General features: G+C 43.3%; 42 protein-coding genes. 14 read left to right on the top strand and 28 right to left on the bottom strand.

Going from position 1 to position 45,467, the window contains the following annotated elements; genetic code table 11:
- Positions 1–121 precede the first annotated feature (121 nt).
- Entirely contained in the window at positions 122–463 is a 342-nt protein-coding gene (locus ADA42_RS10290; protein ID WP_025094240.1) for a hypothetical protein, read from the top strand.
- A 44-nt stretch (positions 464–507) separates the two neighbouring features.
- Here the strand turns inward: ADA42_RS10290 and grxD are convergent, their stop codons facing one another.
- Positions 508–849, bottom strand: a complete 342-nt coding sequence (grxD, locus tag ADA42_RS10295; RefSeq protein ID WP_004936530.1) for a Grx4 family monothiol glutaredoxin — start codon at positions 847–849, stop codon at positions 508–510.
- Positions 850–1,014: 165 nt separating this feature from the next.
- On the opposite strand from grxD, the gene ADA42_RS10300 reads away from it, so the two are divergent.
- A complete protein-coding gene (locus ADA42_RS10300) occupies positions 1,015–2,229 on the top strand; it encodes an aspartate aminotransferase family protein (RefSeq protein WP_025094241.1) in 1,215 nt (404 codons plus the stop codon).
- 49 nt (positions 2,230–2,278) lie between these two features.
- Here ADA42_RS10300 and ADA42_RS10305 read toward each other — a convergent pair whose 3' ends face one another.
- The 3 genes from ADA42_RS10305 to surE form a co-directional block, all read right to left on the bottom strand.
- On the bottom strand, positions 2,279–3,208 hold the full coding sequence (locus ADA42_RS10305) for a LysR family transcriptional regulator (RefSeq protein WP_004936521.1): 930 nt from the start codon (positions 3,206–3,208) through the stop codon (positions 2,279–2,281).
- Between the two features lie 109 nt (positions 3,209–3,317).
- Positions 3,318–4,151 carry a peptidoglycan DD-metalloendopeptidase family protein gene (locus tag ADA42_RS10310; protein WP_004936518.1) on the bottom strand — a complete coding sequence of 278 codons (834 nt, stop codon included), beginning with the start codon at positions 4,149–4,151 and terminating at the stop codon, positions 3,318–3,320.
- A gap of 130 nt (positions 4,152–4,281) precedes the next feature.
- The gene (surE, locus tag ADA42_RS10315; protein ID WP_004946454.1) at positions 4,282–5,049 is read right to left on the bottom strand and encodes a 5'/3'-nucleotidase SurE; all 768 of its coding nucleotides are present in this window, start codon (positions 5,047–5,049) and stop codon (positions 4,282–4,284) included.
- A gap of 248 nt (positions 5,050–5,297) precedes the next feature.
- Here surE and ADA42_RS10320 point away from each other — a divergent pair, with 248 nt between their 5' ends.
- The 3 genes from ADA42_RS10320 to ADA42_RS10330 all read left to right on the top strand — a co-directional run bounded on the left by ADA42_RS10320 (position 5,298) and on the right by ADA42_RS10330 (position 7,599).
- Positions 5,298–5,696: an MCR_0457 family protein gene (locus ADA42_RS10320; RefSeq protein WP_004946453.1), complete on the top strand. Its 399-nt coding sequence runs from the start codon at positions 5,298–5,300 to the stop codon at positions 5,694–5,696.
- A gap of 117 nt (positions 5,697–5,813) precedes the next feature.
- On the top strand, positions 5,814–6,962 hold the full coding sequence (gene dacC, locus ADA42_RS10325; protein ID WP_004936509.1) for a D-alanyl-D-alanine carboxypeptidase PBP5/6: 1,149 nt from the start codon (positions 5,814–5,816) through the stop codon (positions 6,960–6,962).
- A gap of 91 nt (positions 6,963–7,053) precedes the next feature.
- Complete coding sequence (locus tag ADA42_RS10330; RefSeq protein ID WP_025094244.1) at positions 7,054–7,599, top strand: gamma carbonic anhydrase family protein; 546 nt, start codon at positions 7,054–7,056, stop codon at positions 7,597–7,599.
- Positions 7,600–7,645: 46 nt separating this feature from the next.
- On the opposite strand, the gene ADA42_RS10335 is transcribed toward ADA42_RS10330, so the two are convergent.
- Positions 7,646–8,941, bottom strand: coding sequence for an alpha/beta hydrolase family protein (locus tag ADA42_RS10335; protein WP_048765068.1), 1,296 nt, complete (start codon positions 8,939–8,941; stop codon positions 7,646–7,648).
- A 329-nt stretch (positions 8,942–9,270) separates the two neighbouring features.
- Between ADA42_RS10335 and ADA42_RS10340 the strand changes: the two genes are divergently transcribed.
- Genes ADA42_RS10340 through purB form a run of 4 tightly spaced genes read left to right on the top strand, consistent with a single transcriptional unit; the run spans position 9,271 to position 13,086 of the window.
- On the top strand, positions 9,271–9,759 hold the full coding sequence (locus tag ADA42_RS10340; protein WP_048765145.1) for an NUDIX hydrolase: 489 nt from the start codon (positions 9,271–9,273) through the stop codon (positions 9,757–9,759).
- A 4-nt stretch (positions 9,760–9,763) separates the two neighbouring features.
- Complete coding sequence (gene mnmA, locus ADA42_RS10345) at positions 9,764–10,897, top strand: tRNA 2-thiouridine(34) synthase MnmA (RefSeq protein WP_004936496.1); 1,134 nt, start codon at positions 9,764–9,766, stop codon at positions 10,895–10,897.
- Positions 10,898–10,910: 13 nt separating this feature from the next.
- Positions 10,911–11,642, top strand: a complete 732-nt coding sequence (hflD, locus tag ADA42_RS10350) for a high frequency lysogenization protein HflD (protein WP_004936491.1) — start codon at positions 10,911–10,913, stop codon at positions 11,640–11,642.
- A 55-nt stretch (positions 11,643–11,697) separates the two neighbouring features.
- The gene (gene purB, locus ADA42_RS10355) at positions 11,698–13,086 is read left to right on the top strand and encodes an adenylosuccinate lyase (RefSeq protein ID WP_048765070.1); all 1,389 of its coding nucleotides are present in this window, start codon (positions 11,698–11,700) and stop codon (positions 13,084–13,086) included.
- Positions 13,087–13,187: 101 nt separating this feature from the next.
- On the opposite strand, the gene sohB is transcribed toward purB, so the two are convergent.
- The 14 genes from sohB to paaA form a co-directional block, all read right to left on the bottom strand.
- A complete protein-coding gene (sohB, locus tag ADA42_RS10360; RefSeq protein ID WP_004936485.1) occupies positions 13,188–14,150 on the bottom strand; it encodes a protease SohB in 963 nt (320 codons plus the stop codon).
- Positions 14,151–14,296: 146 nt separating this feature from the next.
- Positions 14,297–15,205, bottom strand: coding sequence for a phosphate ABC transporter ATP-binding protein PstB (gene pstB, locus ADA42_RS10365; protein WP_004936484.1), 909 nt, complete (start codon positions 15,203–15,205; stop codon positions 14,297–14,299).
- A gap of 14 nt (positions 15,206–15,219) precedes the next feature.
- Positions 15,220–16,617: a phosphate ABC transporter permease PstA gene (pstA, locus tag ADA42_RS10370; RefSeq protein ID WP_048765071.1), complete on the bottom strand. Its 1,398-nt coding sequence runs from the start codon at positions 16,615–16,617 to the stop codon at positions 15,220–15,222.
- A complete protein-coding gene (gene pstC, locus ADA42_RS10375) occupies positions 16,614–17,993 on the bottom strand; it encodes a phosphate ABC transporter permease subunit PstC (protein ID WP_048765073.1) in 1,380 nt (459 codons plus the stop codon). The genes pstA and pstC overlap by 4 nt, the downstream gene beginning before the upstream one ends.
- A 103-nt stretch (positions 17,994–18,096) precedes the next feature.
- Entirely contained in the window at positions 18,097–19,128 is a 1,032-nt protein-coding gene (locus ADA42_RS10380; RefSeq protein ID WP_004936473.1) for a substrate-binding domain-containing protein, read from the bottom strand.
- Between the two features lie 272 nt (positions 19,129–19,400).
- Positions 19,401–20,015 carry a gamma carbonic anhydrase family protein gene (locus ADA42_RS10385; RefSeq protein WP_048765075.1) on the bottom strand — a complete coding sequence of 205 codons (615 nt, stop codon included), beginning with the start codon at positions 20,013–20,015 and terminating at the stop codon, positions 19,401–19,403.
- Between the two features lie 34 nt (positions 20,016–20,049).
- Positions 20,050–20,997, bottom strand: a complete 948-nt coding sequence (paaX, locus tag ADA42_RS10390; protein WP_025094249.1) for a phenylacetic acid degradation operon negative regulatory protein PaaX — start codon at positions 20,995–20,997, stop codon at positions 20,050–20,052.
- Between the two features lie 63 nt (positions 20,998–21,060).
- Positions 21,061–22,353, bottom strand: coding sequence for a phenylacetate--CoA ligase PaaK (paaK, locus tag ADA42_RS10395; protein WP_004946430.1), 1,293 nt, complete (start codon positions 22,351–22,353; stop codon positions 21,061–21,063).
- Between the two features lie 219 nt (positions 22,354–22,572).
- Complete coding sequence (paaG, locus tag ADA42_RS10400) at positions 22,573–23,364, bottom strand: 2-(1,2-epoxy-1,2-dihydrophenyl)acetyl-CoA isomerase PaaG (protein ID WP_048765078.1); 792 nt, start codon at positions 23,362–23,364, stop codon at positions 22,573–22,575.
- Positions 23,365–23,447: 83 nt separating this feature from the next.
- Positions 23,448–24,506, bottom strand: a complete 1,059-nt coding sequence (locus ADA42_RS10405) for a 2Fe-2S iron-sulfur cluster-binding protein (RefSeq protein WP_048765079.1) — start codon at positions 24,504–24,506, stop codon at positions 23,448–23,450.
- A gap of 49 nt (positions 24,507–24,555) precedes the next feature.
- On the bottom strand, positions 24,556–25,056 hold the full coding sequence (paaD, locus tag ADA42_RS10410; protein ID WP_048765081.1) for a 1,2-phenylacetyl-CoA epoxidase subunit PaaD: 501 nt from the start codon (positions 25,054–25,056) through the stop codon (positions 24,556–24,558).
- Positions 25,057–25,081: 25 nt separating this feature from the next.
- Entirely contained in the window at positions 25,082–25,837 is a 756-nt protein-coding gene (gene paaC / locus ADA42_RS10415) for a 1,2-phenylacetyl-CoA epoxidase subunit PaaC (RefSeq protein ID WP_048765082.1), read from the bottom strand.
- Between the two features lie 14 nt (positions 25,838–25,851).
- The gene (gene paaB, locus ADA42_RS10420) at positions 25,852–26,142 is read right to left on the bottom strand and encodes a 1,2-phenylacetyl-CoA epoxidase subunit PaaB (protein WP_004936450.1); all 291 of its coding nucleotides are present in this window, start codon (positions 26,140–26,142) and stop codon (positions 25,852–25,854) included.
- A 40-nt stretch (positions 26,143–26,182) separates the two neighbouring features.
- On the bottom strand, positions 26,183–27,112 hold the full coding sequence (paaA, locus tag ADA42_RS10425; protein ID WP_048765084.1) for a 1,2-phenylacetyl-CoA epoxidase subunit PaaA: 930 nt from the start codon (positions 27,110–27,112) through the stop codon (positions 26,183–26,185).
- A 249-nt stretch (positions 27,113–27,361) separates the two neighbouring features.
- On the opposite strand from paaA, the gene paaZ reads away from it, so the two are divergent.
- A complete protein-coding gene (gene paaZ, locus ADA42_RS10430; RefSeq protein ID WP_048765086.1) occupies positions 27,362–29,464 on the top strand; it encodes a phenylacetic acid degradation bifunctional protein PaaZ in 2,103 nt (700 codons plus the stop codon).
- A gap of 96 nt (positions 29,465–29,560) precedes the next feature.
- Here the strand turns inward: paaZ and ADA42_RS10435 are convergent, their stop codons facing one another.
- Positions 29,561–30,943: an amino acid permease gene (locus ADA42_RS10435; protein ID WP_048765088.1), complete on the bottom strand. Its 1,383-nt coding sequence runs from the start codon at positions 30,941–30,943 to the stop codon at positions 29,561–29,563.
- Between the two features lie 164 nt (positions 30,944–31,107).
- On the bottom strand, positions 31,108–32,829 hold the full coding sequence (locus ADA42_RS10440; protein WP_048765089.1) for an alpha-keto acid decarboxylase family protein: 1,722 nt from the start codon (positions 32,827–32,829) through the stop codon (positions 31,108–31,110).
- Between the two features lie 133 nt (positions 32,830–32,962).
- Here ADA42_RS10440 and ADA42_RS10445 point away from each other — a divergent pair, with 133 nt between their 5' ends.
- Complete coding sequence (locus tag ADA42_RS10445; protein ID WP_004936439.1) at positions 32,963–33,448, top strand: Lrp/AsnC family transcriptional regulator; 486 nt, start codon at positions 32,963–32,965, stop codon at positions 33,446–33,448.
- Between the two features lie 107 nt (positions 33,449–33,555).
- Here the strand turns inward: ADA42_RS10445 and ADA42_RS10450 are convergent, their stop codons facing one another.
- Positions 33,556–35,088 carry a pyridoxal phosphate-dependent decarboxylase family protein gene (locus ADA42_RS10450; RefSeq protein ID WP_048765091.1) on the bottom strand — a complete coding sequence of 511 codons (1,533 nt, stop codon included), beginning with the start codon at positions 35,086–35,088 and terminating at the stop codon, positions 33,556–33,558.
- Positions 35,089–35,091: 3 nt separating this feature from the next.
- Positions 35,092–36,465, bottom strand: a complete 1,374-nt coding sequence (locus ADA42_RS10455; RefSeq protein ID WP_004936432.1) for a diaminobutyrate--2-oxoglutarate transaminase — start codon at positions 36,463–36,465, stop codon at positions 35,092–35,094.
- Positions 36,466–36,940: 475 nt separating this feature from the next.
- On the opposite strand from ADA42_RS10455, the gene ADA42_RS10460 reads away from it, so the two are divergent.
- Entirely contained in the window at positions 36,941–37,645 is a 705-nt protein-coding gene (locus ADA42_RS10460) for an SIMPL domain-containing protein (protein ID WP_048765093.1), read from the top strand.
- A gap of 71 nt (positions 37,646–37,716) precedes the next feature.
- On the opposite strand, the gene ADA42_RS10465 is transcribed toward ADA42_RS10460, so the two are convergent.
- Complete coding sequence (locus ADA42_RS10465; protein WP_004936426.1) at positions 37,717–38,811, bottom strand: fatty acid desaturase family protein; 1,095 nt, start codon at positions 38,809–38,811, stop codon at positions 37,717–37,719.
- Between the two features lie 13 nt (positions 38,812–38,824).
- The gene (locus tag ADA42_RS10470; RefSeq protein ID WP_048765096.1) at positions 38,825–39,886 is read right to left on the bottom strand and encodes a ferredoxin reductase; all 1,062 of its coding nucleotides are present in this window, start codon (positions 39,884–39,886) and stop codon (positions 38,825–38,827) included.
- Positions 39,887–40,028: 142 nt separating this feature from the next.
- On the opposite strand from ADA42_RS10470, the gene fabR reads away from it, so the two are divergent.
- Entirely contained in the window at positions 40,029–40,721 is a 693-nt protein-coding gene (fabR, locus tag ADA42_RS10475; protein WP_004936421.1) for an HTH-type transcriptional repressor FabR, read from the top strand.
- Between the two features lie 158 nt (positions 40,722–40,879).
- A complete protein-coding gene (gene dps / locus ADA42_RS10480; RefSeq protein ID WP_048765098.1) occupies positions 40,880–41,386 on the top strand; it encodes a DNA starvation/stationary phase protection protein Dps in 507 nt (168 codons plus the stop codon).
- Between the two features lie 65 nt (positions 41,387–41,451).
- On the opposite strand, the gene rapA is transcribed toward dps, so the two are convergent.
- The 3 genes from rapA to ADA42_RS18770 form a co-directional block, all read right to left on the bottom strand.
- Positions 41,452–44,289: an RNA polymerase-associated protein RapA gene (gene rapA, locus ADA42_RS10485; protein WP_004936414.1), complete on the bottom strand. Its 2,838-nt coding sequence runs from the start codon at positions 44,287–44,289 to the stop codon at positions 41,452–41,454.
- Positions 44,290–44,430: 141 nt separating this feature from the next.
- Entirely contained in the window at positions 44,431–45,075 is a 645-nt protein-coding gene (locus ADA42_RS10490; RefSeq protein WP_048765099.1) for an RluA family pseudouridine synthase, read from the bottom strand.
- Between the two features lie 140 nt (positions 45,076–45,215).
- Positions 45,216–45,467, bottom strand: a 252-nt coding sequence (locus ADA42_RS18770) for a GlcG/HbpS family heme-binding protein (protein WP_048765154.1), incomplete at its 5' end; no start/stop codon positions are given.

Here is a 45,467-nt window from a genome sequence, read left to right on the forward strand (position 1 = left end):
TTTTTTTTTATTGCATTTTTAAACATTTTAATTACAAATTTAAATCAGTAGATAACATAATTTTTAGCATAATGAATTAACTTCGATATCAATCGGATGCCTCACAAAAAGGAAATATACAATGAAAAAACTGATGATGATTGCAAGCTTGGCGGCCGCTGTGGCACTGGTGGGTTGTAGTAAAGAAAAAACCCCTGAGACAGGCGCAACAACAGGCCAACATTTGGAAAATGCAGCAAATCAAGCAGGCCACGATATTAAAGATGCTTCACACAACGCAGCTCAAAAAATTGAATCGGCTACAGACAACGCTGCGGCTAAAATCGATGCTGCTGCCGATAAAGCAGCTGCTTCAACTGAAAATGCAGCTCAAAAAACTGAAGCTGCAACACGTGATGCGACTCATGATGCCGCTGCACATGTCGAGAAAGCAGCGAAAGATGTGAAAGAAGACAGTAAATAAAAACAAAAAAATCCCACAATAATGTGGGATTTTTTATATCAGCATTATGCTTCTGGAGCTGGACTATGCTGCTCGATTAATGGCTTTAACTCACCATTTTGGAACATTTCGAGCATGATGTCGCTGCCACCAACAAGTTCGCCATTGACCCATAATTGAGGGAATGTCGGCCAGTTTGCAATGCCCGGCAATGTTGCACGAATATCTGGATTTTCGAGAATATTGACATAAGCAAATGGTCGCCCAATTTGACTCAGCGCTTCAACTGCACGCGCAGAAAAACCACACTGTGGAAATTGTGGCGTACCTTTCATGTAAAGTAACACTGCATGTTTAGCAATTTGGTCACGAATTAACGCTTCTGTATCACGCGCTTGTTCAGTCATAGATAAATCCTCAACTATTCTCAGGGCATTATACCTAAAAGTATACAATCCGTGTGCCTGATCCTAAGATTTCTCGCTTAATTTTCGTTTTATACTTTCTTTCCTGAAGAGTTTTTGCTTATATACCCTTTTTAATTCATTTCTTTTCACAGATAAGAGTACGATATGAATCACATCACCCTCGCCCCTGTACAACCTGATCAACCCACTCATTTGATGGCAACCTATGGCCGCCAAGCGATCAGTTTTGTGCGAGGCCGAGGATCTTATCTTTATACGGAAGATGGAACCGAGTATCTCGATGCCTTAACCGGTATTGCGGTATGTGGACTGGGTCATGCACACCCTGTCATTGCCGAGGCGATCGCCGAACAGGCCGCGACGTTGGTACATACCAGTAATATCTTTGAAATTCCATGGCAAACGGCAGCAGCACAAAAGCTGGCTGAAGTTTCAGGCATGCACGAAATTTTCTTTTCAAACAGTGGTGCCGAGTCCAACGAAGGCGCAATCAAGATTGCGCGTAAGTTTGGCGCACAGCAAGGGATTCGCCAGCCTAAAATTATTGTGGCTGAAAAATCTTTTCATGGCCGTACCCTCGCCACTTTATCTGCAACTGGCAACAGTAAAGTACAAGAAGGCTTTTATCCATTGGTAGAAGGCTTTATACGCGTTCCTTTTGGTGATGTTGAAGCGATTCAAGAAGCTGCTCTTCATCATCCTGATATCGTGGCTATTTTAATTGAACCGATTCAGGGCGAAGGCGGTATTAATACTGCACCTCAAGGTTTTAGCTATCTTGAAGAAGTGCGTGCGTTGTGTAATCAACACAATTGGCTGATGATGCTAGACGAGATTCAAACTGGAAACGGCCGTACAGGAAAGTACTTTGCTTACCAGCACACCAATATTATTCCCGATGTTCTGACAACCGCTAAAGGCTTAGGCAATGGTTTTCCGGTGGGTGCTGTGATGACGCAAGGCAAAGCTGTTGGTCTGCTTGGGCCAGGTAGCCATGGTTCGACATATGGTGGAACAGTGCTGGGTTCACGAGTGGTTTACACCGTAATTGATACCATTCAAAAAGAGAATGTCATCGAAAATGCGGAAAAAGTGGGCAGTTATATTGTTGAACAGTTACGCGAACGTCTCGGAGAGTTTTCAGTTCAGGTGCGTGGCTTCGGTATGATGATTGGTATTGAATTACCTATGCCATGTGCTGATATCGTGCATAGTGCACGTGACAATTATAAGCTGATTGTCAATGTGACCGCAGGAAACGTAGTCCGTTTACTCCCACCACTCAATATGACATTTGAACAAGCCGATGACCTTTTGGCGCGCTTAGTGCCGGCCATTACAGATTTTATCAAGGCCTAAGTTAAATCAATCAAAAAAAGCCGCATCAGCGGCTTTTTTTATTCTGCGCTTAGCATGCTTCTAACAAATTACGACCGCCTGGAAGCTGGCCAAAATATTGTTTGAGAGCATCTAGACAACGATGAATTTTCATCGGTTGCTGTTCGCGCTTTTGAGTCAGTGCATACAAATTAAATGCAGGAAGGTTCCAATCCGGTAAGACCTCGACCAGCGAGCCATTGATCAATTCTTTTTGAACATCCAAATACAATATTCTGGCAACGCCGTGGCCTTGCTGGCATAGCGCTTTGGCGATAAATACGTTATTTGTTTGCAAACGATTTTTCATCTGAAGATCGACGCGTTCACCACTTGATGCGTGTTGAAACGAAAAATCTTGATAACCATTCATCAGATTAATTGGAATGAGATCATGATTCGCCAAATCTTCTGGGCGCGAAATTGGAGCCGATTGATTTAAATAACTTGGCGAGGCGACCAATACTTGATCGACACGCGCCATCGGAATGGCATTTAAACTCTGATCGTCTATACGTTGGCTCATCCGAATGGCTATATCAATCCGCCCTTCAATAAGATCTATATACCGATGATCAGCTTCAAAATGAACGGACAATCCGCGATGAGCAGACATCCAATGTGACAATGCAGGAATCACGTGGAATGCACCTAACTCTGGTGTCGTCGCAATGCGAAGATCCCCGATTAAATCATCTCTTAATTCGTTGATCCGAATTTTTCCACGCTCTGCAGCAGCGAGCATTTCTTGACAACTGTGGAAAAAAGCTTGTCCAGCCTCAGTTAAGCTTAACTTTCGGGTAGAGCGATGTAGCAGTGTAACATCCATCTCCTGCTCTAGTGACCGAATTTGCTGACTGACGGCACTGGTGGTGATACCCAAATTTCGGGCTGCACCACTGAACGAACTTTTCTCTACAACACAAGCAAATACTCCCATTGCTCGAAGTTGATCTAACATAAATTTCCCTCTGAACTTATGAGATGCTCCTTATCTAAATATGATAAAAGCAACTCGTTGTATTATACGGAGAAATCTATGCTTTGCATTATCTAATTCATAATTCCTATTAGTTAATTGGGATAATGTTGGCAGGATTAATCGGTTTACCATCTAAACGCACCTGAAACTCAAGCATCACGCGGTTTGTACCTGAAGATCCCATTTCAGCAATTTTTTGACCGGCCGTTACATTATCTCCGCTTTTTACGAGCATCTTGCTGTTATGTGCATACGCTGTAATATAGCCATCGACATGTTTAACAAGCACCAAGTTTCCATATTCTTTTAAGCCATCTGCCGCATATACTACCTGACCGTTTGCTGCTGCGAAGACTGGATCACCTTGGTTTCCACCATAGCGTATCCCTTTGATATTACTTGCCAAATTAAAGCTTTGAATGACTGGACCATTCGATGGTTTCATCCAGCGCAAAGTACTTGGTACAGGCGAAACAGGAACAACTGGCGCTGGTACAGTATTTACAGGCGTGGTGGTTCTTGGTGGAGTGGTTTGCGCCGTTGTGGTCGGTAAATTAATACTCTGGCGTTGAATAGGTGCAGATTGAACCATTGGCTGAGTAGTCACAGAGCGACGGCTTGCCGAGCCTTTCAAACGTAAAGATTGATTTACGTAAATGCGATATGGCGGCGCAATATCATTGAGCTCTGCCACATTTAAATAATTTAAACCATAACGTGCGGCAATTCCGCTTAATGTATCACCTGAACGCACCGTATAGTAATCTGGCGCACTCGTATATCTAACTTGCTGATTTATCTGAGGTTTTGAGGCACATCCGGTGATTGCAAGTGTACCAGCAACCGCAGCAGACAACATTATTGTTTTGATGAAAGTATGGGCCGAAGCATTAAAATCCCGTTGTTGTCGAAGCAATTGCATTTATCTCCCTCTCGAATCAAGCAACACTAACAAATCGTTGCACTAAGATTACCAAAAAAGGATGAAGAAACGAGTCTCTTCACCTTTTTTTCACAAAGTTACAACACTTACAGCGCGGTCAGTTATAGCTCTAGCCTATATATGTCTGTAAGTCTTCTAAAATATTATAATTGGTTGCATCCATCTGAATCGGGGTAATGCTGACATAACCATTGGCGACTGCAAAGAAATCTGACTGGATATGTGACGGCGTTTTTCTTGGATCTGTAACAGCTTCCCCAGCAAGACCAATCCAATAGACCTGACGTCCACGCGGATCGACATGACTGGTAATTGGCTTGGCTTGACCACGTAGCCCCTGATAGGTGACTTTTTCGCCTTTTAGCTCAGGCACGTCTGGAATATTGATATTGAGAATATGACGTGCCGGTAAATTTGGCAGTCCTTTTTTAATAAAGTCATGAACCCATTGTGCAGCAACGGCATAGTCGTTGATATTTTCATAAGAACGCACATTACTGCCTGCCAGAGACACCGCAATCGCTGGCTGCTTCATTAAGCGTCCTTCAAATGCAGCACCCACCGTACCCGAGTACAGTACATCGTCACCTAAATTGGCGCCGCTGTTAATTCCGCTCACGACCAGATCAAACTCAAAATCAAACAAGCCGTTCATTGACAGATATACACAGTCGGCAGGAGTACCGTTGACCGCCCAGACATCTTGTGCAATTTGAATCGGACGCAGTGGTCGGTCAAGCGTTAAGGCACTCGAGTAGCCACTGCGCTCACTTTCTGGTGCCACGATGACCACCCGCCCCAGCGGACGTAATGCTTTGGCTAATGCTTGAATTCCGGGAGCAAACACACCGTCGTCATTGGCTATTAAAATATTCACTTCAAGCAGACTCTATCTAATCAACGAAAACAAGGCTCCGATTATATCGCCATGTTCTTATCAATATTCAAGCCCCAAAGCGATGCACTGCGCAAAAATCATGCTGATTTTTAAGATGATTATGTACTCTTTTCACCTGTATGATTTTTCGATAAACCAACATCAAGTATACATTTTTGACTTTTATTCTTTTCAGATCACGGTACTCTAGTGAAATTACTGTATTTTAGATGTGATTTAGGTCAACAATGAAAAAATCGATTGCTTTACGTATTTCCTCCGCTTTGCTTGTTGTATCGAGTGCCCTATTACCCGTGGTTCACGCTGCCGATGCGAAAGATATGTCTGAAAATATTGAAGTGACACCGCAAGAAGGCATTACGCAAGAAGAGCTCGCAGCAATCCGTGTACTGCATGAAATTTGCCCAAAATTGGTTGCACAAGACAAAGCTGCATTTGAATCTGGCTACTCACGTTTGGTTAAAGACTATATGCCAAACGAAAGTAATCCAGATGAGGCATTAGAAAAACTCAGCAAACAAAAAAATTTCCAGAAGTTTTTAAAAGAAGCGCGTGCTGATGCCAAAAAGGCTGGTGATGAGCAAAATCGTGCTGTTTGCGAAGATGTAAAAGCATATAAGTCATAATTTAATCGTATTTACAATACTGTGTGAAATAAGCCGACTTTCCCGTAGAAGTCGGCTTTGCTTTATCCTAAAATGCTAGGCTCTTCTGCTTTACTCAAGATATTGGACCAACTAGAAATGACTCTAAAAAGCGCCCTTGCTGCACTCGTTCTTTTACCCTCATTTTCCTATGCAGCAACTGTGTTATCCACACCACCAGAATTAAATAACAAATCCTATGTCCTGATGGATTATGAAACCGGTCAAATTCTTGCATCTAAAAATGAAAATGAGCATCTTGCACCGGCTTCAATGACCAAAATGATGACCAGTTACATCATTGAGCAGAAGCTTTTAAAAGGCGAATTAACCGAAGGCGAACAGGTTCGTATGAATGAATCTGCATGGTGCCGCGGAAGTAGTTCAGAATCGTGTATGTATGTACCCTTAAATGGCACGGCAACAGTCCTTGAAATGTTGCGTGGTATTATTGTGCAATCGGGTAATGATGCTTCTAAAGCCATGGCAGAGCATGTGGCAGGCAATGAAGGTACATTTGCCCACATGATGAACCAAGAAGCCAAACGTTTAGGTATGGTGAATACCCACTTTATGAACTCGACTGGCTTACCGGCAGAGGGTCATTATTCATCTGCCAAAGATATGGCACTGCTTGCACAGCACATCATTAAAGACAGTTCAAAGTACTACCCAATTTATTCAGAAAAAGAATTCACCTTTAACGGTATTAAGCAAGGTAACCGTAATGCATTGCTATACACCGACCCTAGCGTAGACGGTTTAAAAACTGGACACACCTCGGAAGCAGGTTACTGCCTCACCACATCGAGTAAACGTGGGCCAATGCGCTTGATTTCAGTTATTTTTGGAACCAATAGTGTTAATGAGCGTGCCAACCAAACCCGTACTCTTTTAGCATGGGGCTTTTCAAACTTTGAAACGGTAAACGTTCAACCTGCAAATCAAGTGCTTGCCAAGGCCAAAGTATGGTTTGGTAAAGAAAATGAAGTGCAGATTGGTTTGGCAGAAAACTTCAATGTCACTATGCCAAAAGGTCAGGCAGACAACATTAAAACCCAATTGGTTGTACAACCAAAATTGAATGCACCGCTACAAAAAGGTCAGGTTGTGGGCAAATTGGTTGCAACACTTGATGGTAAAGTGATTGCAGAAAAACCATTGGTGGCACTAAAACCAGTCGAAGAAGCGGGCTTTTTCTCGCGTTTGATCGACCATATCAAGCAGTTTTTTAGCAACCTGTTTTAATTGGTTGTAATAAAAATGAAGGCATTCTTGTTTTAAACATGAATGCCTTTTTTCTTTTATACTGTATAAAACTCAACGATATTGATCACTAATGAAAAAAAATATACGTCCTTATCTCGAACATCAACCTAAAATCGACTCAAGCTGTTACGTCGATGAAATGTCGGTTGTGATTGGTGATGTTCAGCTGGCTGAACATGCGTCGGTCTGGCCATTTGCTGTGATTCGGGGCGATGTAAATCAGATTCGGATTGGTCGCAACAGTAATGTACAAGATCACTGCATGCTGCACGTAAGCCATAAAAATGAGACCAAACCGAATGGTTCACCCCTAACCATTGGGGAAGACGTTACCATTGGCCATCATGTAACCTTGCATGGCTGTACCATCGGAAATCGTGTTTTGGTTGGAATTAATACCGTGATTTTAGATGACGCGATGATTGAAGATGATGTCATGATTGGTGCAGGAAGCTTGGTTCCACCACGTAAACGACTTGAAAGTGGTTATTTGTATGTGGGTAGCCCTGTGGTTCAAGTGCGTCCATTAACCGAAAAAGAAAAAGCATTTTTGCCTTATTCGGCACAGCATTATGTGAGGGTTAAAAATAACTATTTAAATCAATTAGAAGCCTAAGCTATCACCCCAAGATTGACGCTTAAAATCTTGGGGTGATGTTTGCTTAAGGACGAGCCGGCATATAAGTCTGAATAAAGTTCACTGCATCGGCGTTTTTATCGACGATCGCTTGGGTATGTGTAGCACCTGGTACAGTGAGTAACTGCACATTAGTTCCCTGTGCTTTCATCGCGTTATAGAGCGCGAGCGTAACAGGATACGGCACACTCATATCTGCGGTTCCCTGAATAATCATGATCGGTTTATCAATCTTTTTTGTGCCCGGCTGACTTGCCGCCAAAAATGATTTGATTTGCGCACTGGCTTCAAATTTCTGCTGATTTAATCCAGGATAATCTAGAAGCTTTTTACTTGGATTGTCACTTAAAAACTTAACAATATCTTGAGCAAATCGATAGCGTAGACTGTCTTGTGGCGCATTCACCGGATCTGTACTGTCAAGACACAATCCGTTTTCACCCGTACTTCCTTCTGCCATTTCAGCAATCAGTTGTGAGCGCGTATCACTAAAGATTTCTCTGTAGTTAAAACTTGGATCGGATGCCTTAATTCCGACTGCAGCAAATGCAGCATAGGTCAGTAAAGTTGCATAAGCCCCAATAGAGCCATTTTCTGCACGATAGGCCAAACTTGCACCGGCATCTAATTCTTTTTGTTCGGCAGCCGCAAGTGCAGCTGGTGCAACACTAAAAATAATCTGACCCAAACTCGATGCAGGTGCGCCTGCCACAGCGCCCTTAAAGTTAGCGTCACTATTAGCAAATTCGGCTGTTCCCAATGATGCCTGGCCACCTTGTGACTGACCAATCGACATCCATTGTTTATTAAGCTTGCTGCCATAATGTTCCTGTGCTGCCTTAACAGCCGAAATTGCAGAACGTGCTTCACTTTCAAGATGCAAATAAGGATGTATTCCTGGCGTTCCAAGTCCTTCATAATCTGGTGCCACAATCACGTAACCTGCAGCCAAAAGACTTTTAGCCAATGGATCTTTAAAGCGTGGCCCAAGTAGATTATTGGTAGGGGCACAGCTATCGCCCACACCTAAGGTTCCGTGTTCCCAGACCACAACGCGATAGCCATCTGCCGGCTGCGCAGTTTTCGGGAATAAAATCATTGCGGTTGCATTGACAGCGACATTTCTGACGCTTTGCATTTTATACGTCATGACCGTGATTGAAGCGGCTTCACTTAGTGATTCCTTTGCGTAAGCCGATTCTGATACATATGTAGATGAACCCACGCTACCAGATGAATTGTCATCATCATTACAAGCCGCCAGCATGAATACCGATAAGCATGAAAGTGCAAGCATCCGTTTTTTCAATATTTTTTGCATGATATTATTCCAGTTATTTTAATTTATACCCTAATCCTTAGGGGCTTCATTATAAAATCACATTTTGATCATACTTGAAACATTAATAGAAATTAAATCTGTCTACTCCTTCATGTTTTTGCATTACTCTGTAGTCATTCTAAAGGTCTTAGCAAATACTGGAGATTCTATATTTAGACTTAAAAGATTGCTTTAACACTATTTTTAATGCACCTTGAATGTGAGTTTTTGCGTGCTTTTTACCTTAATGGCTCACTGCACCGCGTTATAGCCTAGCCACAAAGGTGCAAATTTTGTAGAATATGCGTTTTAAAATCATGGTGCTGTTTATGACTGCTTGGACACCTCATGTCACCGTTGCCACTGTTGTCGAAAAAAATGGCCGATTCTTATTGGTTGAAGAACACAGCGAAGGCTTCGTACATACAGTGTTTAACCAGCCTGCAGGCCATGTCGAAGCTGGCGAAACGCTTATTGATGCCGCGATTCGTGAGACTTTTGAAGAAACAGCGCATCGCGTGGAAATCAACCATTTACTTGGCATTTACAGCTATACGCCGCCCATGTTTCCAGATCACACCTATTATCGATTTTGCTTTTTGGCGCATGTGCTAGATGTCGATACAGAAGCACAACTCGACACCGATATCGTCGCTGCAGTCTGGATGACGCCAGATGAGCTTGAAATTTCGGCACGTGCTCGAAGCCCGCTGGTTTTAAAAGCCATTCAAGATGCCTTGGCTGGAAAGAAATATCCTTTATCGCTCGTATATGAGCATCCCTTCGCTTCTCCCCTCACTTCTCAATTGGATGCCTAGTCCTATGCAACAACGTGTCATCGTCGGTATGTCTGGTGGTGTAGATTCATCTGTTTCTGCTGCACTTTTACTTCAACAGGGTTATCAGGTTGAAGGTCTTTTCATGAAAAACTGGGAAGAAGATGATGGAACCGAGTATTGCACAGCACTAGAAGATTTGGCTGATGCTCAGGCTGTGGCCGACAAAATTGGGATCAAGCTACATACTGCAAATTTTGCAATGGAATATTGGGACCGCGTATTTGAACACTTTTTAGCAGAATATGCTGCTGGGCGTACGCCTAACCCGGATATTTTGTGCAATAAAGAAATCAAGTTTCGTGCATTTTTAGATCACGCCATGACACTCGGTGCAGATTTTATTGCAACAGGCCACTATGCACGCCGTGGTTCAAGTATGCAAAACTCACGTGGTGAAACGTATGCACCGTTATTGCGTGGTGTAGACAACAATAAAGATCAGACCTACTTCTTGCACGCTGTACATGGTCGCGAAATTAATAAAACTTTGTTCCCTGTAGGTGAAATCGAAAAGCCTGAAGTTCGCAAGATCGCTGAACAGTTGGATTTAGCCACCGCTAAGAAAAAAGATTCGACGGGTATCTGCTTTATTGGGGAACGCCGATTCAATGACTTCTTAAAGCAATATCTGCCAGCTCAGCCGGGTAAAATTGTACTCGATAATGGTAAAGACGTTGGTGAACATCATGGCTTGATGTACTATACGCTGGGTCAGCGTGGCGGTATTGGCTTAGGTGGCATGAAAGGTGCGAGCGAAGGTGCTTGGTTTGTATTGCACAAAGACTTGGAAAACAACCGTTTGGTGGTTGGTCAAGGTCATGAACATCCTTTGATGCAAAGTACCGCACTTTGGAGTGAAAATATTGATTGGGTCGCGGGTGAACAGGAAATTCCTGCTACAGGTTTCCGATGTACTGCAAAAACTCGCTACCGTCAGCCAGATCAAGCGTGTACAATTTACCGTGATGAACACAACGAAAACCGTATAAGAGTTGAGTTTGACCAACCGCAACGCGCCGTTACACCGGGTCAAAGTGTTGTTTTTTATTCGGATGAAATTTGTTTGGGTGGTGGTGTAATCCTCAATACCAACGCCCCAAAACCTGATTTTATATAAAGGGATCTTAGGCATGGTTGATACCCCTTTTCAACAGCCTCAATCATTGAATGTTCGTCAGAACCGTGCGTTAGCGTTGGCGGGTGTCTTTCAAGCCACCCAGCTGACCCATATGACCGCCATGACCGGACAGCAAAGTATTGGGGAAAGCGGGAATTTTTATTTTGAGCAACTCATTAAAGCCAGCCTAAATATCCGACCTGCGGTGAACTCCTCAACACAAACACTGGACTTTTTTAATCAACTCGGCGATATCGCTCTTGGCCTCAAAACGCTTGAAAGCAGTATCAACCAACCATTTAGTCCCACGCCAAAAACAAAAATCCCCAAAATGCCAAGCGCTAAGCTACCTATGTCGTATGCCATGGCGCTGCTTCATCTTGAAAAAAAGGTGTATAGCAATCCCGAATATGTGGCAATTATTGAAAAATCACAGCAAAAAATTCTCAAGCAATTGTCTTTTTTTGATCATAACTATTTACACTCCAGCATTATTGCAAATCTTGCCCAAGCCTATGTCGATACCGCAGGTCAGATTAACCCACGGATTTTGGTACGCGGTAATGCAGAAGCATTTAAAGATGCAAATCATACCAATCGCATTCGTGCCTGCTTGTTTACCGGCTTGCAACTTGCACATCTGTGGCGCCAGCTCGGTGGTAGTTCATGGAACATGATTTTTAGCAAACGTAAATTGCTTCAAGATATTCAAACTCTCGCTCGCTTACAGTATCAAATGGTCTAGATCTGATGCTGCTGCGATTTTCGTTTTACGTCAATTCCCTGTTTAAGGAATCTCTATGAACGCTTTAACTGCCCTCTCTCCATTAGACGGACGTTATGCCAGCAAATGTGATGCTTTGCGCCCTTTTCTTTCTGAGTTTGGTTTGATTCATGCTCGTGTGACAGTTGAAGTTCGCTGGTTACAAGCACTTGCGAACCACGCCGAAATCATTGAGATTGCTCCTTTTTCAGCTCAAACCAATGCAGCACTCGACGCAATCGTTGCAGATTTTTCTGAAGATGATGCGAACCGCATTAAAGAAATCGAACGCACCACCAACCACGATGTGAAAGCAGTTGAGTATTTCTTGAAAGAAAAAATTGCAAATATCGATGAACTCAAAAATGCAGGTGAATTCATTCACTTTGCATGTACCTCTGAAGACATCAATAACTTGTCACATGCTTTAATGCTTAAAAATGGTCGTGATGTACTTGTGGCGAGCATGAAAGACATCTTAAATGCAATTGCTGCGCTTGCAACCACGCATGCCGAACAATCAATGTTGTCTCGTACACATGGCCAGACTGCCAGCCCAACCACGCTTGGTAAAGAAATGGCAAACGTGGCTTACCGTTTGGCACGTCAGATTAAACAATTTGAAAATGTCGAATTGCTTGGCAAAATCAATGGCGCGGTCGGTAACTACAATGCACACTTGTCGGCGTATCCATCGATTGACTGGGCTGCGCATGCGCAAGCATTTGTTGAATCTTTAGGCTTGAACTTCAACCCGTACACCACGCAAATCGAGCCACACGATTATATGGCCGAGTTGTTTGATGCGCTACGTCGTTACAACACCATCTTGATCGATTTTAACCGCGACGTTTGGGGTTATATTTCGTTGGGTTATTTCAAGCAAAAGCTTAAAGATGGCGAAGTAGGTTCTTCAACCATGCCACACAAGGTCAATCCGATTGACTTTGAAAACTCAGAAGGTAACCTTGGTATTGCCAATGCGGTACTGGCACATTTGGGCGAGAAACTTCCAGTGTCACGCTGGCAGCGTGACCTGACCGATTCAACCGTATTGCGTAATATGGGTGTTGGTTTTGCTCAAAGTTTAATTGCTTTTGAAGCTTGCTTAAAAGGTATTGGTAAACTTGAACTCAACGCTGCTCGTCTTGCCGAAGATCTAGATCAAGCACAGGAAGTATTGGCTGAGCCAATTCAGACTGTAATGCGCCGTTACAACGTTGAAAAACCATATGAAAAGCTAAAAGCTTTAACACGTGGTCAAGCCATGACACGCGATATGATGGTGAACTTCGTCAATGGTGATGAATTGACTCAAGTACCGAGTGAAGATCGTGCACGTTTGGCTGAAATGACGCCAGCAAGCTATACCGGTAATGCTGCAGATCAAGCAAAACAAATTCATGACCTCATTGCCAAACTCTAAGTTGGTCTTCTAGTCATAAAAAAAGCGGAATTTAAATTCCGCTTTTTTTATTGCGTTCGTGAGTTACTACGCGTTTTTTTTAAAAAATATTATGCGTAAGATTAAAGCTTAGGATCGCGTAGCTGTACCAAATGCCCATTGGCTTTGATCAAGGTGTCGGTAAGTTTGGACACTACAGCAGGAATCAGTGTATCTGCAATCTGAGCAGCTTGAAGACCTAATTTTTCACCAAGTGTTGGTTTTTTACGTGTTGTAATCACGAATACATCATGCTGTGGTAACAAGCTCAGTAAATATTCATCTGAGGTTTGCAGCTTGTCGACCAGATTTAGATCAAGTGCATCTTGACCATACCAATGCTCACCCGTTGCAACTTTTTCAACATTGAGCTGTGGACGATACTTTTCTACAAAATGCTTAAATAATGCATGGGTTTGTTGAAGTTCTTGCTCGAATTTAGCTTTTCCTTCAGGGGTGTTTTCACCAAACATGGTCACGGTACGTTTATATTCACCGGCAGTATACAGCTCAAAATCTACATTATGTTCTTTGAGTAATCGATTGAAATTTGGCACCTGAGCCACCACACCAATCGAGCCTAAAATGGCAAAAGGCGCAGAAATAATTTCACTCGCAATACACGCCATCATGTAGCCGCCACTCGCCGCCACTTTATCGACCACGATGGTCAGATGAAAGCCCGCATCACGCAAACGTACCAACTGCGCAGCTGCCAGACCATAACCATGCACCATGCCACCCGGGCTTTCTAGACGCAGTACCACACGATCTTTACCAGATTTTGCAGTCGCCAGAATGAGCGTAATTTCTTCACGAAGCTGCTCAACAGCAGAAGCTTGTACATCACCTTTAAAATCGAGTACATACACTTTCTGGTTCTTTTTCTTACGTGCTTTGGCTTCTTTGGCAAGTTGTTGTGTGAGCTGTAACAGCTCAAGTTTAGATGCAGTGGTTTGTGCAATCTTTTTTCGTTGTTCATTTACACGTGCATTTAAATGTGTGACACGTAATTCGGCTGGTAATTTAGGTAAATGAAATAACATAGTTCGGCCATTCTCTAATTGCACATTATTTAGATAAAGATGAGGACATTCTTTAGAAAATTCAATATCTATTTTGAAAACAGTCAAGTTTACGCCCTATTTTTAGGCATAAAAAAAGGCCCGAAGGCCTTCTCTTATACGTTTCATCAACCGAAACGTCCAGTGATGTAAGCCTCTGTTAATTGATGATCTGGCTGCGTGAAGACTTTTTCAGTTGAGTTCACTTCGATCAAATCACCCAAATGGAAGTACGCCGTACGATCTGAAACACGTGCCGCCTGCTGCATCGAGTGGGTAACAATCGCGATAGTGTACTGATGCGAAAGCTCTGAAATCAGTTCTTCAATTTTTGCCGTTGCAATCGGATCTAGTGCCGAACATGGCTCATCCATTAAAATCACATCTGGACTTACCGCAATGGTTCGTGCAATACATAAACGCTGTTGCTGACCACCCGAAAGACCAGTACCCGGCTGATTCAGACGATCTTTCACTTCATCCCACAAACCTGCTTTATGCAAGCTATTTTCAACAATTTCTTCAAGGTCGTATTTATCGCGCGCCAAACCGTGAAGCTTCGGGCCATATGCAACATTTTCAAAAATAGATTTTGGAAATGGGTTTGGCTTTTGGAACACCATGCCCACTTGGGCACGAAGCAACACAACATCCAGATTTGGATCATAAATGTCTTGGTTGTCGAGCAACACTTTACCTGTCACTCGGCAACTATCAATCGTGTCATTCATGCGGTTTAAGGTACGCAAAAAGGTCGATTTACCACAGCCCGATGGTCCAATAAAGGCAATCACTTCGTTTTCGTAAACTTCCAGATCGATCCCTTTAATGGCTTCACTTTCGCCATAATATACATGCACATCGCTGGTGCTGATCTTAATGGTTTTGTTTACGTCTTTTTTAGGTGATGTGTTCGGATCGATTGACACAAATGAACCATGACGTTTTTGTGGTGTATCTGTACCAGTAGACTGCATTTGTTCTGAGGTCACTGTCGTATCCTTTTCTACGGGACGGGTTGTATTCATAGTATTCATGATCTGTTCCTCAATTACCAACGCACTTCAAACTTTTTACGTAACCAAATGGCAAGGCTGTTTAAGCCAATCATCATCACCAGCAACACAATAATCGCAGCGGCGGTTCGGCCTTCGAAGAAATTGCGCAGCTCGTTACCCTGCCACAAGAAAATCTGAACCGGAAGCGCAGTAGATTGATCCAGTGGAGAAGTCGGTATACTCGCAACGAAAGCACTCATCCCGATCAATAACAGTGGTGCTGTTTCACCTAAAGCCTGTGCCACACCAATGATGGCACCGGTTAAAATACCAGGAAGCGCCAATGGTAAAACATGATGAAAAACGGTTTGTACTTTTGATGCACCTAGACCGAGTGCAGCCTGACGAATCGAAGGCGGTACCGCTTTTAAAGATGCACGCGTGGTAATAATCACTGTCGGTAAAGTCATTAAACTCAGTACCAAGCCCCCAACCAACGGCGCAGAAAGTGGTAGATGCATCCAGTTAATAAAGATGGCAGCCCCAAGCAAACCAAATACGATTGAAGGTACCGCCGCTAAGTTGTTGATATTGACTTCGATGGTGTCGGTTAAGATATTTTGTTTAGCAAACTCTTCCAGATAAATCGCACTGGCCACACCAATCGGGATAGAGATAAAAATCACGATCAGCATCATGAACAACGAGCCCATGAATGCACCAGCTAAACCACTCGTTGCAGGAGAGCTACGCGAGTCTGGGTTGGTAAACAAACTGGTATTAAAGGTATGTGACAAAATGCCTTTTGCTTCAAGCTGATCGGCCAACTGTCGAACTTCCGGGCTGAGCTGTTGCTGATCGTCTGGTAAAGAACGGTCAATTTTACCTGTCAGCCAGACATCAATGTTGGCATCGGCCAAGAACTTGATCTCTTCGCGCTTACCCACTAAAGACGGATCTTGAAATACCATATCGCGTAAACGATAGGCTTCCGAACTGGTATATAAACTGGTGAGATCATCACGTTTGGCAGCCAAAGCTGGATCTTTAGCAATCATGCCGTTTACGATGAGTGCATCCCAATCGACCATGCCCATTTTGGTTTGCCAATCGATATAGCGTTCCTGAAAGTGCGCTGGGGTCTCACCTGCTGCTTGAGTAGGCTTAGGGCCAGCATTGATAATCGTCGGGTCGAAATAAACAGGAACAGTCACGCTGGTTTGCCAAAATGCAGGTAAGCCTTTGGCCAAAATACTGCCGAATAATAAAGCAACAAACAGCAAACCAATGACCACTGCGGATAAGCCGAATATACGAAACGACTTTTCTTTGCGATGACGTTTTGCCAGCGACTTTTGAATTTTACTTTTGCGCTTCGCACGTAATTCGGCGGCAACTTGTGGATCAAATGCATTCTGATCCACTGGTGTAGATGTATTGGATAGACTCATTCGTATTGCTCACGATATTTACGCACGATGTAGAGTGCAATAATGTTGAGACCAAGCGTGATCACAAAAAGGGTTAAACCAAGGGCAAAAGCCACCAAAGCCTGTGGACTTGCAAAGTCGGTATCACCAGTGAGCTGATTCACAATCGTCACCGTAACGGTCGATACAGCTTCAAGCGGATTGATATGCAATAGCGGGCTGTTACCTGCGGCCAATACCACAATCATGGTTTCACCAATCGCACGAGATGCCGCGAGCAAAAATGCACCAATAATACCGGGTAGTGCAGCTGGCAAGACCACCTGACGGATGGTTTCCGATTTGGTTGCACCCAAACCTAAAGAGCCATCACGAAGTGCGCGAGGAACTTGGGTAATAATGTCATCTGAAAGTGAAGAAACAAACGGAATGATCATGATACCCATAACGAAACCGGCTGTAAGTGCGCTGGTTGCGGTGATATTAAGACCAATCATTTCACCTGCTTCTTTAAAGAACGGCCCAATCACCATCAGTGCAAACACACCATATACAATGGTGGGAATACCAGCCAGAATCTCGATGGTTGGTTTTGCCCATGAGCGCAGCGTTGAAGATGCATACTCAGATAAGTAAATCGCAATCATCAGGCCTAGCGGAACAGACACCAATAGTGCAATACCACTCACCATTAGGGTGCCCCAGAGTAAAGGCAACAGGCCATAACTCCCTTCGGCATTCCCTGATGTGCTAAAGCCCGGATTCCATTCGGTACCGAAGAAGAAATCAAAGGGACTAACAAAACTGAAAAAGCGTAATGCCTCACTAAACATCGACATTACAATGCCCAAAGTAGTTAAAATCGCCACACCTGAACACAGCGCCAAGGTAATGTTAATCACACGCTCGACTTTGTTTCGCGCACGGTAGCTTTGACCGATGCGTTTCTTGGCAAAAAGAAGGCCTGCAATAGCAGCACACAACACCACAGCCAGCTTGGCATAAGAGCCAATGGTCTGGAATTTTGCCAGTTGCTGCGCTGCAGCCAGCTCATATGCGGTAGGCTGATCGGTTACTCCAAAACCTGATGCAATGGCTTTTACACGATTGAGCAGCACTTCAACACTGGCTTGATCCATACCTGCATAAATGGAAGCAGGTACCTGATTGAGTACAATTTGTTTTAAAAAATGCGGTTCAGCAATATTCCAAACAATTAAAATTAAAAACGCAGGGATACCACACCATAACGCCACCAGCGCACCGTAATAACCCGGGCGTGAGTGCAATAACGCGGAATTATTTCCCTTACCTGCTAGGCTACGGCTTTTAGATAACCCGATTTGATAAGCTATAGCAATCAAAGCCAATAGCACGCCAATCAATAGCAGATTCATGTAATCTCCACCGTTTTTTCAATTTTGATTCTTTGAAAAAACTTTGCTAGAAAAAAGCTGATGGTGTTGTTGAATCACCATCAGCTTTCCAATGTTAAACAAATTACTTAACTGATTTACCCGCTTTAAAGTCTGCCAAGACTTTTGCACGCTCTGAATCAGACATTGAAATCAAACCCGCTTTCTCAAGTTTAGAACCTTTACCCGAGGTTTTCTTGTTGATAAAGAACTCAACGTATTGTGGTAAACCTTTGATTGATTTTAAGTGTTCACCTTTTACATAGAAGAACAACGGACGAGAAACTGGGTAGCTGCCATTCAAAATGGTTTTTTCAGATGGTGCCACGTTATTTACAGTTGCAACACGTAGCTTGTCACGGTTTTGATCGTAGAAACCTAAACCAAATACACCCACCGCACTTGGTGATGTTTTAAGGCGCGCAAGTGTTTCTGTGTAGTCGCCTGAAATTTCGATCACACGTCCGTCTTTACGGAATGCCGAACATGCTTTCTTCTGGTCGTCTTTATCTAACTTCTTGAAATATTCGTATGATTCACAGCCTGCTTCAACCATTTTTTCTTGGAACACTTCACGTGTACCGTGGTTAGACGCTGGAATGACTAAAGTAATCGGTTCGTTTGGAAGCGATTTGTCAATTTGATTCCAACGTGTATACGGGTTTGGAACCAACTGACCATTCGACGGAAGTTTTTCTGCCAATGCAGCGAAAACAAAAGCTGGTTTAAGTTTGTAAGCCGGTTTAGATGAGTTCGATGCAAACACGATACCGTCGTAACCAATTTTGATTTCTTGGACTTGATTTACGCCAGATTTTTTACATGCTGCCAACTCAGTATCTTTAATTTTACGAGATGCATTCGCGATATCAATGGTGTTGTCGCCCACGCCTTGACAAAACTGCTTTAAGCCGCCTGAAGTACCGCCTGAGCCTACTACAGGTGTTTTAAATTGAGGGAATGTATTACCAAATTCTTCTGCCACAATACTTGCATATGGCAATACGGTAGAAGATCCTGCAATCTGAATCGTGTCGCGGGCTGCATTTGCAGCTGTCGCTAAAGTTGCCCCAGATACTGCTAATGCGATGGCGATGTGACGTGGATTTAAGCGCATTCTGTTTTCTCTCATTTGTGCAATTTAATGACAACGCTTTCTTTATTTAAGTGTTGTACTTTGGTTAACTGCATTCTGAGCAGATAATATGACAATTAAGTGACAACTTTATGACGCTTTTATGATGATAAATTTTTATTGTCATTTTTTTCAATCAAACAGAATCTGCGCTTAATTTATTGTTAATGTAAAAATATTTTTAAAATCAAGGATTCGCTCAGAACACCATCAAATGGCTGAATTTCACTCAACTCAGAACTCTCAATTAGGGATCAAGGCTGCTTGGTCAAATATTCATGTTTTGTGACATGTTGCGAAAAAAAATCGCGATAATCGCGTCGATGTGAATGTATCTGCGCGTGCGGCTGCACTTCCTGCATGCTGTGTAAGCAGCGCTGTGCTAACTCGATGTAAGTTTGTGTTCCCTGCTGTTTCCAGTTTTTTTCTGCCTCAGTTAATTCTCGAATGACCTTGGCTGGGCTACCTACCAGCATCACATTCGCAGGTACTTGCATCTTTGCCTTTACCAAACTGTGCGCGCCTACAATTGTATTTTCCCCAATAACAGCCCCGTCAAGAATGACGCTGTGCATACCAATCAAAACATTATGATGCAATGTACAACCATGTAATATCGCACCATGACCCACATGCGCGCGCTCTGCAACTTGGGTAATACTGTTTGGAAAACCATGAATCACGCACGCATCTTGGATGTTGGCATTGGCCTGTACATGAATGCGACCAAAGTCGGCACGCAGTGAGGCAAGCGGCCCAACATACACGCCGTCTTCAATAATCACATCCCCAATCAATACCGCAGTAGGATGCACATAGGCATGCGGACTAATCACAGGAATCACATCATCAATTGAATAACACGGCATCACTTTGCTCCATTACATGAAACAGCCATTACACTTAGGCAACAGGCTCATTTTTTTCCAGAACCAGTCCACCAAAGCGCTTATAAAACTGCGGATGCGCTGACGGCATCGCCCCTTCTGATGTGCGTGCAGTATGCAAAAAGAAGCTTTCTGCCTCATGAAACACCAGTTGATATAAGTTGCCAGTCAGGTTACGTGCATTGAGTGATAGCCAGTGAGACGGCAGCAGCTCAAATGGTAAATTTGGATCTTTCAGTAAAATACGGCGATATTGGTGAATCAATAAAATACGGATTTGAAACGCCTGCAATGGATCTAGTGCATCTTCATTTTCAATGATACCGAGTAGCTCACGAAAATCACCAATAAACTTTCCATAGCGCTCATGTAACTCCTGAACTGGCCAATTACTTTCGACCATACGTTTTACAGTTTGGTTCGATTCTTGCCACAATTTAAGTGTTTGCGCTTTAAAAATGACCACCTGATCGGTCATGCTCAAATTCATGAGTAAGCTTTGCAGTTTTAAATGATCACACCCTGGATAAGCCATCAGATTTGTCGCAATATTGGCAAAACCCAACCACTCCAGCTCTTTTTTTAGTTGAATCTTATTTTCAATTTCTACCGAACTGAGCAGAACCAAATCCCATTGCTGATCCCATTCATGGTGGCTCAGGCTATAAATTTTTTGGTCTGCATTGATAAAGCGCTGACGGCTACTTTCAGTAATTCGATAATAACTGGTACGACCAACTTTCTCGGAAACCAGCCAACCATTTTTGACCAGACGAAATACGGCGGTACGAACAGAACGTTCATTTACACCCAAGGTTTCAATGAGCTGTATCAAACTGGCCAGACTGATCATTCCTCCACGGTGAAAAATACAATCACCAAAAATAGTCATGATCAGTGAGGTGACACTTAAAGCTTCTTTCTGAACGAATTCATCGATAATTTGTTTTAATTTCTGATTCATTTCGTTTCTTACACCTTGTTTAGAAAAAAATGATCCATCCCATGACGGATCATTTTGATTGAATTACGCCGATTTTCGGGTATCGAACACACGCTGAGCCTTACCTTCGGAGCGAGGTAAACTTCCCTCACATAAAATCTCGACTTTTACTGAAATTCCCACCATGGTTTTGATCCGATTTTGCAATTGTACGCACAGTTGGGGCGCCAACGCGTCACTAAGCTCACTTCGCATTTCAGCACGAATATGCAAGGTATCCAAGTGACCATGTTTACAAATCTGGATCTGATAATTTGGCACCAATTGCGGAATATGTAAAATCTGTTCCTCAATTTGTGATGGAAACACATTTACACCACGAATAATCATCATATCGTCACTGCGCCCAATAATTTTATCCATTCGGCGCATTGTGCGTGCTGTGCCGGGTAAAAGACGGGTCAAATCACGCGTACGGTAACGAATCACCGGCATTCCCTCTTTGGTAATCGTGGTAAAGACCAGCTCACCTAATTCGCCATCTGGCAAAACCTCACCTGTTTCTGGATGTATAATTTCCGGATAAAAATGATCTTCCCAAATGGTTGGTCCATCTTTACTTTCCAGACATTCCATTGCCACACCAGGACCCATCACCTCAGACAATCCGTAGATATCGAGTGCATCAATACCCAAGCGCTGTTCGATTTCATGGCGCATTTCATTGGTCCACGGCTCTGCTCCAAATATGCCCGTCTTGATTGAGCACGCTCTGGCATTGCCCATTTGCTTTTCAAGCCCTTCAATAATATTCAGGCAATAAGATGGCGTCACCATAAGTGCAGTTGGCTTAAAATCTTGAATCAATTGTACCTGACGTTCGGTTTGACCTCCCGACATCGGGATGACGGTAGCGCCTAAACGCTCAGCACCATAATGGGCACCTAGCCCACCTGTAAACAGGCCATAGCCGTAGGAAACCTGTATCACATCCTTTGCAGTCAATCCGGCAGCGCGCAAAGAACGTGCCACGACATCTGCCCATAAATGAATATCTTGCTGGGTGTAACCAACCACAGTGGGTTGTCCCGTTGTACCTGAAGAGGCATGCACACGCACAATTTGTTCTTGTGGCACCGCAAACATTCCAAACGGATAATTGTCACGTAGGTCTTTTTTTGTAGTAAATGGAAATTTTGCCAAATCTTCCAATTGTTTAAAATCGTTGGGATGTACACCTGCTTCATCAAACTTTTTTTGGTACGCTGGACTGTTTTGGTAGGCGTGACGCAATGTTTTTTGCATACGCTCAAACTGTACACTGCGCAATTCATCGATTGAGGCTGTTTCAATCGCATCTAATGCATTCTTATTCACCGTCTGGCTCCTCAGTCATCCTGACTGCTATTTATCTCGATCATGCGAGTTGTTGTCATCAATTCAATCGTCATTGGTATTAGGTTATAGCCAAAAAACATAAGCACAAACCGAATCTCGTACATTTTGATTTAGACCATTTCATCGTTATGGAATGTCATTTGGGCTACAGTATCGTGTTTTTCATTCATTGTTGCATGTGCAAAGCTTTACAATTTACTAGCAGCCAGAATACTGCGGCACACGTTTTTGCATAAACGCCTGCACGCCCTCGCGGTAATCATTTGAGCGACCTGCAAGGCGTTGATAATCACGCTCTAAAAGTAGCTGTGTTTCAAGTGGGTTATGCGCCGAGGCATGGATTGCTTTTTTAATTAGCGACAAACCATACGTCGGTTGCTTGGCCAAATGCTCAGCCAGATCTGTGGTGGTCTGCTGTAATTGATCATCGGGTACGACCTGCCAGATCATGCCGAGTTCAAGCGCACGTTGTGCCGTCACTTTATCGCCCAGCATTGCCAGTCCCATGGCTTGTGCTCGACCAACCAAACGAGGTAAAAACCATGTGCCACCTGAGTCCGGTACCAGTCCCAAGCGACAAAATGCTTGTATAAAGGTGGCAGATTCAGCCGCAACCACAATATCACATGCCAACGCGATATTGGCACCTGCACCCGCAGCCACACCATTTACCGCACAAATCACTGGTTTTGGCATTTCGGTAATGCACTGAATCAGCGGGTTGTAATATTTTTCAATCGATAAACCTAGATCGGGCGCATCGGCATCTGGATCGACCACGCGATCATTGAGGTCTTGTCCGGCACAAAATCCTCGGCCATATCCTGTGATTACCACGGCGCGAATCTGGGGATTTTGGGTCCATTGCTGCATCACTTTTGATACCTCATGATGCATAGTTTCGTTAAAGCTGTTGAGTTGCTGTGGTCGGTTTAAGGTGAGATAACCCACCGCATTGTGTTCTTGCACAATTATGGTTTGAAATTCCATTTTACTCTCCAATTTTCTGATTCTTGTTTCATCCGGTCTTTTATTCAGGGCATCAGGCATGCTTTTAAGCAAACCTGAGCGATTTATTCATCAAAACTCATTCTGACATTTGCGCTGATTGGCCGTGCCTGACAACTCAATACATACCCTTTTGCAATTTCCTCTGGCTCCAGACTGTAGTTAAGTGTCATTTCCACCTCACCGCTGAGCACCTTGCATTTGCAGGTTGCACATACGCCGCCTTTACAGGCATAAGGCAAATCGGCTCCAGCACGCAAAGCTGCATCTAAAATACTGTCATCTTCTTTGCTCACCTCAATCAGTAGCTCTCGACCATCTAATATAATATTGACGCTTTCTTCGCTGCGCTGTTCGATCTGCTCACGAGACAAAGACGCGGATGTGCCCGTATTAAAGCGTTCAGTATGAATTTTTTCTGACGCGATACCCAGTTTGGGCAAGTAGGTCTCAATCGCATCGAGCATACTTTCAGGGCCACAGGCAAAACAGTGATCGGCATCGCTTGGAATCAATCCGGCAGTGGCCAATTGCTGTAGCTTGACAGCATCGATACGACCATTAAAAATCTCGCTGTCGTTGAACTCTCTTGAAAATACATTGATCAGTTGCATACGACCTTTAAATGCATCTTTCAAATCCATAATTTGCTCTGAAAACATGGTCTGTTTCCAAGATCGATTGCCATAAATCAAGGTAACAAATGCATCAGGTTGATGCTTCAACACCGATTTGATAATAGATAAGATTGGTGTGATTCCACTACCAGCCGCGATGCATAAAAAGTGACGACCACCCGCTTTTGCGGCTTTTTGAAAAAAAACGCCTTGTGGTGGCATTACATCGAGTATATCCCCAACATGCAAATGTTCATTGGCCCAAGTCGAGAATTGCCCCTGATCAATTTTTTTGATGGCAATACTCAAATCTTCATCATGATCGCTGCAAATCGAATAACAACGGCGTAGTTCACCTTGCTCGCTTTGATGGCGAATCGTTAAATGCTGACCCGGCATATAATCAAATGCGTGCTTTTGATCATCTTGCAAATCAAAGGAAATACAAATCGATTGCTCGGTTGGATACTGTATTGCTTTAATGGTGAGCGGAATAAACGGGTTCATATCAAAATTCCTTTTTAGCGTGACGCTATTTTTATTGTTTGTTTAAGCGTCAGATACATTTAAAGTAATCAAAAGGCTCGAGGCAGCTTTGACATTTGTATAACGCTTTACATGCGGTTGAACCAAATTCACTGACTAATCTGGTGTGACGGCTATGGCAATGTGGACACTCGATGCCATCTTGCAAAGCGACATGCGTGCCACACTGGTGAGCATCACCTTGTGGCGGTGCAATGCCGTAAGCTCTAAGCTTGCGCTTGCCTGTATCTGTCATCCAATCTGTCGTCCATGCTTGACTCAGATCGATCACCACCTGCGCCGGTGATAAACCCTGCTGCTCAAATGCCGATAATATCTCAGCCTTGAGTAAATCCGTTGCTGGGCAACCACTATAGGTTGGCGTGAGCTTGATGATAATCTCGTCTTGATTATTGATTTCAACGCCCCGGATCATGCCTAAATCGATAATTGAAAGCACTGGAATCTCTGGATCTGAAATCTGCGACAATATGTCCCAGCAAGTATCGTTGAGTAATCGAATCTGTTTCACGTCATACCTCCTGTATATGGCTGTTTTACCACACCATATTTGGATAACTACGCTGCATATATTGCATTTCTGCCAGTACATAACCCAGATGCTCGGTATGCAAGCCCTGCTTGGCTCCACGACGATACGCACCCAATTCAGGTATTTGTAAGCCCAAACGTGTAAGCTCTTCGGTTACGCGTGTTTGCCAGATATGTTTTAGCGGTGCAAGATCTGGAATGATTTCTGCCTCGACCAGTGAATGTTCTTCTGGGGTCAGATCAAAAAGCTCATCGGTAAAGCGCCAAAGCTGAGCGAGTCCATGTTGGATTTTCTCATGTGCAGTTGTTGTACCCAGACTCAAGCGCTCCATCCATGTGCTTGAAAAACGCTGATGATAATTCACCTCTTTGAGTGATTTGACTGCAAATGCTGCAAGCCCTTCATGCTTACTCTCACTTAAGGCGCGAAAAAGCAGTGCATGATAATGATCCATCAACCATTGTCTGACGATGGTTTGCCCAAAATCGCCATTCGGTTGCTCGGTCAGCAATAAGTTGCGATACTCTCGCTCATGACGAAAATAAGCCAGACGGTCTTCATCGCGTCCTTGTCCTTCAATTTCTCCCGCCAGACTCAATACAGTACGTGCCTGACCCAATAAATCTAGACCAATATTGGCAAGTGCAATATCAAGCTCTAGTTCAGGTGCATGACCACACCACTCAGACAAGCGATGAGATAAAATTAAATGACTGTCGCCAATGTGCAGCAAAAACTGTGAAAATACTGAAGCATTCATAGGTGGTCTCCGAATTACATGTGCTCAATACCATCGGGAATGGTATAGAAGGTCGGATGACGGTAGACTTTGTCTTGTGACGGTTCAAAAAATTCTGGCTTCTCTTCAGGTTGAGATGAACGAATTAACTCAGACTTCACCACCCAAATACTCGTTCCTTCATTACGCCGCGTATAAACATCACGTGCATTTTGAAGCGCCACTTCGTCATCAGGTGCGCGTAAACTGCCAACATGCCGGTGACTTAAACCTTGTTTGCTGCGAATAAACACTTCATACAATGACCAGTTATTTTTATATTCCATGATTGTTATTCCTTGTTTTCCTATTGGTGCTTTCGCTCAGTTATGCAACTTCAGCAGTTTGTTTTTGTGCATAAACCGCTGCAGACTCTCGTACCCACTGGCCGTCTTCCCATGCTTTACGGCGTGCTGCTAGACGCTCCTGATTACAAGGTCCTTTTCCTGCGATCACTGCATTAAATTCATCCCAATTAATTTCGCCAAACTCATAATGCTGGGTGCTTTCATTCCACTTTACTTTCGGATCCGGAACAGTCAGACCAAGCTGATGAACCTGCGGTACGGTGTTATCGATAAATTTTTGTCGTAACTCGTCGTTACTAAAGAGTTTAATTTTCCAGAACATGCTCTGAGCACTATTGGGCGAGTTGTCGTCGCTTGGGCCAAACATCATCAAGGCTGGCCACCAGAAACGATTAACCGCATCTTGTGCCATTTGTTTTTGTTCTTCAGTACCATTTGCCAGTTGCATCATGGCTTCAAAGCCTTGGCGCTGATGAAAGCTTTCTTCTTTACAAATGCGAACCATGGCACGTGCATAAGGCCCGTACGAGGTTCTACATAGCGCGACCTGATTGACAATTGCTGCACCATCGACAAGCCAGCCAATGGCTGCCACATCTGCCCAAGTCAGCGTCGGATAGTTAAAAATTGAAGAATACTTCATTTTCCCATCGATCAGCTTTTGTATCATGTCATCACGATCTGCACCGAGTGTTTCGGCCGCACTGTATAAGTAGAGCCCATGACCAGCTTCATCTTGAACTTTCGCCAGCAACACTGCTTTACGTTTGAGCGTGGGTGCCCGTGTGATCCAGTTCCCTTCTGGCAACATACCCACCACCTCAGAGTGACCATGCTGACCAATCTGACGAATCAAGGTTTTGCGATATGCGTCGGGCATCCAGTCTTTGGGCTCAATAAAAGAGTCTTGTTTTATGCACTGATCAAACCGTTCCTGTTGTGTGCTCATGATTCACTTACTCGTCAAAAGTATCCATACACCTAAGTTAATTTGATACAAAATAAAAATCAATATTAATTTTTAGTATCATTTATTTTTTAAAATGAAACTTGATCAAGATCTTGTTTTATATTAATTTTATTTTTTAAATATTTTTACAACAGCGAATTTTAATTGACTTTTATATAGCTCTATTAGAAATTAAGTAACGCAATAATTAAAAAATGAATGAAAACGTATCATAAATGGAGTTTAACTATGTACCTGGTTGATTCAGACGCGCATGTTTCTGCACATTCAGAGCCAAATGTATCACTTGCGCCCGCATTAAGTTCATTGGTGTGTGGTGAATCCTACACCTCAGATACCAATACTCGCACAGTGCATCATGCTATTACCGGTGCTGCTATTTATCGGGTGAGTAGTGATGGTCTAAATGTTCAAGCTGTAGTGGATTATGCAAAACAACATGGTGCAGTACTTGCGAAATGGACATTTCATCAACGTGCGAATGCGCTTAAAAAGGTGGCGCAATATTTACTTGATCGTAAAGAACACTATTACACATTGGCACAAGCCACGGGATGTACCCGTAAAGATGCTTGGATTGATATCGAAGGCGGTATCGGCACACTTTTTGCGTATTCTAGCCTCGTTCGACGCGAGCTAAGCGATGCTACAACATTGGTCGAAGATGCGTGGATTCCACTATCAAAAAAAGGCAACTTTGGTGCTAAACATATTTGGCATCCCAAAGCTGGCGTTGCGCTACACATCAATGCGTTTAACTTTCCTATCTGGGGGATGTTAGAAAAAATTGCGCCAACGTTACTGGCAGGTATACCTTGTATTGTGAAACCCGCCACAGAAGGTGCCGCTTTAACCCATGCGGTTGTACAGGATATCTTGGCGAGCGGATACTTACCCGATGGTGCTTTACAACTCATTTGCGGGCAGATCCATGACTTACTTGATCATTTAAATGCTCAAGATACCGTTACATTTACGGGTTCTGCACAAACTGGGCAGCAGCTCAGAGCGCATCCACATTTAAATCGTCATTCAATTCCTTTTAGCATGGAAGCCGATTCAATCAATAGCGCCATCTTGACTGAAGATTGTAGTGAAGCCACTATTGCACTTTTTGTACAGCAAGTGGTCAATGAAATGACCAGTAAAGCAGGCCAGAAATGTACCGCCATTCGACGTGCTTTTGTACCTAAAGCCGTGCTAGAGACAGTTCAACAGCAGCTCATCGAGCAACTGAAAAAGGTTGTGGTTGGAGACCCTATTCAAGCAGAGGTTACCATGGGCGCTTTGGCCAGCAAAAAACAGCAGCAAGACGTTGCAGCTCGTGTTGAAGTATTGGCTCAAGAAGCGCAAATTGTGTTTGGAAGTCACTTGCGTAATGATTGTCTAATTCATGCCGAAGATGCCACATTAGGTGCCTTTTACCCACCAACACTACTGCTGTGCAATGATCCTATTCAAACCACATCTATACACGAGACAGAGGCCTTTGGCCCCGTATGTACCCTCATGCCGTACGATAATCTGGAGCAATTGGCCGTACTGGTTGCCAAAGGTGCAGGTAGCTTAGTCGCGTCAGTGGTACGTGAAAGTCATCAAAATATTGAAGCGCTGATTGCAAAAATTGCGCCATGGCATGGCCGAATTCATATTTTAGATCAGGAAAGTGCTAAAGAAAGTACCGGTCATGGCTCTCCATTGCCTCAATTGGTACATGGCGGTCCAGGGCGTGCGGGTGGAGGTGAAGAACTGGGTGGCCTACGTGCGGTGAAACACTATATGCAACGTACAGCCATACAAGGATCGCCAAATGCAGTCACCCAACTGGGGCAAAGCTGGACAGCAGGCGCCCATATTGTGGAAGATCGCGTTCATCCGTTCCGAAAAACATTTGATGAGCTAGAAATAGGTGAGCGTTTAAAAACTGCACGCCGTACCGTGACTGAAGCCGATATTGTCAATTTTGCTTGCTTAAGTGGCGATCATTTTTATGCGCATATGGATCAAATTGCAGCCAAAGACTCATTGTTTGGTGAGCGCGTGGCACATGGCTACTTTATTGTCTCCGCTGCTGCGGGGTTATTTGTCGATGCAGCTCCCGGGCCAGTAATTGCCAATTACGGTATGGACAATTTACGCTTTGTCGAGCCTGTAAAAATTGGCGATACCATTCAAGTTGAGTTGACCTGTAAACAAAAAACCCCGAAAACACTCACCGACCCAACGCAAAAACCGCACGGTGTGGTGGTCTGGGACATTAAAGTAAAAAATCAACGCGAAGAGCTGGTGGCAACCTACGATATTTTAACGCTGGTTGAACGTGCAACTTAAATAAAAGACTGGTCTGCAACACTGAGAGGTGCAGATCAGCTGATGATATCCATGAAAAAAGAGTTCGAAAGCGAACTCTTTTTTTGTCTGCTGTGCTTATGAATGCGTTTGAGCTTCAGCCGTCAAGATGTCTTTTTTACGGTATTTAAGCTGATACACCACTCCCAGCACGATCAACCAGATAGGGACCAGCATTACGGCAAGTCGCATATCCGGCGTGATACTCATAATGATCAGGATACCAAAAATAAAGGCAATCGTTAAATAGTTACTCCATGGACTCATGATGCTTTGAAACGTCGTTTGATGATGTCGTTGCTGCATCGCTTTTCGAAATTTCAGATGTGTCCAAGAAATCATGAGCCAGTTGACCACTAACGCTGCGACCACCAGCATCATCAAAAATTGAAAGGCTTTGCCTGGCATTAAGTAATTAATTAATACGCAAAGCGCTGTAATAGACGCTGAAACACCAGCAGCATATACCGGAATACCACGGCGATTCACTCGTTGTAGTACTCGTGGCGCATTACCTTGCATGGCCAAACCGTGCAGCATTCGACTGTTACAGTAAATACAACTGTTATATACCGAGATTGCAGCCACCAACACCACAAAATTTAAAACATTGGCGACACCGTGGCTGTTTAGCGACTGAAAAATCAAAACAAAAGGACTACCGCCTTGAGCCAACTGATTCCATGGAAATAAGCACAGCAAAACTCCGATCGCACCAATATAAAAAATCAGAATACGATACACAATTTGATTGACCGCTTTAGGAATAGTCTTGGATGGATTTTTGGTTTCCGCCGCCGTAATACCAATCAGCTCTAATCCACCAAAGGCAAACATGATAATGGCCAAGGACATGATAAAGCCTTGGATTCCATTTGGAAAAAAGCCACCAAATTGCCAGAGATTGGCCACGCTGGCCTGAGGTCCAGCATCGCCTGATATCAACAAATATAAACCGAAGAAGATCATGCTTAAAATCGCAATAATCTTGATACAGGAAAATAAAAACTCAGATTCACCAAAAAAACGTACATTGATGAGGTTTATGGCATTAATGGCAATAAAGAAAAAAAGCGCTGTGATCCATGTGGGTAATTCGGGCAACCAAAACTGTACGAAGGTACCAATTGCACTCAATTCAGCCATGCTGACCAACACGTATAGCACCCAGTAATTCCAGCCAGACATAAAACCGGCCATTGGGCCCCAGTATTTGTTAGCAAAATAGCTAAAAGACCCACTGACCGGTTCCTCGACAACCATTTCACCCAAGTGTCGCATAATCAGAAATGCAATGATGCCTGCGATTGCATAACCCAGTAAAACCGATGGCCCTGCCAACTTAATGGTTTGTGAAATACCTAAAAATAGCCCTGTCCCTACGGCTCCTCCTAGAGCAATTAACTGAATATGCCGATTCGATAATCCTTGTTTTAACTCGTTCGTTTGTTGTGCTTCCATTACTGTGCTCCATGGTTCAATTTGCACACTCCTGTGCGTTCCTTTGAATCTTTTACGATGTGAATTTGAATAATAAAGTTCTTATGAATATCCTTTAAACGATTGATCTCAATAAAAAAAAGACACTGTGGTGATTGGTTATCGCACAGTGTCCTGATAGTCTTTTATTTATAGGTGCCGACCGGGCTGAGTATATCGGCGGTCTTTGGTTTGAGTTGTTGATAGCTATAATGACCATAATCGTATTGCGCCACTACATCGGCAAATTTGGTCAGACTGGCTGGTGCATCCATTACAGGAAGTTTAAGCTCAATCAGCGCCAACGTTTGGCTCGACTCAAGCTGATCCAGTACTGTATGCAACTGCCCTACTGTCTCGACGATATGTGTGCTGTAGGCATCTGCTCCATTAAACACCCGCATTAGTTCGGTATAGTTCCAGTTTTGGATATCGTTATACGATGATTTTTCGCCAAGAATTAAACGCTCAATGGTGTACCCCCCGTTATTTAAAACAAAAATAATCGGTTTGAGTTTTTGACGTACTATTGTGGAAAGCTCTTGTACAGTTAACTGGATTGAACCATCACCAATAAATAAAATATGGCGGCGTTTTGGCTGGGCTAGCATGCTGCCCAGTAACGCAGGTAATGTATAGCCGATTGATCCCCAGATTGGCTGCGCAATATAATCAGCAGTCGCGGGTAAACAAATACCAGAAATAGAGGAATTGGAAGTGCCAACCTCTCCTATAATCACATCATTGGCTTTGAAAAAGCCTGACATCGCACGCCATAGCGCAGCTTGAGTCAGCGAATCTTGTTCTGAATATTCTGGCGCTTGAACCGAGGGAGCTGAACAACTCTTTGGTTCACGTTCACGGGTTTTTAATCGCTGTAATAATGCAGTTAAAAATTCAGCGATTTCAATTCCGGCAAAGTTACGATCATAAATCGTCAGATCGTATTGTTTTAAATCAATGTAGCGATCTTTGCGAATCTGATGTGAAAAAAAGCCAGTCCCAACATCACTAAAACGCGCACCAACTCCAATCAGGCAGTCGGACTGCTCAATGATCTCTTTAGTTTTGGGTTGGCTTGCACTTCCAGCATAAATTCCTGCATACAAATCTGATGACTCATCAATTACATTTTTTGCGGTACAAAGACACGCGTAAGGAATATTGTATTTTTCCGCAATTTGAGCCAAAACTTTACCTAAACCATACACCTTGGCGGTTTGATCGATCAGAAATGCTGGACGTTTGGCCGAATAAAGCTCAGCACAAAACTCATTTAATGCCAGTTCTAAAAGCTGCGGATCACTTTTTGGAATGCGTTTATCGAGTGGCTTTGCATCAACATCAATTTTGATATGAGTGATATCGGAAGGTAATTGAATATAGACTGGACGGCGCGAGATCAAACATTGCTTGAGCACACGATCAATTTCAAAAGCTGCATTTTCTGGAGTAAGACGAGTTTGTGCAACAGTAAACTCTTTCATGCAGTTCATAATATTGTCGTAATTACCATCAACCAAGGTGTGATGAATTAACTCCCCTCGATTGACTGCATGCAGAGGTGGAATGCCCGAAATTAAGATCACAGGGACATTTTCAGCATAAGCACCAGCAATGCCATTGATTGCACTTAAATCACCCACACCATAAGTGGTCACAAGAGCAGCCACACCATTACTACGCGCGTAACCATCTGCCGCATAGGCGGCATTTAGCTCATTACAGTTTCCAATAAATTCTAGCGATGTATCTTCTTCGATTTGTTCTAGATACGACAGGTTGAAATCTCCGGGTAATCCGAATATATGATCTATTCCTAACTCGCTTAAACGTTGATTTAAAAATTGCCCAATCTCGATAAACATTGTTCTTCTCCTTGATACTATTTTTTTCGTCTCTATAAAAATAATAGGTGATCGACTCACTGATCTTCATGCATAATGGATACTAATTTTTATAAAAACGCACATTTTGTGTATCAAAAAAGGATTTGATGCAATGGATAAATTTGATTGGAAAATCATCAGTGCTTTACAGAAAAATGGACGGTTAACAAATCAGGAGATTGGTGATCTGATCGGTTTATCGGCATCGCAGTGCTCACGTCGCCGGCAAATACTTGAACAAAAAGGGATTATTTTAGGCTATACCGCGCGTATCGATCAGCAAGCTGTGGGGCTAGAAGTCACAGCGATGGTGCATATCAATTTGAGAATTCATGAGGCCAAATCTCAAATCACTTTTCTCGAGATGATCGAACATGAAGAAAAAATTCATGATTCTTTTTCTATCAGCGGTGATGCCGATTACATTTTAAAAGTCGTGGCAGAAAATCTTGAAGATCTTTCTAATTTTGTGACCGAGCGACTCCTGACTTGTGAAGCAATCGGGCATATCAAAACTTATATCGTGCTAAAAAAAGTGAAGGAACAGAATCAGTATTTAGGAAAAAATAAACGTCAGACTAGTCCACTGGCAGTTTAAGTCAATGTGTTAAAATCTTGCGTTGAAGATCATGTGCTAAAAATCTTGAGCTGCAAAGATTGGCGTAAAAAAACCCAGTCTAAACTGGGTTTTTTGATACGCATCGATTAATCAATTGCTGGAACATATGTACCTGAAGCAATTGCATCTTTAATGCGATCTGCTTCTTGCAATACAAATGACAAAAGATTTTGAACGTTTTCGAGTGTCGCAACCGGGCTTAACGTGGTCATTTTGAGCGACTGCACCTGACCCACTTTGGTCACACCAATATTGGCATCACCGCGTGCAAACAATTCATCTGCAACGTTTTGGTTCAGGGTATCAAGCAACTCAACCGGATAACCTTGCGGTACAACACGGAACAGTACAGATGCAAATTGTGGCTCAACCAACAACTCTAGGCCGTCAGTTGCCTTGATGTAATCTGCCACTTCACGCGTCAGTTTTACACCATGATCAATCATAGAGCCATAAAGTTCTTCACCAAGTGCCTCAATGGTCATCCAAAGCTTTAATGCATCGAAGCGACGCGTCGTTTGCAAAGACTTCGACACAAGATTGGGTACACCATGCTCTTCATCATAAGCTGAGTTTAAATACTCCGCTTCATAATGCATAAAGCGATAGTTGGCTTCATCTTTGAGCAAGAATGCGCCACAGCTGATGCTTTGGAAATAATGCTTATGGAAATCAAGCGTGATTGAATCAGACAATTCAATTCCAGCCAACATCTCGCGATAGTCGTTCGACAAAATCAGTGCACCACCCCATGCCGCATCGATATGCATCCACGCGCCATATTTTGTGGTGATGTCACGGATTTCTTTCAGCGGATCAATTGCACCAGCATCAGTTGTGCCTGCTGTTGCCACCACACACGCCACGATTTTGCCTTCGGCTTGCAAATGCGCCATGGTTTTTTCTAGTGCATCGACATCCATCTGAGCAAGCTCATTGACAGGCACCGTGACTACTGACTGAAAGCCCATGCCCATCATGGCCATGTTCTTTTGCACAGAAAAATGTGCATTTTCAGAACAAATGACTTTGATGTTACGCATTGCTTCGGCAGGAATACCATCACGCTGAACAGACCACGGCTGACCATTTTCGTCTGTAAAGTTTTTAGCAATTGCCCAGTCACGCGCCAGTAGCACACCCATCAGGTTCGATTGCGTGCCACCTGAGGTGAATACGCCAGCTTGACCTGATCCGTAGCCTACTTTTTTACGTAACCAATCAATCAACTGAACTTCCATCAATGAACCCGCAGGGCTTTGATCCCATGAGTCCATCGATTGATTGGTTGCATTGATCAAGACTTCTGCGATCTGGCTGGTCACCATTGTTGGACAATGTAAATGTGCCAACGAATACGGATGGTGTACTTTCAAGCTTTTATTTAAGAAAAGCTCAACTATGCGTTCAAGAGACTGATGTAAACCCAATCCGTCTTTAGATGGATTAAAGGCAATTGCCGAACGCAATTCCTTGATACTTCCACCTGTATACATCTTGTCGTTTTGTAGCCATGCTGCAACAGCTTTTACAGCGTCGTCCATTGCTGACTGATAGTCAGCAATGGATGCAGCATCGTTACAGAGCAACGCTTTACGGTGTTCTGCAAAATCAACCATGGATTATTCGCCTCGAACTGCTTTGAGTGCATCCGCCAATGCTTTTTTGAAGCGTTCAATGACTTGAACACATTCATCTTGATTGATAATCAGCGGGCAAAGTAAACGGATCACAGTACCGTTACGACCACCTTTTTCAAGCAGTAACTTATGGTTAAAACATGCAGTTTGAATCGCTGCGGCCAGTTGTGCATCGGCAGGCAATGAACCCATATGATCTGCTGGTTTACGTTCGTCGACAATCTCGACACCCACCATCAAACCACGGCCACGCACGTTACCGATACATGGGAATTCTTGTGCCAGCTTTTTCAGCTCTGCTTGTAGAAATTCACCACGCTCATGTGCATTTTGAGCAAGCTTGTCATTTTTGATGGTATCTAAAACAACCAAGCCTGTACCCATTGCTAACTGGTTACCACGGAATGTTCCAGTATGACCAGCAGGTTGCCATGCATCGAATTTGCGCTTGATACCGAGTACAGCAAGCGGTAAACCACCACCCACTGCTTTAGACATCACCACAACATCAGGCTCGATCCCTGCGTGTTCGAATGCAAACATTTTACCTGAACGGCCAAAGCCTGCTTGAACTTCATCTAAAATCAATACGATGTTGTGACGCTCAGTCACTTCACGGATTTTTTGCAACCATTTTACTGGTGCAGTCACCACGCCGCCTTCACCTTGAATTGCTTCAAGAATGACAGCTGCAGGCTTGGTTACGCCGCTTTCAACATCTTCAATAAAGTTTTCGAAGTAGTAAGTGAGTGCATCGACACCCGCTTCACCACCTAAACCAAGTGGGCAACGATATTCATGCGGATACGGCATGAACTGCACGCCCGGCATTAAATTATTCACTGCATTTTTCGCACTTAAGTTACCAGTCATTGCAAGTGAACCATGGGTCATACCATGGTAGCCACCTGAAAAACTGATCACTGAACTGCGACCTGTATAGGTTTTCGCAAGTTTGATTGCTGCTTCAGTGGCATCTGCACCAGATGGACCACAGAACTGTAAGCAATATTCTTCTTTTCCACCTGGTAGAAAAGACAGCAATGCTTCAGTAAATGCATCTTTCAAAGGAGTTGTAAGATCCAAAGTATGCAATGGCAGACCACTTGCTAGCGTGTCTTGAATACTTTGAATAACAGCAGGGTGATTATGACCAAGAGCCAATGTCCCTGCCCCCGCTAAACAATCGAGGTATTGTGTACCTTCAACATCTGTAACCCAGCAACCTTGTGCACGAGCTATCGCAAGAGGTAACTTGCGCGGATAGCTACGAACATTTGATTCCATCTGACTTTGGCGAGTCAGGTAATATTCGTTGGTGGAATTGGTGGCAGGATTTACGGAATTAACGCTCATATCGGATTACCATCTCAGATAAGGGTTGAAAGAAATAAGTCTGGTGACTTGCGGTCCTTTGACTCGGTGCTTGTAGGATTCTAGTAAAACAGCGATTGCTTTTATGATACTAGGAGGGCGATGATACCCTTTTTTATATAAAAATAAAGACCTTTTGGCCTTTAATTTCATATAACTCGTCCAAAAAAAACGATCGTGTTTTCCCTTGCCTAAATTATCATCATACTATGTGACACCCTAAAGAAAACCCGCTTTTTTTTTCATCTAGAGTGTGATTTGTGTTTTTTTGAACTCTCGATATAAACCCTAACATTAAGCCTATGTATTTAAATAGAATTTATATCAATTAAAATTGCAAAATGATGCAAAGTATTACAAACTCACCACAAAAGCTTCTCAAAAAATATGAAACTAATTACTAAGATGTTTTCTAAGTAAAAAATAATTTTTACAACATACATTTTAAGGAATTTATATGCGTACTTTAGTACTCTCAGCATTGCTCCTTACAGGAACAATTTCGGGTTATGTTTCAGCGGCTGAACCTGAGGCTTTAAATTATAATGTCATCAATATTCAGTCAGATGCATCACGCCAAGTTTCAAATGATCAAATGCATGCCGTGCTATTTATTGAACGTAGTAACAAACAGCCAGCAGCACTGTCTACGCAAATTACACAAGCCATGAATCAAGGTTTAGCGATTGCGCGTAAATATCCACAAGTTAAGGTAGAAACAGGCACACAAACCACGTATCCAGTTTACGATAACGACAGCAGTAAGTTTAAAGAATGGCGTGGGCGCGCCGAAATCCGTCTTGAAAGCAAAGACTTTAAGGCAACCAGTCAGTTAATTTCTGAACTACAGCAAAACTTTCAAACTGAATCGATCAACTTCACTGTTTCCGATGAACAACGTAAAAAAGTTGAAAATGAGCTGATGATTGAAGCATCGAAGGGCTTTCAACAACGTGCACAAATGGTGAGTCAGGCATGGAACAAATCAGGATATAACCTTGTTAGTCTTAACCTGAACACCAGTAATTACGTGCCACAACCGATGATGATGCGTGCAAGCTTAGCCAAATTTTCAAATGCCGAAGCCGCACCTGCTCAGGATGTGGCTGCTGGAGAGTCAAAAATTACCGTAAATGCCAATGGTTCAATTCAATTGAAATAATCACTGTAATTACTCTAAATCAAAAAAAGCATGCCAGATTGATCTGGCATGCTTTTTTTACGAGTAAACCATTACTTTTTAAATGGAAACGCGTATTTCACGATACGTCCCAATACCTGACCATATTGTTTAAGCAGGCTGGCATTGTTGTAGTTAAGTCCATACTTTTTACATACAGCCTCGACTTTAGGTGCCATCTGACGATAACGACGTGCCGGAATATCTGGAAATAAGTGATGTTCAATCTGGTGGCTCAAGTGCCCAGTCAAAATATGAAACGCTTCTGAACCCGTCAAATTAGACGATCCACGAATCTGACGCATATACCAGTGACCACGGCTTTCGTCTTTCAGTACTGTTTTTGGAAATACTTCTACATCTTTAGTGAAGTGACCACAAAAAATAATACTAAAAGTCCAGACATTTCGCATACCGTTTGCCACCAGATTGCCTGTAAAGACTGGCAATGCCGCTGGGCCTGCAATCAATGGAAAAAACACATAGTCTTTAAACAATTGCTTGCCAATTTTCTTTTGTGTTGGTTTCCATTCTTCGACAAACTGTTTCCACGTTTTACGCTTATAAATGAGTTTACCAATTTCAAGATTTTGAATGGCCACGCCCCACTGAAACAACAGGCAGAACGGAATACTATAAATCGGTTGCAACAAAAAGCCGGGTTTCCAGCGTTGCTCTGGGAATAAACGCAATAAACCATAACCGATATCATCATCAATGCCTTTGATATTGGTGTATGTATGATGCTTAAAATTATGCGTCTGACGCCAGTTATCTGCTGTACCTACAGTGTCCCATTCATATGTCTGACCATTGAATTTCGGGTCATTCATCCAGTCGTATTGACCATGCATGACATTATGACCGAGCTCCATATTTTCCATAATTTTAGAAAAGCCTAGCAAGCCTGTACCTAAAATCCATGCTGGTGGGAACCAGCCTGCAAATAAACAGGCACGCCCGAGCACACTGCTGTAACGAATCGCAGAATAGACGCGACGGATATAACGTGCGTCTTTTTCACCAATATCATCCAAAACATCTTGTTTAATTTGGTCAAGTTCTTTCGCAAACGCCTCTAGTTCAGCGGCGGTTAATTCTCTATTTTTTGGATTTTTAAAAAATTCTAGTTTAACGGGTGCATTCATGGGAGTACTCACATTAAAGATCAATAACAAGATCAGATTTTGCCGAATTTACGCAAATTTTAAGCAAATTGTTTGGCTCAGCATTTTCGCTGGCATTGAGCAAGTTTTTGGTGGCGCCTGTGGCTTTTTGACACGCGCATTTGTTGCAAATTCCCATACGGCAACCATAAGTTGGTTTCACATTCGCCTGTTCGAGCCCAGCCAGAATCGACTGACCTTTCGGAATAGCAACGGTCTTATTGGATTGAGTGAGCGTTACATTGATAAAGCCTGTTTCATTGGTATCAATGGCACTCATACTGAATGCTTCGCTCATAAATACCTGTGCATGACCAAACAAGTCTTCGGCTGTTGCTACAAATCCTGAAGGACCACATGCATAAACTGTCGATTGCTCAAGATCATCAATTGCAGCAAGATGAGTCACATTTAAACGCGAATCATGCTCCTGATCTTGGGTATAAAATACATGAAATTTAAATAATGGATATTGTGCTGCCAATGCTTCAAATACATTTAAGAATGCAGCATCTTCGTGTCGCTTTACCCAGTACATCAAATCGACTGGCGTGTGCTGAAGCTGACTTTTGACCTGCATACCTTCAATCAAGCTCAACATTGGGGTAATACCGCTTCCCGCTGCAAGCATCACCACGCGTGACTGAGCAGGTATAAGCATGTCACCAAAAGGTTGACCCAGCTCGATCACCTGCCCCACCTGACTATCCTCGACCAACCAGCGGCTTACTATGCCATCAGCCACTTTTTTTACTGTCAGTACAAGGGTGTTGTCGCGCTCGGTCAAACTATAGTTACGCTCATAAAGACGGCCCTGCACCTTCACGCGAACAGGATGATGCTGTCCTGGCTGGCCAAGATTCACATGGCGGTTTGGCTTGAGTGTCAACGACACTGTATCAGCTGCAACGTTCTCTTTACGCACAATTTTTGCAAGAGCACGATGTGTAGACCAGATAGGATTGATTTTTTGAAGCCAGAAATCAGTCGCATGCGGGTCGAACACTGATTCGGTCAGTGAGCGTAAGAGTGTGTTTCTCTTGGAGATAGATTGCATGTTGATACTACTCGATGTGTCGCTTTTTTAATTATTATACACCTGTATATAAATTTGTATATACAGTTGTCCTTTTATTTACGTTTCAAATCGTAAGCTGCTGTGGTTATAATGAGATGAACTTACCAAACTCTTGCAAAATATGGCGTCAACTTCTCTTTCTCACGTGCTCGACAACCCTTCTCACAATCCCGAGATTTTTGAGAAAGCGCCAATTCGTACTGTGGGTCGTAAGGCAACCATCACTAAAGAAGAGTTATTTCAAGCCGCGCTGAACTTAATTGGCCCCGAAAAAAGTATATCGTCTTTAAGCTTAAGAGAAGTTGCACGCGAAGCTGGCATTGCACCCAATAGTTTTTATCGTCATTTTAGAGATATCGATGAACTGGCAATCGATTTGATTAATCGTGCTGGACTGGTGTTGCGCCAGATCATTCGTGAGTCACGCCTGCAAGCATCAAAGCAAAACAGTATTATCCGTAGCTCTGTTGAGGTGTTTATTCAGCAGCTCGATGCAGATGAAGGCAATTTAAGCTTGCTGCTTCGTGAAGCATATACTGGCTCAAAATCTTATAAAGAAGCAGTTGAACGGCAGCTCAATTTTTTCCAGCAAGAACTGCAAGAAGACTTGATCCGTCTTGAACGGCTTAATCATAGCCGTTTGTCACACCCCGATCTTGTGTCACGTGCCATCACCCAACTGGTGTTTACCATGGGTGCCAAAGTGCTTGACTTACCAATCGATGAACGAACAGCAATGGCTGAACAAACCATGATTATGATTCGCATGATTCTAGAAGGTGCAAGACACCTCGATGAAGCCAAAATACGTTAAGTGTGATGTCACAGGATGTGACGCTTTATTTATCGAACTTATACAAAAACTTTAAAAATCAAAACATTTCAGCGCGTATTTATCCATTAACCTAATGAAGTGTTTTTCGTAATCGACTTTTGAGTCGGTTGATGCTTTATAACAAAAAGAGGTTTTTCATGGCTAAGTCAACAAGCAGAGTACTTAAAGTATATACCCGCAACAACCTAGATGCAGCGGTTAAAGAATCTACAGTAAAAATCTTGAACCAGATTCTGGCTAACCTGATCGACCTTTCTCTCATCACCAAACAAGCGCACTGGAACATGCGCGGCAGTAACTTTATTGCCGTTCACGAAATGCTTGATACATTCAGAACGTCACTTATTACCCATCTAGACAACGTTGCAGAACGTTCGGTACAGATTGGCGGTACTGCTTATGGAACCACACAAGCTGTTTCCCAAACGTCGCACCTTAAGGCGTATCCAGTTGAAATCCATGATGTACAAGATCACTTGAAAGAACTTGCAGATCGCTATGGCGTAGTGGCGAACCACCTACGTGATACCATCGAAGAAATCAAAGATCCAATTTCTGAAGACATCATTCATGCTGCGCTTGAAGATCTAGACCAGTATTTATGGTTCCTCGAAGCCAACATTGAGCAAGATCAAACCACCTAATTTGGGTCGTATAAAAAATGGGAGCATCTGCTCCCATTTTTACTGTCTAACATTTTGGTTGATGCTTATGGTTTTACTACAACCATCACCTGAATCGCATTGGGTGTCAACGAAATCTCTTCGAGCAAACTAATTCCTTCTTTTTGCAGTTTGACCAGTCGATCAATTTCGTCTTGACGAATGCTCGGATTGAATTGCTGCAAGTAAGTCAAACGGTCAATTTCGTATTGCCATTTTTGGCTATAGTGCTGTTTGGCCTGCTCTTTGAGTTTTGGCAACTCTTCTTTGGCAGATCCAAGTGCCTGCGTATAACGCTCCTCAATCACATCACGACGTGCCTTAACAACCTGACGGCAGCTATTGCCATCGAGGTGATGCAAATACGGACGTAAAATAGCCGGATCAATTTTTTCAGACAAGTCTTGTCCTGTTTCACTCAACAGCACGCGCACCAATTGCTTTGGTAGACTCGCTTGCAAGTTCAGTGATTTAGGAGCCACAACGTCTATTTTAAACCAGACTTCAAGCAAGATTGTTCCTTGCTTCAAGGCATTCGATTTAAGCAACGCCACATTGGTACTACCAAATGATTGCGTATTGATCATTTCCATGACGCTTTCGATAAACGGATGCTCAAGTGTCAGATACTGTGCATCTTCACGAATTTGCGCTTGGTCACGGTAAAAGGTTGCCGTCATGCCATCTTCGTCTAAGGTCAGACCTTGTACCTGCATCTGGTCGGTTGGTTTAATAATCACCGTACCGTTACTTTGTTCATCAAAATCGATATTGGTTGACGACATAAAACGCTTCATAAACATCGGGAGCGTGGTGTTGTCGTCGTAATCTTCGAGTGCCTGAACAATTTTTTGTGCCACAACAGGTCGACATGAGTTGTACTCAAGTAAACGATCTCGACCAGCTTGCAATTCATTTTCAAGCGCCTGACGCTGAACATTCACTTCTTCAAGTAAATCTTCAAACTTTTGCCCTAAATCTGCCAGCAAACACTCTTTTAAGTCCACAATGAAGTTTTCTTGTAAGGTTTGTGCCGTTGGCGAAATACTACTGAAAATATTGAGCGCTTCGTTGTACCAGCGGAACATGCGTTCTTGTGCTGTTCCAATCAAATAAGGAACATGAATCTGAATACGGTTTTCTTGTCCAATACGATCTAAACGACCAATACGCTGCTCAAGTACATCAGGGTTGGCCGGTAAATCAAATAAAATCAAATCGCTGGCAAACTGGAAGTTACGACCTTCAGAACCAATTTCAGAGCAAAGTAAAATCTGGGCACCATAGCTTTCTTCAGCAAAATACGCTGCCGCCTGATCGCGCTCAAGCAAGCTCATTCCTTCATGGAACATTGCCGTGCGAATACCCGCATGTAAGCGCAATGCACTTTCTAGCGCTTCGACCACTGGGCCACTACGTGCAATCAGTAGTACTTTTTTGTGTTTTAAATCTTTTTTCAAGATCTCCATGAGCCATGGCACACGCGGATCGGTTTGCATCCATGCACCATCGAGCTGACCTTCTTCAGGCCACATTTGCTCACGTAATTTACCGTCGAGCGACCAATCGGCTGGTGCCTCCAATGCCGCAGGCTGGCAATCACGCCCTGGAAAGCCCTGAATTGCTTCACGGGTATTACGGAACAAAATACGTCCAGTTCCGTGGCGGTCGAGTAACTCATGAATGGCACGGTAGCGTTGCTCTGGAATATCGTCAATCCGATGTCCGAGCAAGCTTTCAATTGCACCGATATGCGCTTCAGCCAGTGGCTCATCCGACATCAATACCTCAGCCACTTTCGCGGTTTGTTGATACTGCTCTTCTTCGTCTAGGAAGCGGTCTAAGCTGCTAAAGCGCTGTGGATCTAATAAACGCAAACGTGCGAAGTGACTTTCCACACCCAATTGTTCAGGGGTTGCGGTGAGTAACAAGACACCCGGCGTTTGCTCTGCAAGCTCTTCAATCAGGTCGTAACGATCGTTACCCCCTTCTTCTTCACTCCACATCAGATGATGTGCTTCATCGACCACCAACAAATCAAAACCAGCTTCAAGCGCCTGTTCTCTGAGGTCATCATGGTCAATCATTAAATCGACGCTGGCGATAATGCATTGCTCGGTCAAGAACGGATTCAGCTCTGGGTCGTGCTCTTTTATAGAAGCGGTACGGGTCAGATCAAACAACGAGAATTGCAAATTGAAACGGCGGCGCATTTCAATCATCCACTGATACTGCAATGAATCTGGCACCAAAATCAAGATACGCTCGGCACGACCAGTTTTTAACTGCTGATGGATAATCAAGCCTGCTTCAATGGTTTTACCGAGGCCGACTTCGTCTGCCAGTAATACGCGCGGCGCAAAACGTTGTCCCACTTCATGGGCAATATAAAGCTGATGCGGAATCAGCCCAACACGCGCACCAATCAAACCACGCAATGGACTGCTGTGCATATGCGCTTGTAAACGCAATGCTTCAATACGCAGGTCATACCATTCTTTATAATCGATTTGGCTGGCCAGTAAACGATCGAGTGGTTTAGAAAGCTGAATGTGGGCACCAATACGGGTTTCGTTTAAGGCTTTACGTTCTGCTTCGCCATTTGCAAGGGTACGCATCACGTTATAGCGCAACACACCATTACGATCTTCGATCGATTCGACTTGCCACTTGGCGCCTTCTTGGTCTTGAACTTCATCGTTTACATTGAAGACAATCCGAGATAAAGGAGCATTGTTGCGTGCATAGACACGCGTTTCATCACTTTTAGGAAATAATATGCTGATAGAGCGCTCATCAACATCAATTAAAACACCTAAGCCGAGTTCAGTTTCCGTGTCTGACAACCAACGTTGACCAATAGCAAACTGCTGCAATTTTTCCACCTTTATCTCAAGTTATCACTACATTTTACGCTGGCCATAAAAATGAATGGCAGTCGTTTTGTGTAGTCTTTACGCAATGTATTTTGACATAAAGCTCATCAAAAAAAATGAACTTTTAACGAATGTTGTAGGGTTTTCGCATTAAAACGGAACGGGACAATGAAAGCTCATCAACTCGTCAGTTTTTGGGTGATAAAAACTTAATTGCTCTGCATGCAGACACAAACGTGGTATCAATTGCTGATGCGCAAGTTCTGCATAGAGGGTATCTCCTACAATCGGATGCCCCAGATATTGCATGTGTACGCGCAGCTGATGCGAGCGCCCTGTAATCGGTTTGAGCTTCACACGTGTCACCGCAACGCCATCAATCTCCAGATGCTCCATCACTTCCCAATCGGTGAGCGCTGGTTTTTTAAAATCTGGATCTGCAATATGCAATGGCGGACGTGCTGGATCATACACCACGGGAACATTGATCTGCCCTTTTCCGTGAAGCTCACCCACCACAAGAGCTTGATAAGTTTTATCGGTTTGACGAGACTGGAACTGCTTTGAAATGGCACTTTGTGCCGCTTTATTCAAGGCAAAAACCAAAATCCCGGAGGTATCGCGATCTAGACGATGAATAAGTAATGTTTTGGGTTCGATTTCGACTAAGCGCGTGAGTAAACTATCGAATAATGCGTCGCCTTTCCCCGGAACACTGAGTATGCCTGCTGGTTTATGGACAACCATGAAATCTTCATCGCGATGGATCAGGTGATCAGTGAGAAAATTACTCAATGTTTTCTTCCAGAGGTGATGTAAAAATCAGCCGGCAATAATAAAAAGCTTGGCTTGGAAATACAATGCATATCTGTCGTTTTTCAGCAACTTTTTCATAAAATAGCGCTTGATTTTAGCAGATTAGCGACTTTCAAGCATTAGCTCTCTATCTGAGCAAGTAATTGCGCAATTGCATATTGTGCAATTTCAGCATCTTGATAAGACTTTACGCCAGAAATTCCAATCGCGCCCACTAAATCGTTCAAATAAAGAATCGGCTCACCACCTTCAAGTTGGCCTTTAAAGGTATCAACTGTTAAAAAGCCCATTTGACCATTACGAATCAGATCTTCAAAAGCTTTGGTCGGACGGCGGCTCAAGGCTGAAGCTTTGGCCTTTTCAAGGCTTAA

Source organism: Acinetobacter sp. 243_ASPC (genome assembly GCF_001054715.1).
GTDB classification, from domain to species: domain Bacteria; phylum Pseudomonadota; class Gammaproteobacteria; order Pseudomonadales; family Moraxellaceae; genus Acinetobacter; species Acinetobacter soli.

Excerpts from the sequence above, each read along its gene's own strand:
- ADA42_RS10440 (WP_048765089.1), bottom strand. The coding sequence starts at position 32,829 with ATGTTTATCGAGATTGGGCAATTTTTAAATCAACGTTTAAGCGAGTTA.
- dacC (WP_004936509.1), top strand. The coding sequence starts at position 5,814 with ATGACTCTAAAAAGCGCCCTTGCTGCACTCGTTCTTTTACCCTCATTT.
- paaC (WP_048765082.1), bottom strand. The coding sequence starts at position 25,837 with ATGAATGCTTCAGTATTTTCACAGTTTTTGCTGCACATTGGCGACAGT.
- dps (WP_048765098.1), top strand. The coding sequence starts at position 40,880 with ATGGCTAAGTCAACAAGCAGAGTACTTAAAGTATATACCCGCAACAAC.
- ADA42_RS10310 (WP_004936518.1), bottom strand. The coding sequence starts at position 4,151 with ATGCAATTGCTTCGACAACAACGGGATTTTAATGCTTCGGCCCATACT.
- paaA (WP_048765084.1), bottom strand. The coding sequence starts at position 27,112 with ATGAGCACACAACAGGAACGGTTTGATCAGTGCATAAAACAAGACTCT.
- ADA42_RS10305 (WP_004936521.1), bottom strand. The coding sequence starts at position 3,208 with ATGTTAGATCAACTTCGAGCAATGGGAGTATTTGCTTGTGTTGTAGAG.
- ADA42_RS10455 (WP_004936432.1), bottom strand. The coding sequence starts at position 36,465 with ATGAGCGTTAATTCCGTAAATCCTGCCACCAATTCCACCAACGAATAT.
- fabR (WP_004936421.1), top strand. The coding sequence starts at position 40,029 with ATGGCGTCAACTTCTCTTTCTCACGTGCTCGACAACCCTTCTCACAAT.
- mnmA (WP_004936496.1), top strand. The coding sequence starts at position 9,764 with ATGCAACAACGTGTCATCGTCGGTATGTCTGGTGGTGTAGATTCATCT.
- sohB (WP_004936485.1), bottom strand. The coding sequence starts at position 14,150 with ATGTTATTTCATTTACCTAAATTACCAGCCGAATTACGTGTCACACAT.
- pstA (WP_048765071.1), bottom strand. The coding sequence starts at position 16,617 with ATGAGTCTATCCAATACATCTACACCAGTGGATCAGAATGCATTTGAT.
- paaZ (WP_048765086.1), top strand. The coding sequence starts at position 27,362 with ATGTACCTGGTTGATTCAGACGCGCATGTTTCTGCACATTCAGAGCCA.
- grxD (WP_004936530.1), bottom strand. The coding sequence starts at position 849 with ATGACTGAACAAGCGCGTGATACAGAAGCGTTAATTCGTGACCAAATT.
- ADA42_RS10290 (WP_025094240.1), top strand. The coding sequence starts at position 122 with ATGAAAAAACTGATGATGATTGCAAGCTTGGCGGCCGCTGTGGCACTG.
- ADA42_RS10380 (WP_004936473.1), bottom strand. The coding sequence starts at position 19,128 with ATGCGCTTAAATCCACGTCACATCGCCATCGCATTAGCAGTATCTGGG.
- ADA42_RS10335 (WP_048765068.1), bottom strand. The coding sequence starts at position 8,941 with ATGCAAAAAATATTGAAAAAACGGATGCTTGCACTTTCATGCTTATCG.
- ADA42_RS10405 (WP_048765079.1), bottom strand. The coding sequence starts at position 24,506 with ATGAACCCGTTTATTCCGCTCACCATTAAAGCAATACAGTATCCAACC.
- ADA42_RS10450 (WP_048765091.1), bottom strand. The coding sequence starts at position 35,088 with ATGGTTGATTTTGCAGAACACCGTAAAGCGTTGCTCTGTAACGATGCT.
- ADA42_RS10300 (WP_025094241.1), top strand. The coding sequence starts at position 1,015 with ATGAATCACATCACCCTCGCCCCTGTACAACCTGATCAACCCACTCAT.
- paaG (WP_048765078.1), bottom strand. The coding sequence starts at position 23,364 with ATGGAATTTCAAACCATAATTGTGCAAGAACACAATGCGGTGGGTTAT.
- ADA42_RS10320 (WP_004946453.1), top strand. The coding sequence starts at position 5,298 with ATGAAAAAATCGATTGCTTTACGTATTTCCTCCGCTTTGCTTGTTGTA.
- ADA42_RS10385 (WP_048765075.1), bottom strand. The coding sequence starts at position 20,015 with ATGCCGTGTTATTCAATTGATGATGTGATTCCTGTGATTAGTCCGCAT.
- ADA42_RS10330 (WP_025094244.1), top strand. The coding sequence starts at position 7,054 with ATGAAAAAAAATATACGTCCTTATCTCGAACATCAACCTAAAATCGAC.
- ADA42_RS10445 (WP_004936439.1), top strand. The coding sequence starts at position 32,963 with ATGGATAAATTTGATTGGAAAATCATCAGTGCTTTACAGAAAAATGGA.
- hflD (WP_004936491.1), top strand. The coding sequence starts at position 10,911 with ATGGTTGATACCCCTTTTCAACAGCCTCAATCATTGAATGTTCGTCAG.
- ADA42_RS10460 (WP_048765093.1), top strand. The coding sequence starts at position 36,941 with ATGCGTACTTTAGTACTCTCAGCATTGCTCCTTACAGGAACAATTTCG.
- ADA42_RS10340 (WP_048765145.1), top strand. The coding sequence starts at position 9,271 with ATGACTGCTTGGACACCTCATGTCACCGTTGCCACTGTTGTCGAAAAA.
- paaX (WP_025094249.1), bottom strand. The coding sequence starts at position 20,997 with ATGAATCAGAAATTAAAACAAATTATCGATGAATTCGTTCAGAAAGAA.
- pstC (WP_048765073.1), bottom strand. The coding sequence starts at position 17,993 with ATGAATCTGCTATTGATTGGCGTGCTATTGGCTTTGATTGCTATAGCT.
- paaB (WP_004936450.1), bottom strand. The coding sequence starts at position 26,142 with ATGGAATATAAAAATAACTGGTCATTGTATGAAGTGTTTATTCGCAGC.
- purB (WP_048765070.1), top strand. The coding sequence starts at position 11,698 with ATGAACGCTTTAACTGCCCTCTCTCCATTAGACGGACGTTATGCCAGC.
- ADA42_RS10435 (WP_048765088.1), bottom strand. The coding sequence starts at position 30,943 with ATGGAAGCACAACAAACGAACGAGTTAAAACAAGGATTATCGAATCGG.
- pstB (WP_004936484.1), bottom strand. The coding sequence starts at position 15,205 with ATGAATACTATGAATACAACCCGTCCCGTAGAAAAGGATACGACAGTG.
- ADA42_RS10470 (WP_048765096.1), bottom strand. The coding sequence starts at position 39,886 with ATGCAATCTATCTCCAAGAGAAACACACTCTTACGCTCACTGACCGAA.
- ADA42_RS10465 (WP_004936426.1), bottom strand. The coding sequence starts at position 38,811 with ATGAATGCACCCGTTAAACTAGAATTTTTTAAAAATCCAAAAAATAGA.